Origin of the sequence: Pseudomonas sp. Irchel 3E19 (assembly GCF_900187585.1) — a bacterium.
Taxonomy (GTDB): domain Bacteria; phylum Pseudomonadota; class Gammaproteobacteria; order Pseudomonadales; family Pseudomonadaceae; genus Aquipseudomonas; species Aquipseudomonas baetica.
In genome coordinates this window covers 1-57,671 of sequence record NZ_FYDT01000034.1, presented here as the reverse complement: position 1 = coordinate 57,671, position 57,671 = coordinate 1, and the positions used below count along the sequence as shown (strand labels likewise).

The 57,671-nt window shown below is 65.7% G+C and carries 18 protein-coding genes and 2 pseudogenes (1 of these 20 running past the window's edge); 15 read left to right on the top strand and 5 right to left on the bottom strand.

Annotation, left to right across the window (positions count from 1 at the left end):
* The 9 genes from CKW18_RS20245 to CKW18_RS31110 form a co-directional block, all read left to right on the top strand.
* Positions 1 to 4,171, top strand: partial view of a non-ribosomal peptide synthetase gene (locus CKW18_RS20245; protein ID WP_095190426.1) — the 3' portion only. The gene continues 4,148 nt to the left of window position 1, outside the view; the window shows 4,171 of its 8,319 coding nt (coding positions 4,149-8,319); its start codon lies beyond the left edge, outside the window; the stop codon is at positions 4,169 to 4,171.
* A complete protein-coding gene (locus tag CKW18_RS20240) occupies positions 4,168 to 22,293 on the top strand; it encodes an SDR family NAD(P)-dependent oxidoreductase (RefSeq protein WP_095190425.1) in 18,126 nt (6,041 codons plus the stop codon). Before CKW18_RS20245 ends, CKW18_RS20240 begins: the two co-directional genes overlap by 4 nt.
* On the top strand, positions 22,277 to 29,320 hold the full coding sequence (locus tag CKW18_RS20235) for a beta-ketoacyl synthase N-terminal-like domain-containing protein (protein ID WP_095190424.1): 7,044 nt from the start codon (positions 22,277 to 22,279) through the stop codon (positions 29,318 to 29,320). The genes CKW18_RS20240 and CKW18_RS20235 overlap by 17 nt, the downstream gene beginning before the upstream one ends.
* Positions 29,320 to 40,761, top strand: coding sequence for a beta-ketoacyl synthase N-terminal-like domain-containing protein (locus CKW18_RS20230; RefSeq protein ID WP_095190423.1), 11,442 nt, complete (start codon positions 29,320 to 29,322; stop codon positions 40,759 to 40,761). Before CKW18_RS20235 ends, CKW18_RS20230 begins: the two co-directional genes overlap by 1 nt.
* A 50-nt stretch (positions 40,762 to 40,811) precedes the next feature.
* Entirely contained in the window at positions 40,812 to 42,233 is a 1,422-nt protein-coding gene (locus CKW18_RS20225; protein ID WP_095190422.1) for a cytochrome P450, read from the top strand.
* Between the two features lie 54 nt (positions 42,234 to 42,287).
* Complete coding sequence (locus tag CKW18_RS20220; RefSeq protein ID WP_095190421.1) at positions 42,288 to 43,043, top strand: metallophosphoesterase; 756 nt, start codon at positions 42,288 to 42,290, stop codon at positions 43,041 to 43,043.
* Complete coding sequence (locus CKW18_RS20215) at positions 43,040 to 43,843, top strand: 4'-phosphopantetheinyl transferase superfamily protein (RefSeq protein WP_095190420.1); 804 nt, start codon at positions 43,040 to 43,042, stop codon at positions 43,841 to 43,843. Before CKW18_RS20220 ends, CKW18_RS20215 begins: the two co-directional genes overlap by 4 nt.
* Positions 43,791 to 44,351 (top strand): hypothetical protein, encoded by a 561-nt coding sequence (locus CKW18_RS31115; protein ID WP_238156200.1) that lies wholly within the window; start codon positions 43,791 to 43,793, stop codon positions 44,349 to 44,351. Before CKW18_RS20215 ends, CKW18_RS31115 begins: the two co-directional genes overlap by 53 nt.
* 232 nt (positions 44,352 to 44,583) lie before the next feature.
* Positions 44,584 to 44,841 carry a hypothetical protein gene (locus CKW18_RS31110; protein WP_256587034.1) on the top strand — a complete coding sequence of 86 codons (258 nt, stop codon included), beginning with the start codon at positions 44,584 to 44,586 and terminating at the stop codon, positions 44,839 to 44,841.
* A 3-nt stretch (positions 44,842 to 44,844) separates the two neighbouring features.
* Here CKW18_RS31110 and CKW18_RS20205 read toward each other — a convergent pair whose 3' ends face one another.
* Positions 44,845 to 45,771: a recombinase family protein gene (locus CKW18_RS20205; protein ID WP_095190419.1), complete on the bottom strand. Its 927-nt coding sequence runs from the start codon at positions 45,769 to 45,771 to the stop codon at positions 44,845 to 44,847.
* 201 nt (positions 45,772 to 45,972) lie between these two features.
* On the opposite strand from CKW18_RS20205, the gene CKW18_RS20200 reads away from it, so the two are divergent.
* The 5 genes and pseudogenes from CKW18_RS20200 to CKW18_RS20180 all read left to right on the top strand — a co-directional run.
* Positions 45,973 to 46,212, top strand: coding sequence for a ribbon-helix-helix domain-containing protein (locus CKW18_RS20200; protein WP_095190418.1), 240 nt, complete (start codon positions 45,973 to 45,975; stop codon positions 46,210 to 46,212).
* Positions 46,212 to 46,622 carry a putative toxin-antitoxin system toxin component, PIN family gene (locus CKW18_RS20195; protein WP_095190417.1) on the top strand — a complete coding sequence of 137 codons (411 nt, stop codon included), beginning with the start codon at positions 46,212 to 46,214 and terminating at the stop codon, positions 46,620 to 46,622. Before CKW18_RS20200 ends, CKW18_RS20195 begins: the two co-directional genes overlap by 1 nt.
* Before the next feature lie 3 nt (positions 46,623 to 46,625).
* Complete coding sequence (locus tag CKW18_RS20190) at positions 46,626 to 49,622, top strand: Tn3 family transposase (RefSeq protein ID WP_095190416.1); 2,997 nt, start codon at positions 46,626 to 46,628, stop codon at positions 49,620 to 49,622.
* Positions 49,623 to 50,146: 524 nt separating this feature from the next.
* A complete protein-coding gene (locus CKW18_RS20185; RefSeq protein WP_095190415.1) occupies positions 50,147 to 52,054 on the top strand; it encodes a restriction endonuclease in 1,908 nt (635 codons plus the stop codon).
* A 396-nt stretch (positions 52,055 to 52,450) separates the two neighbouring features.
* Positions 52,451 to 53,764 (top strand): annotated as a pseudogene (locus CKW18_RS20180) (Tn3 family transposase); the annotation flags it as partial.
* A 48-nt stretch (positions 53,765 to 53,812) separates the two neighbouring features.
* On the opposite strand, the gene CKW18_RS20175 reads toward CKW18_RS20180, so the two are convergent.
* From CKW18_RS20175 to CKW18_RS20160, 4 genes are all read right to left on the bottom strand, one after another.
* Positions 53,813 to 54,289 carry a DUF6392 family protein gene (locus tag CKW18_RS20175; protein ID WP_095190414.1) on the bottom strand — a complete coding sequence of 159 codons (477 nt, stop codon included), beginning with the start codon at positions 54,287 to 54,289 and terminating at the stop codon, positions 53,813 to 53,815.
* Between the two features lie 81 nt (positions 54,290 to 54,370).
* Positions 54,371 to 55,768, bottom strand: coding sequence for an S-type pyocin domain-containing protein (locus CKW18_RS20170; RefSeq protein ID WP_256587030.1), 1,398 nt, complete (start codon positions 55,766 to 55,768; stop codon positions 54,371 to 54,373).
* A gap of 193 nt (positions 55,769 to 55,961) precedes the next feature.
* Entirely contained in the window at positions 55,962 to 56,612 is a 651-nt protein-coding gene (locus tag CKW18_RS20165) for a FlhC family transcriptional regulator (RefSeq protein WP_095190413.1), read from the bottom strand.
* Positions 56,609 to 57,109, bottom strand: a complete 501-nt coding sequence (locus tag CKW18_RS20160; protein ID WP_141233128.1) for a hypothetical protein — start codon at positions 57,107 to 57,109, stop codon at positions 56,609 to 56,611. Before CKW18_RS20160 ends, CKW18_RS20165 begins: the two co-directional genes overlap by 4 nt.
* A 155-nt stretch (positions 57,110 to 57,264) precedes the next feature.
* Between CKW18_RS20160 and CKW18_RS20155 the strand changes: the two are divergent.
* Positions 57,265 to 57,671 (top strand): annotated as a pseudogene (locus CKW18_RS20155) (transposase); the annotation flags it as partial.

The following is a 57,671-nucleotide window of genomic DNA, read 5'->3' as shown; positions in this document are numbered from 1 at the left end:
GCGCATCGTCAACCCCAAGGCCATTGGCGTCACCCTGCTGGACCAGGCCCTGGAGCACGAAGCCCTGGACCTGTTCGTGGTCTATTCGTCGATTGCGGCCGTGATGGGCTTTGCCGGCCAGACCGACTACGCCTATGCCAACCGCTTCCTCGATGGCTTTGTCGCCCAGCGCCAGCGCCGGGTCCGCCATGGGTTGCGCCAGGGGCGCAGCCTGGCGCTCAACTGGACCCTGTGGCGCGACGGCGGTATGCAGCTCGACGCGCAGAGTTCGCTGTTCCTGGAGCGCAGCCGCGGCCTGCAGGCCCTGGACGCCGCAGCCGGGATCGCAGCGCTCAAGCACTGCCTGGCTATCGAGGAGGGCACGCAGCTGGTGGTCGTCCAGGGGCAGGCCAACGCCATCCAGGCGGCCTGGAACGAGTTCCCCAAGGCGCCGCGTGGCAGCGCCGCGACACCCCGGCCGACAACCGCCAGCCCGCAGGGCCAGGGCTCGTCGGCGGTGGGGGAGCGGACCCTCGGCGAGCTGGCGGAGCTGCTCAAGCTGGCGCCCGCCGACATCGACCCGGACCAGGACCTGATGAAGTACGGCCTGGACTCCATCGGCGCGATGATGCTGATCAACAAGATCAACGACGCCTTTGACATCAACGTGCAACCGGCGGCGTTGCTGCGTCACACCAGCCTCAGGGCCTTTATCGCGCATATCTGCGAGGAGCATCTGCCCGCAGCCGAGGTTGCCGAGCAGACCCAGGCCGAGCCGCCGCTCGCGGCGCCGGCGGTCGCGGTGAACTACCCCGATCCTTACCTGGCCCCGGTGCCCAGGGGCGACTGGATCGACAGCAGCGCGCCGTCCGCCGCGGCCGCAATCGAGGCCGAGGTGTGGCCCATGAGCCATGGCCAGCAGTCGCTGTGGTTTATCCATAAGCTCAACGAAGCCAGCGCGGCTTATCACATCGCCATGACTTTCCGTCTGCGCTCGCCCCTGGATCGCGCCGCCCTGGAGCGCGCCTACAGCCTGTTGCTGCAGCGTCACCCGGCGCTGCGCGCGCGGTTCAGCGAACGCCAAGGGCAACCGGTGCAGGAAATTCCGCCAACGGTGCTGCCCGACATCGGCCTGTACAACCTGGCCGGCCAGTCGCGCGAGCAGGTGCAGGAGGCGCTGCAGGCCGCCCATCGCCAGCCGTTCGACCTGCAACAGGGCGCCCTCAGCCGGCTGCGCCTGTTTATCTGCGGCGAGCGCGACACCCTGGTGTTGTGGACCGTGCACCACCTGGTGTCGGATGCCTGGAGCCAATGGCTGCTGCTCGATGAATTGCTAGGCGGCTACGCCGCCCTGTGCCGCGGCGAGCAGCCGCTGCTGGCGCCATTGACGGCCAGCTTCGCCGATTTCGTAAGCGAGGAAGAGGCGTTTCTGCTCAGCGCCGCCGGCCAGCGCCAGCGGGATTTCTGGAAAGCCCGGCTGGCCGACCCAGAGGTGCGCCTGAACCTGCCGCTGGATTTCCCGCGGCCCAAGGCCCAGACCTTCAATGGCGCGTCGCTGGCGATCCAGTGCGACAGCGAACTGAGCGAAGGCATCAAGGCCCTGGCGCAACGCCAAGGGGTCACGGTGTTCACCGTGCTGCTGGCCGCCTACCAATGCCTGCTCGCCCGCTACTCCTCGGACCGCCAGGTGTGGATCGGTTCGCCGGTCTCGGGGCGTATCGACCAGCGTTTCAACCCGCTGGTGGGCTACTTCGTCAACTCGGTGGTACTGGCCGCCGACCTGCGGGCCAATCCGTCCTTCGGCGAACTGCTGCAACAGCAGAAACAGGTGGTGCTCGAAGCCCTGGAAAACCAGCGGGTGCCGTTCGCCCGGCTGGTGCAGGACCTCAACCCTCCCCGCGAGGCCGGGCGCACGCCGCTGTTCCAGGCCGAGTTCGTGTATCAGAAGCCGCACCAGAGCAGCGAACTGATCCGCATCCTGTCGCCCGAGGAAGGCGTGCCGATCCGGCACCAGGGGTTGCAGCTGGAGTCTGTGCCGTTCGCCCAGCAGGAGGGGCAGTTCGAGATCGGCCTGGAAATGATGGACATCGACGGGCGACTGGCCGGCGCCCTGAAGTTCAACGCCGACCTGTTCGCCGCGCCGACCATGGCGCGCATGCGGGACAGTTTCCTGACCCTGTTGCAACACTGCGTCAGCCAGCCCGAGACCCCGGTCTGGTCGCTGCCGGTGGTCGCCGGGCAGGATCTGGCGCGCTCGGCCACCTGGCTGCAAGGCGCCCGGGTGCCCGTGGCGCCATTGACCACGGCCCAATTGTTCGAGCAGCTAGTGCTGCGCCAGGCCGCGCAGACCGCGCTGCTCGACTCCCGGCGCAGTTGGAGCTACGAGGCCTTGAACCAGCGGGCCAATCGCCTTGCCCATCACTTGCAGGCCGCGGGCCTGAGGCAAGGGCAGGGGGTCGCCCTGTGCATGCAACGCTCGGGCGACCTGGTGGCCGCCTTGCTCGCGGTGTTCAAGGCGGGCGGTTTCTACATCCCGATGGACCCGGGTTTCCCCGCCCAGCGCCTGCAACACATGCTCGACGATGCCCGGCCGGCCTTCATGCTGGTCGACAGCCTGGCCGGGTTGCCCCAGGGGCTGACCCTGGAGGCCACGACCTTGCTCGACCTGGCCGCGCAAGCCGGGGTCATCGATGCCCGCCCGGCCGATAACCTGGCGTGCCGGTCGCACATGCACGACAGCGCCTATGTGATCTACACCTCGGGCTCCACCGGGCGCCCCAAGGGCGTGCAGATCGCCCACCAGGCCTTGAGCAACTTCCTGCAATCCATGGGCCGCGAACCGGGGCTGTCGGCGCAGGACCGCCTGCTGGCCGTGACCACCATTTCCTTCGATATCGCCGCGCTGGAGCTGTACCTGCCGCTGGTCAACGGCGCCTGTGTGGTCCTGGCGTCCCGCGAGGCGGCCATGGACGCCCTGCAATTGCAGCGCCTGCTGGACGAGCAGCGGATCACGCTGATGCAGGCCACCCCAACCACCTGGCAGATGCTGGTCGGCAGCGGCTGGGCCGGCAAGCAGGATCTGCGCATTCTGTGTGGCGGCGAACCGCTGCCGCGCAGCCTGGCGCGCGAACTGCTGTCGCGCGGCCGTGAACTGTGGAACCTCTACGGCCCCACGGAAACCACCATCTGGTCCTGTGTCGAGCGGGTCGACGGGCAGGGCACGTCGGCCATAGTGCCGATCGGCAAGCCGATCCAGAACACCAGCATCCATATCCTCGACGAGGCCCAGGCAGAAGTGCCGCCAGGGGTGGCCGGGGAGTTGTGCATCGGGGGAGAAGGGGTCGCCAGCGGCTACCTCAACCGCCCGGACCTGAACGCCGAGAAATTCATCCAGGGCCCCACCGGCCGGCTGTACCGCACCGGCGACCAGGCGCGCCTCACGTCCGACGGCCAGCTGGAATTCCTCGGCCGTGAGGACGGCCAGTTGAAGGTCCGTGGCTTTCGCATCGAGGCGGGGGAAATCGAGAACAGCCTGCGCGGCCATCCCCAGGTGCGCGATTGCGTGGTCACCCTGCGCCAGCGCGGCAGCGGCGGCGATGCCGAAGGGGTGTTGACCGCCTATGTGGTCGTCGTCGCGCCGGCGATCCTCGACGAAGCCTTCAAGGCCGAGCTGCGCCAGCGCGTGGCGCGGGACCTGCCGGCGTACATGGTGCCGTCGTTGTACGTCGGCCTGAACGCCTTGCCGCTGACCCCCAACAACAAGATCGATCGCAAGGCGCTGCCCGCACCGGAGAGCGTCGACCCCGTCCATGCGCGACGGCCCATGGCCAGCGGGCGGGCCGAGCAGGTGGCGGGTATCTGGGCGGCGATCCTCGGCCTGCCGCGGGCGCGCGACGACAGCCACTTCTTTAACGCCGGGGGCACCTCGTTCACCGCGACCCGCCTGATCTACCAGGTCCAGCAGGAACTGGGCATCACGCTGCCGGTCAGCCTGCTGTTCGAACATCCGACCCTGGGCAGCTTCGCCGAGGCGCTCGAACGCCAAGCTGGGGGCAGCCCCCTCCCACCGGCGCAGCCCGCCGAGCCTGTCCCGGACGACCCGGACCAGGCCTTGCTCGACATCCTCGCGCAATTACAGAGCGGTCGACTCAGCGTCGACCAGGCCAACCGTTTAATGGGTGATTTCCAATGACTGTGTGCATTACCACCACCGACATCCTCAACCTGGTCAAGGACGGCCACATCTCCCTGGTCCAGGGGCGCGATCTGCTGCGCCTGGTGGCCGGCAACGGCCAGCCTGTCCGGGAACAGCCCGCGGGCGCCATGGATATCGCGATTATCGGCATGTCCGGGCGCTTTCCCGGCGCCGACAGCACAAGCGCCTTCTGGGACAACCTCAAGGCCGGGCGCAACAGCGTGGCGCAGATTCCCGCCAGCCGCTGGGACAGCCGCGACTATTTCGATCCCGACCGCAACGCCCGCAACAAGAGCTACAGCAAATGGGCCGGCCTGGTGGACGACATCAAGGGCTTCGATGCCGACTTTTTCAATATCAGCCCCCGCGAAGCGCTGCTGATGGACCCCCAGCAGCGGCTGTTTTTCCAGGAAGCCTGGGGCGCCATCGAAGACGCCGGCTATGCGCCTGGCAGCTGGTCCAACAGCAAGTGCGGGGTGTTTGTCGGCTGTGTCACCGGCGACTACCTGACGCACCTGCGCCAGCAGCAGATGCCAGCCGATGCCTACAGCCTGACCGGCAACGCCTCGTCGATCCTCGCCGCGCGGCTGTCCTACTTCCTCAACCTGAAAGGCCCGGCGGTGGCGGTGGACACCGCGTGTTCGTCGTCCCTGGTGTCGGTGCACATGGCCTGCGAAAGCCTGCAAAGCGGCACGTGCGAAGTGGCCCTGGCCGGTGGGGTGATGCTGTACAACACCCCGGAACTGTTTGTCCTGGCCTCGCAGCTGGGCATGCTGTCGCCGGACGGCCTGTGCAAGACCTTCGACGAGCGGGCCAACGGCATCGTGATTTCCGAAGCGGTCGCGGTTGTGGTGCTCAAGCCATTGGCGGCCGCCGAACGCGACGGCGACACCATCCACGCGGTGATTCGCGCATCGGGGATCAACCAGGACGGCAAGACCCCGGGCATTACCGTGCCCAGCGCCTATGCCCAGACCCAGTTGCTCAGCGACGTCCATGCCCGCGCCGGGATCGACCCGCGCAGCATCGGCTACGTCGAGGCCCATGGCACGGGCACGCGCCTGGGCGACCCCATCGAGGTCGAGGCCCTGACCGCCGCTTTCCGCCAGCGCACCGAGGACAAGGGGTTCTGCGCCATCGGCTCGGTCAAGACCAACATCGGCCATGCCCAGGTCGCGGCGGGGATCACCAGCCTGATCAAGGCCGTGCTGTGCCTGCGGCACCAGACATTGCCGCCGTCCCTGCACCTGGAGCAACCCAACCAGCACATCGATTTTGCCAACAGCCCATTCTTCACCCTCGACCGCCTGCAGCCCTGGACGGCCCAGGCCGATCACCCGCGGCGGGCCTGTGTCAGTTCCCTGGGGTTCAGCGGTACCAATGCCCATCTGGTGCTGGAAGAGTACGTGCCTGCCGCGCCAGCGCCCGCCCGCCATTGCGACGCCCCGGGCGCCAGTGTGGCGGTGCTGTCGGCGCGCACCCCCGAACGCCTGAAGGTCATGGCCGAGCGCCTGCTGCACTGGCTGGACAGCAACGCCCCGCTGCCGGCTTTGCGCGACGTGCTGCACACCTTGCAAAGCGGGCGCGACCCGATGCCTGCCAGGCTGGCCTTGCTGTGCGATTCCCTGGAATCGCTGGCCCAGGGGGTGCGCGGTTTTCTTGCCGAGGGTGCCGATCGCCAGCTGGTGTTTGTCGGTGACGAAGCCGACGAGCAGGGTCGTCAGGCGGCCCAGGCCGAGCTTGCCGCGCTGCCACAGCCCATGGCTCGCGACCTGGCCCGCCTGTGGGCGGCCGGGGCGGCCGTGCAATGGCCTCTGTTCTCGCCCCAGGAGCACCTGCGTCGTGTCCCGCTGCCCACCTATGCCTTTGCCGCGACCCCTTACTGGGCCGCTGGCACGCCCGTCGTGCCCAGCGAAGTGGCAGCCTTGCATCCCATTCAGTTGCACCGGCTGAACGGGACACCACAGCCCAGCTTCAGTCATCGCTTCGAGAGCGACGAGGTCTATCTCAAGGATCATCTGGTGTCCGGGGCACCGACCCTGCTGGGCGTCTCCCATCTGGAAATGGCCGTCACCGCTCAGCGCCTGGCCGGGGAAGGCGTCCCGGACGGTCTGCTACAGCAAGTGCGGAACGTGGCCTGGATCAAGCCGGTAATCGTCACCGATCAACCCCAGCAAGTGCAGGTTGACCTGCAGGAGACCGAGCGCGGCACGGCCTATCGGATCAGTGACGGGGCGGGGCAGTTGTTTTCCCAGGGCCGGGTAGGTTGGGTGCCGGCTCCGCAACAGATGCCCCGGATGGATCTGGCGGCGATCAAATCCCGTTGCACCGAGGCCTTGCCGGCGGCGGACTGCTATCGGATCTTCGTTCGCAACGATCTGGTCTACGGGCCGAGCTTGCGCGCCCTGGAAACCTTGTATTTCAACGCCTCCGAATCCCTGTCTCGGCTGGTCTTGCCCCAGGCCCTGCGCCATGATCTGGGAGCCTACACCCTGCATCCGTCGTTGGTGGAAGGCGCCTTGCAGAGCATGTTGGGGCTGCTCGGCGACCCCAGCCGCGACAGCACCTTGTACATCCCTTATTCCCTCAACGAGATCACGGTTTACGCACCGCTCACGGCAACCTGTTACGGCTATGCCCGAGTGGCGGGCAACCATGGCGCGGCGCAGTTCGCCGAAAAGCGTTTCGACATCGACCTGCTGAGTGACGACGGACAAGTGCTGGTCGCCATACGCAGCCTGTCCTATCGGCCTTACTCGCTGCGCAAGAAGGACGACCTGCAACTGTTTGCTCCCCACTGGCAGGCGCAAGACCTCGACAGCCAGCCAGCCCAGCCGTTGACCGCCCACACTGTGCTGTTCAGGGCGGCTCAGGGAGGGTGGCAGGCTCTTGAACAGGCCCTGAGCTTCAAACCATGGCGCGTGTCGCCAACGCCGGCCAGCGACGGTTCGGTGCACGTCAGTGAAGACGGCAAGAGCCTGGGCATCGACCCTCGGAATGCCGGGCATTGGCAGCAATGGCTGGACGCGCTGCCCGCCAGCGGCGACTTGAATCTGTTGTTCCTGCTGGAGGAGGGACTGCAAGGCGAGGCGCTGCTGCACCTGTTGTATCAGCTTGTGCCCGTGCTGGTGGCACGCCAGCGGACCCAGGGACGCCTGCTGTTCGTCAGCCGTTCGGCCCAGGCCGGGCATCGCGCCCTGGCCGGGTTCGCCCGGGTCCTGCGCCATGAGCATCCCGGGCTGTGGGCCGGTGTCCTCGAGGTCAGCGGCACCGAGGCCGACGCCGCGCGCCAGGTGGAGCAAGAGTTGCGCCATGGACCGGTGGCCGGCCAGGTGCTGGTGCGTTACCAGCAGCAGGTGCGCCAGGTGCAACGGCTCGAAGGCCTGGAGCGCTCGGCGGCGCTTGTGCCCCAGGGCTTGTTTCGCCAGGGCGGTGTCTACCTGATCAGCGGCGGCGCCGGCGCCCTGGGCTTGCAGATTGCCCGCCAGCTGCGCCGGCGCTTCGCCGCGCGGGTGATGCTCTGCGGGCGTTCCCCTGCGGACCGTGTGGCGCAGGCCCTGGCGCAGGCCGAAGAGCCCAGCTTGCCGGGACTGACCCGCTATCTGCAGGCCGATGTCAGCCGCCAGGCCGACGTTGAGGCGCTGCATCGGGCGATCAAGGCCGAGTTCGGCGTCCTCAATGGCGTGCTGCATGCCGCCGGGGCGATCCGCGACAGCCTGATCGTCAAGCAGGACCCGAGCGCCCTGGGACCGGTGATCGAGCCCAAGGTCGCCGGTGTGCGTCACCTGGACGAGGTGACCCGGGGCGACGAGCTGGACCTGTTCCTGGTGTTTTCGTCCATCTCGTCCCTGGCGGGCACCGTCGGCCAGTCGGCCTACGCCTATGCCAACGAATACCTCGACCATTTTGCCCAGTGGCGCGACGAACAAGTGCGGGCCGGGCAACGCCAGGGCAAGTCGCTGTCGGTCAACTGGCCGTACTGGCGCGACGGCGGCATGCGCCTCAGCGAGCAGAACCAAACCCTGATGCGCAATGTGATGGGCGTGCAGCCGCTGTCCCTGGACACGGGGATGGAGGTCTTGCTGGGCCTGTCCACGACCAGCCCGACCTCGCTATGCGTGGCCGTGGGCGATCGCGCGAAGATCGAAAAAGTCCTCGGCATGACCCCGTTGCAGCCAACACCGAGCATGGCGGTGCGCCCACCCGCGATCGCCGCCAGCGAGGGGCTGGTCCGCGCGCTGGGCAAACTGGCCGCCGATATTCTGCGACGCGATGCCGGCAGCCTGCGCCCCCAGGTCGCCCTGACGGATTACGGCTTCGACTCCATCACCTATGTGGAACTGGCCAACCGGATCAACCGCGATTACGCCCTGGACATCACCCCGGCACTGTTCTACGAGCACAAGACCCTGGAGGCCGTGGCGCAATTTCTGGCGCTCGAGCAGGCATCGGCGACACCTGCCGTGCCAGTCATCGACGCGGCGCCTGTCACCAGCGACGCAGGCGCCGACCTGATGGCCACTCTCAAGGACCTGGCAGCCCAGGTGCTGCACAAGACCGCCTCGGGTTTCAACGTCGACAGCGAGCTGGGCAGCTATGGCTTCGACTCCATCACCTATGTCGAACTGGCCAACAAGCTCAACGGCCACTACGACATCGATATCACCCCGGCGCTGTTCTACGAGCACAAGACCCTGGCCGCGTTGGGTGGATTTATCTCGGCCCAATACCCGCAAACCGTCGCGGCGCCAGCGCCGGCGGCAGTGCCGGCGGCAGTGCCGGAACCGGAGCCGGCCGTGGCATCCGCGGCCGCAGGCTCGGCCATGCCACACGCCGACAATGGCGTCATGCCGATCGCGATCATCGGCATGGCCGGGGTGTTGCCGGGTTCGCCCGACCTGGAGCGTTTCTGGGAACACCAGCTCGCGGGCGATGACATGATCACCACGGTACCGGCGCAACGCTGGAGCTGGGAGGCGATCTACGGCGACCCGGCCGAGGGCGGCAAGACCCGCGCCAAATGGGGTGGCTTCATCGACGATGTCGACAAGTTCGACAGTTTGTATTTCAACATCTCGCCCCATGAAGCGAAGCTGATGGACCCCTCCCAGCGACTGATCCTGGAGACGGTTTTCAGTGCCATTGGCAACGCCGGTTACGCCAGCAGCGATTTCGCCGGCAGCCAGACGTCAGTCTTCATCGGTGTCTGCGCGACCGACTATCTCAATCTGCTGGTGGAGTCCGGTGCGCCGATCAGCGCCTATTCCTCCTCCGGGCTGTCCCACTCGATGCTGGCCAACCGCATCTCCTACCAGTTGGGCTGTCATGGCCCGAGCGAGCCGGTGGACACCGCCTGCTCCAGCTCGTTGGTAGCCCTGCACCGGGCGGTGGAGTCCATTCGTAATGGCTGCGAGATGGCGATTGCCGGCGGCGTGAACCTGCTCCTGAGTCCGTACCTCACCTTGTCGTTCAGCGATGCCGGGATGTTGAGCGAGGACGGTCGCTGCAAGACGTTCAGCGAAAAGGCCAATGGTTATGTGCGCAGTGAAGGGGCCGGCGCAGTGTTGCTCAAGCCGCTGCACCAGGCCATTGCCGATGGCGACGTCATCCACGCGGTGATCCACGCCACAGCTGAGAACCATGGCGGGCGGGCGAGCTCCCCGACCGCGCCGAACCCGGTGGCACAATCGATGCTGCTGGTGGATGCCTACACCCGCGCGGGAATAGACCCCTCGACCATTACCTACATCGAAACCCATGGCACCGGCACCCCCCTGGGCGACCCCATTGAAATCAATGGTCTGAAAGATGCCTTCGCCACCTTGTCGCGCAACCAGGGGGTGAATATTCCCCAAGGACGCTGCGGCCTGGGGGCGGTCAAGACCCATATCGGTCATCTGGAAGCCGCCGCCGGCATGGCCGGGCTGTTCAAGGTCATCTTGTCGATGCAGCACCGCACCTTGCCGGGCAACCTGCATTTCGACCGGCAGAATCCGTACATCAAACTGGCTGACAGCCCGTTCTACATTGTCGATCAGCGACAGCCGTGGACGGTCCTGACCGACGCGCAAGGTCGACCGATCCCACGCCGGGCCGGGGTCAGCAGCCTGGGCTTTGCCGGAGCCAACGCCCATGTGGTGCTGGAAGAGTATGTAGCGCCAGCCGGCACGCCCCATGAGGACAACGAGCACCTGGTGGTGCTCTCGGCCAGGACGCGCGAGCGCTTGCTGGAGAGCGTCCGGCGCCTGGCCCGCCATCTCGAGAAACAACCGCAGATCTCCCTGGCGAACCTGGCGTACACCCTGCAAGTGGGCCGCGATGCCCTGGCCGAGCGCCTGGCGCTGGTGGTGGGCAGCGTGGCCGAACTGGCGCAACGCTTGCGTGAAGCGAGCGACGGGGCAGCGAGCGCCGATGGGGTCTACTGGAGCAGCCCCGACAGCACCAGCGCCGAGTCACCTGGCCAGCAGTGGGATCAGGCCCTCGCGACCCGCGACCTGAAGGCCCTGGCACAACTGTGGACCCGCCATCGCGAGCAAGCCCTGGATTGGCGCGCGCTGTCGCGCCCCGCCGGCGTGCGCCGGGTGGCATTGCCGAGCTATCCGTTTGCGCGGATTCGTCATTGGGCCATCGACGAACCGCCGGTGCCAACGCCGCCGGCGCCCGAGCCATCCCCCCGACACACATTGCTGACATTCGCCGAGCACTGGCAACCGGCGCTCGCCGAGGTCGCCAGCGCGGCGCCGGAGCAACCGCGGCTGGTACTGTGTTGTCTGTCCGATCCGGCCCATCAGGCACAGTTGCGCCAGCAGGCGGCTACGCAGATGCCTGGCAGTCGCCTGGTGTTCCTGTCGCGCCAGGGCCATGCCGGCGCCAACAGCTTTGCTCTCGACCCGCAGCGTGTCCATGAACTCAACGAGGTGCTGGGGACGGTTATCCAGCGGCACGGTGCCATCGACGGCCTGTTGTATCTGTGGCCGCTGGAGACGCCGGAACTCAGCCGCCAGCCCGGCCTGCTGGTGAGCCTGGTGCAGGCGTTGTCGCGGTTGCAGCAGAACGTGCAGCGGGTGTTGCTGGGCGGTATCTGCCGCGACGGGGCGGACCGTTGCCAACTGGAATCCTGGATTGGCCTGGAGCGCTCCATGCCACGCATCCTGTCGCACACCGTCTGGCAGACCGTGCTGCTGGAAAGCACCGCGGCTTGCGACTTCGCCCTGGCCGGCCAGGGGCGGGCGAGCGCCTGTTTCGAGCCGTTGCTGACACAATGGCGCGGCGGCGCAGGCGGCAGCAGCCTGTATGTGGGGCATCAGCGTCATCAACTGTCGATGCAACGCCTGGCCCTTGAGGTGGACGAAGCCGCGCAACCGGCGGCCTTGCCTTCGGCCCGGGCCAACACCTGGCTGATCACTGGCGGCAGCGGCCATCTTGGGCTGCTGTTCGCCGATCATCTGGCGCGCACCCAGGGCACCGCCCTGCGCCTGGCGCTGGTGGGGCGTTCAGCCCCGACCCCGGCCCTGGAGCAGCGCTTGCAAGCCTTGGCCGGCAGCGGCGCCCAGGTGCGTTACTGGCAGGCCGATGTGACGGACTTCGCCACCATGGAGCAGGTGCTGATCCAGGCCCGCACTGCCTTTGGCCCGCTGCAGGGGTTCATTCACGCCGCCGGTGTCGAAGAGGGGGACAGGCTGTTGCAGGCCTCGGCGCAGGCATTCCAGGCGGTGTTGGCGCCCAAGGTGGCCGGCAGCGAAATACTCGATGCCCTGACCGCTGGCGATCCGTTGGTCCATGCCTGTTATTTCTCCTCGACCGCCGCCTTGCTCGGCGACATGGGCGCGGGCAGCTACGCCATGGGCAATCGTTTTCTGATGGCCCACGCCACGTATCGCAACCAGCGGGTGGCCCGCGGCGAGCGCCATGGGCAAACCATCGCCATCAACTGGCCGTTGTGGAAAGACGGTGGCATGGGCCCGGTGCGGGCCGCCGCCGACTCCGAACAGGGGCGTGACCTGGCGTCGTACCTGCACCGAAGCGGTCAAGCCTTGCTCACCGCGCAACAGGGCCTGGCGGCCTTCGAAGCGATTCTGCGCAGCGGTCTGGAGCACGCGGCGGTGGCCTGCGGCGACGCTTCCCGGCTGGCGCAACTGTTCGACCTGGACACTCCGGCACAACCCGCGGTGGCGCCAGTGGCCGCAGCGCTGCCGTCATCCGCGCCGATCGACCTGCACACTCAAGTCCTGTCGGAGCTGCAAGGCCTGTGCAGCGATGTGGCGCAAATCCCGGCCACGGAATTGCCTGGCGATGCCACCCTGAGCAGCTTCGGCTTCGATTCGATCAACCTGGCCCGCCTGGCCAAGAAGATGCAGCAACGCTTCGGTTTCGCCGTCAGCCCGGCGCTGTTTTTCTCCCATCCGACCCTGGAGCGGCTGGCCGGGCACCTGGCGCAACAGCATGGCGCGCCATTGGCGGAGCATTATCGTTCGCAGGCCGCGCCTTCGGCGCCCGCGGCCCAGGCACCGCAACCGTCGAGCGTGCCACTGGGACGGCTTCCGGCGCCTGTACAGGCCCCCGGTAACCAGGCCGCATCGACGCGGCCGGCCGAGCCCATGGCGATCATTGGCGCCAGCGGTCGTTTCCCGCAATGCGACTCGGTCGATGAAATGTGGCAGTTGCTGCTCGACGGCCGCAGCGCCGTGAGCACGGCCCAGGCCGCGGAGGGCTACAGCTGCGGTTCGCTGCGCGGCGTCGATGAGTTCGACCCCCTGTTCTTCGGCATTTCCCCGCGCGCGGCGCAAGAGATGGACCCGCGCCAGCGGCTGTTGCTGGAAGAGTCCTGGCGCGCCCTGGAAGATGCCGGGGTCGGTCCCCGGCAATTGGCCAGCCAGCGGGTCGGGGTGTTCGTCGGCCTGGAGGAGGGCGAGTACTTCCAGCTGGGCGGTGGCGGTTCCATCACCGCCAACCACAGCGCCATCGCGGCCTCGCATCTGGCGTATTTCCTCGACCTCGACGGCCCGGTGATGGCCCTCAACACCGCCTGTTCCTCGGGGCTGGTGGCCTTGCACCAGGCCTGCCAGAGCCTGCGCCTGGGCGAGTGCGAGATGGCCCTGGTCAGCAGTGCCAACCTGATGCTCATGCGCCAGTCGTTCACCCGCATGGACGAGGCCGGCATGCTGTCGCCGGACGGCCGCTGCCACACCTTCGACCAGCGGGCCAATGGCATGGTCCCCGGCGAGGCGGTGGTGGCGCTGGTGGTCAAGCCGCTGTCGAAGGCCCTGGCCGACGGCGACCCGATCGTCTCGGTGATCGCCGCCAGCGCGATCAACTACGACGGCAAGACCAACGGCATCACCGCGCCCAACGGCGCCGCGCAGGCGCGGCTGCTGGCCTCGACCTACGAGGCCTGCGAACTGGCGCCAGGGCAGATCGATTATCTGGTCACCCACGGCACCGGCACCGCCCTGGGCGATGCGGTGGAGGTCAATGCCCTGGCACAGGTCTTCGGCCAGTCGCAGGAGGGGGCCCATTGCGCGCTGACCTCCACCAAGACCAACTTCGGCCACTGCCTGGCCGCATCGGGCCTGGTCAGCACCTTGTGCCTGGCATCGGCGCTGCGCCACGAAACCATCCCGCCGAGCCTGAATTTCGAGACCCACAACGACTTTGTCGACTGGCAGGCCAGTGGCTGCTTTGTCAACACCGCGCCGCGCCCATGGCCGGTCAAGGCCGACGGCCCGCGGCACGGCGCGGTGAGTGCCTTTGGCATGAGCGGCACCAATGCCCATGCGGTGCTGCGTGACCTTGCGCCCGGCGAGCGTCGCCAGCCGCAGCGCTTCCAGGCGTCGCCGGCCTATCTGCTGGTGCTGTCGGCGCGATCGATCCTGTCGCTGTGCGACCGGGTCGAGCAGTTGATCGAGGTGCTGGTCGGCAACCCGCAACTGGAGCTGGCCGCAGTCAGCCACAGCTTGCTCGACGGCCGCCATCACTTCGAATACCGCTGCGCCCTGGTGGTAGAGGATCAAGCTTCGGCACTGGACCTGCTGCGCCAGCTGGCCAGCGAGTACCTGCCACAGGCGCGGGCCCGGGCGGCCAGCGACGATGCCTTCCCGGCGCAGGTGTTCCAGGAGCGGGTACTGCTCGGCAAAGGCGACAAGCGCCAGGCGCCGCAACCCTCCATCGTGCGCACCATCGAGCAATGGGTGCGGCTACTGGGGGATGACCTGGACGCCACTCCACAGGTCGAGGGCTACGAGGAGACCCTGCGCGGCCTGGCCGAGTTCTACTGCCAGGGCTACGCGCTGCCCTGGCACCTGCGTTACCCGCGGCAGGCGCCCGTGCGCCTGCAACTGCCGACCTATCCCTTCGAGCATGGCCACTATTGGGTCGATCCCCAGGGCCCCGGTCGCGGCAGGCAAGCGCCTGCGCCGGCGGTCCGGCCGCTGGTGCGCCACCAGACCTCCCAGGCCAACGGCGAACATTTCGTCTCGGCGTTCAGCGGGCAAGAGTTTTTCCTGGCCGACCATGTGGTGCAAGGGCATCACGTGCTGCCAGGGGTGGCTTACCTGGAAATGGCCCTGCAGGCCGCCACGGCGCTGCATCCCCACTGGCGCAGCGCGCGTATCGCCAAGGTTGGCTGGATGGCGCCCTTGATCTGGGACGCCGAGCGGTCGCGGCAGGTGGAAACCCGGCTGACTCCGCTGGAAGGCGGCTTCGCCTACCGCATTGCCAGCCGCCTGGCGGATCAGCCCGAGTCTGAGCCGCTGGTGCATGGCCAGGGCGTGGTCACGCTGTTCGACACGGCCCTGGCCGAAGACTGCGACGTGCTGGATATCCAGGCGCTCAAGGCGCGCAGCCGCCATGTCCTGTCCGGGGCCGACTGCTACGCCGCTTTCCAGGCCGCGGGGCTGGCCTACGGGCCGGCCTGCCGGGTGATCGAGGCGGTCTACCGCGACGCGCGCCAGTGCCTGGTGCGCCTGGTACTGCCCGAGGCGCCGGGCAGCCAGCCCGCCAGCGCCTGGACCTTGCACGCCGCCTTGCTGGACGGTGCGTTGCAAGGGGTGGCGGGGTTCTTCCTCGGCGCGGATGGCCGCGGCAGCCTGCCGCCGAAAGTGCCGTTCGCCCTGGAGCGGATCGATATCCATGGCCGGCTCGATGCCTCGCTGTGGGCGCTGCTGAGCCTCGATGAACAGGGTGCCGTGAGCAAAGTCGATGCGCGGCTGTACGACGATCAGGGCCAACTGCGGGTCAGCCTGCGGGGGCTGGCGGCCCGGGACATTGCCCTGGGCGCCGGCGAGGCCCCCGCGCCGATCCGCCTGCTGCGCCAGTGGCAGACGGTGGCCGAGGCCGACGCCGTGCCGGCTGTGAACGGCGAACATCAGCTGTTGTTGCTCGCCGCGGGCGATCCGGCGCCGGCATTGAGCGGCCTGCGCCGATTGTTTCCCCAGGCGCGGGTCCAGGCGCTGGCGGTGGCCTGCACCGGCCAGGACAACCTGGCCCTGGCCCGGGATTACCAGGCGGCGGCCGAGGCACTGTTCGCCCATCTGCAAGGCTGCCTGGGGGCCGGCGCCAGCCAGCAGCCGCTGTTCGTCCAGGTGGTTCTGCTCGGCTGGCCGGCGGCGCCGGCGATGCTCGGCCTGGACGGCCTGCTGAAAACCGCGAGCCTGGAAAACCCACGGCTGCGCGGACAACTGATCGCTACGCCGACCCTGGAGGCCCTCGAACGGCAGCCGATCGACGGCGGGCACGCCACGGTCTGGCTCGACGGCGGCCAGCAGCGGGTGCCGGTCTGGACCGACGGCGGGGCGCTGGCGGCCCAGCGGCCAGTGTGGAAGGACGCCGGCTGCTACCTGATCACCGGCGGCGCGGGCGCCCTGGGACGGCTGTTTGCCCGCGACATCATCGAACACAGCCGCGATGCGCGCATCGTGCTGGTGGGGCGCTCACTGCTGAGCCCGGCCGAACATCAGCAATTGGCCGCCCTCGAACGGCGCGGGGCACGGGTCGAGTACTGCCAGGCGGACATCGGCCAACTGGCGGAAGTCGAAGCGCTGCTGGCCTCGGTGCAACAGGCCCATGGCCCCCTCAGCGGAGTGATCCATAACGCCGGTCTCATCGCCGACGACTTTATCGTCAACAAGACCCTGGCGCAGTTCGCCAGGGTGCTGGAACCCAAGGTGCGGGGCACCGCCAACCTCGACCACGCTACCCGCAACATGGCCCTGGATTACTTTGTGCTCGGTGCCTCGGCCAGCGGCGTGACCGGCAATGTCGGCCAGGCCGACTACGCGGCGGCCAATGCCTTCCTCGATGGCTTCGCCCAGGTGCGCAACCGGCAGGTGGCTCGTGGCGAGCGCCACGGCCATAGCTTGTCGATGGACTGGTCGCTCTGGGCCGAAGGCCGCATGCGCCCCGACGCCTCGACCGAGGAGCGGCTGTGGAGCCGCTCGGGCATTCGCCCCCTGAGCACCGCGGTGGCGCTGGCGGCGCTGCGCGGCGCCCTGGCCGCGGGCGCGACCCAGGTGCTGGTGGCCGAGGGCGATCGTTCCCGGGCGCTGGCGTCCCTGGATTTGCACGAGAAGCCTCGGACCCGGGACGAGCAACCCCAGGCCGTGTCGGCCTCGACTCCAGCAGCCGCACCGAACGCCGAGCAGGTCCAGCAGTACTTCAAGCAATTGCTCTGCGATGTGTTCGCGCTGCCGGCGCATCGGATCGATGCCCGGGCGCCCCTGGAAGACTACGGCATCGACTCGATCATGGTCGGCCGGCTGACCGCGCGGCTTGAAGAGGTGTTCGGGCCGCTGTCGAAGACCCTGTTCTTCGAATTCCAGACCCTGGAGAAACTCTGCGGGTATTTCCTGGATCAGCACGGGCCGGAACTGGCGCGCCGCCTAGCCCCGGCCGCCGAGGCTACCGCGCCGCTGGCCCCGATGACGGCCCCGACGGTGACCGCGACCGTTGCGCCCGAGCAGCCGGCGACCGTCGCCGAAGGGCCGATGGAGTTCGCCATCGTCGGGCTCAGCGGCCAATACCCGCTGGCGGCGGACCTGCAGCAGTTCTGGAGCAACCTGCGCGAAGGCCGCGACTGCATCACGCCGATCCCGGCCGGGCGCTGGAACCACGAACGCTTTTATAACGAGCAGAAAAATATTCCGGGCACCACCTATGGCAAATGGGGCGGTTTCATCGAGGATCTGGACTGCTTCGACACCCTGTTCTTCAACGTCTCGGCTCGCGAAGCCGAGCTGCTCGATCCCCAGGAGCGGCTGTTCCTGCAATGCGCCTACCACCTGCTGGAAGATGCCGGCTACACCCGGGCGAGCCTGGCCGCCACGGCCCGTCGCCATAGCCGCGAACACAGCGCCGCCCAGCGCCTGGACAGCGCCGCCGTCGGGGTGTTCGTCGGCGCGATGTACAACGAGTACCAGCTCTACGGTCCCGAGGAGACGGTCCTGGGCCATCCGCTGGCGATTCCCGGAAACATCGCCTCGATTGCCAACCGGGTGTCCTATTTCTGCAACCTGCATGGCCCCAGTGTGACCCTGGACACCATGTGTTCCTCGTCGCTGACCGCGATCCACATGGCCTGCCAGAGCCTGCTGGCCGGCGACTGCGCCCTGGCGATCGCCGGCGGCGTGAACGTCACCGTGCACCCGAACAAGTACCTGGTGCTGGGCCAGGGCCGCTTCCTCTCCGACGACGGGCGTTGCCGCAGTTTCGGCGAGGGCGGCAGCGGCTATGTGCCCGGCGAAGGGGTCGGTGCGGTGCTGATCCGTCCGCTGGCGGATGCCCTGGCCCAGGGCGACCGCATTTATGGGGTGATCCAGGCATCGTCCATCAACCATGGCGGCAAAACCAACGGTTTTTCGGTGCCCAACCCCAATGCCCAGGCGGCGCTGATCGAGGCTGCCTTGCAACGGGGCCGGGTCGACCCGCGCACTATCAGTTACATCGAGGCCCACGGCACCGGCACGGCCCTGGGCGACCCCATCGAAATCGCCGGGCTGGGCAAGGCCCTGGGGGCTGGCCCGCGGGAGTGCGCCATAGGCTCGGTCAAGTCCAATATCGGCCACTGCGAAAGCGCCGCCGGTATCGCCGGGCTGACCAAGATCCTGTTGCAGTTCCAGCACCGGCAACTGGTGCCGTCGCTGCACTCGGCGGTGCTCAACGGCAAGATCGGCTTTGCCGGCACGCCGTTCCGGGTCCAGCAGACCCTGGCGGACTGGCAGGTGGCCACGGGCGAGGCGCGAGTGGCGGCGGTGTCCTCGTTTGGCGCCGGCGGTTCCAATGCCCACCTGATCCTGCGCGAACCCACGGCGCAGGAAAGCGCCACCGCAACCGAGCACGACAACGGGCACGCCCGGGCGATCCCGCTGTCGGCGCGCACCGCGGGGCAACTGCGGGACAAGCTGGAACAACTGCGCCTGGCCCTGGCCGATGGCAGTCCGCGGACCCTGGCCGACATTGCCCACACCTTGCAGGAGGGGCGCGAAGCCATGCGCGAGCGGCTGGTGTTCATGGCCGACTCGCTGGAGACCCTGGCCACGCGCCTGCAGACCCTGAGCCTGAACTGGGCGCAGGTCGAGGCAGCGAGCGCCGAGGGCCTGTGGCGTGATCCGGCCGGGGCAGGGGTGTTCTTCCGCGCCCGGGCCGGCGCCGCGCCCGCCGAAGTTGCGGCCGGGGCTGACCTGGAGGCGCGTCTGCGGGCCTGGGTCGAGGGGGCCGCGCTGGACTGGGCCGAACTGCGCCCGGACCGCCTGGGCCGGCGCATCGGCCTGCCGCTGTACCCCTTTGCCAAGGAACGCTACTGGGCGCCCCTGGGACGGGATGCGCTTGCGCCGGCGTTGCCAGCAGTGGCGGACCAGCCGATCCTGGCCCGCACCTGGCACGCCGCACCTCTGCAACAGCCGGATGCTCCCGTCGCCCAAGGCGGGCTGCTGATCCTGTGCACCGAGCGCACCCACGCGCTGGCCCAGGGCCTGTTCGCCTCCGGCGGCCAGGGCCTGGATACGCATTACCTGGTGCACCAGGGCCAGGGCGCGCTCGACTTCCATGACCCGGACACTACCCTGGCCGCCTATCGTCGCTGCCCGGGACCGTTGACGGGGCTGATCGACCTGACGGCCCTGGACGCCGGTTATGAGGCCGGCACCGCCCTCGAACGCGGCAAGCTGGCGCTGCTCCAGGCCTTTGTCGCCGAGCAGCGGCAACACGCGCCACGGTTGTTGCTGGTGAGCCATGGCCTGCATCCGTGGCAGATCCAGCCGACGTTGCAAGGCGCGCGCACCGCGGGCCTGTACCGGATGTTGAATGCCGAGTACCGCGGCGTGCGGGCCGGTGTGCTGGATACTGACCTAAACGCGGCGCAACAGAGCGCGCTGATCGCCCAGATCGAAGCCGAGTTCAACGCCGGGGCCCAGGCGGACTGCTGCTACCGCCAGGGCCAGCGGTTTGTCCCGGCCTTCGAGCCGATCGCCACGACCGAAACGACAGCGCCGGCCTACTGCGCGGACGATGTGCTGCTGGTGACCGGTGGCACCGGCGGGATCGGCGCGGCACTGGTGGACCACCTGGTCCAGGGCGGCGTGCGCGCCATTGCGATCATCGGCCGCGAGCCGTTGCCCGATGCCGGGCAGTGGCCACGGCTGCTGGCCGATAAAGCCGCCGTCGACGACCGGGTAGTGGCCAGGGTGCGCCGCCTGCAAGCCTGGGTGGAGCAGGGCGTGCGGCTGGCCTATCAGGCGTGCAGCCTGGAATCGCAAGAAGCCGTCGAGCAGGCCGTCGATCTTATCGAGGAGCGCCTGGGGCCGGTCACCGGGGTCTTCCACTGCGCAGGTTCCGTGAGTGCCTCGCCGGCCTTTATCAAGAAATCGCTGGCCGAGATGGCGGCGGTGTGCGCGCCGAAAATCACTGGCCTGGCGGCCCTGTATCAGCGCCTGGACAGTCAGCGGCTGCGCTTTTTCCTGATGTTTTCCTCGGTCTCGGCCAGCGTGCCGACCCTGGCGGCAGGGCAGAGCGACTACGCCATGGCCAATGCCTATATGGATCAGTTCGCCCTGGCCCACCGGCGCGCGGGGCTGTGCTCTGTGCAATGGCCGGCCTGGGCCGAGGTCGGCATGGCGGTGGGCAACGGCGGGCCGCTGGCGGTGCAGCTGGGGCTCAAGCCGCTGGACACGGCCGTCGGCCTGGGCTTGCTCGATCGGGTGCTGGCCCTGGCCCTGTCGCCGGCCAACCCGGGTGTGTGCCTGCCGTGCCATGTCGAGGTCGAGCGTTTCAGCCCGGCGCGGTTGAGCGAACGACCCGCCGTCACCCCGGCGGCGAAAACCCCGGCCGCGCCGGCACCGGTGGCCGCGGCATCCTTGCTGGCGGCGGTGGAAGCGACCATGCGCCAACTGCTGATGGAGGAGTTGAAATTCTCCGCCGAACAACTGACGGACCGCGACATGGCGTTCGCCGACTACGGCATCGAGTCGATCATGGTCCTGCAACTGATGGAGAGCCTCAGCGCCTGGGTGGGCAACCGCCTGGACCCGTCGCTGATGTTCGAGTTCACCACCCTGGGCAGCCTGTGCGAGCACCTGGCAAGCACCTATTCTGAAGCCCTGGCGCAACACCTGGGGCTCCAGGATCAGGGCGCCGAACCGGCCCCGCTGGAGCAATCGGCTCCGGCAACGCTAGAACCGGTAGCCGCGGCCGAGCCCGCGCGGCCCGCGGAGATCGCCATCATCGGCCTGGCGGTACGCCTGCCCGGCGCCGCCGATACCCAGGCGTTCTGGGCCCTGCAAAGCAGCGGCGAATCGGCCATCGGGCCGATGCGCGAGCACCGCTGGCCGGGCGGCCATGGCCAGGCCCAGGGCGGCTGGCTGGACGGTATCGACCGGTTCGACCCGGCGTTCTTCGGCCTCAACCCCAAGGACGCGGCGGTGATGGATCCTCAGGCGCGGCTGATGCTGGAACAGGGCGTCACGGCGCTGTTCGATGCCGGCTATTCGCTGCGGGAGCTGTCGGCGCGGCCGGTGGGGGTGTACATCGGCGGCCGTCTGCGGGTCACCGCCGATGCCCGCTCGCTGGCCGAGGCCAGCAACCCGATCCTGGGCGTGGGGCAGAACTACCTGGCGAGCAACCTGTCGCGTTTCTGCAACCTGACAGGTCCGAGCATGGTGGTGGACACTGCCTGTTCCTCGGGCCTGACCGCCATGTCCCTGGCCTTCGATGCCCTGCGCAGCGGCAGCATCGACATGGCCCTGGTGGGCGCCACCAGCCTGTTGACCTCGTCCGACGCCCATGACCTGTTCTCGGCGCGCAATATCCTTAGCCCCGACGGCGCCTTCAATATCTTCGACGACCGTGCCGCGGGGGATGTGCTGGGCGAAGGCGTGGTGGCCCTGGTGTGCAAGAACCTGGCCGCGGCGCAGGCCGACGGCGACCGGATCTACTGCGTGGTTAAGGGCCTGGCGGTGAACAACGACGGGCGCACCCTGGGGCCGGGCTCGCCCAGCCTCAAGGCGCAGCAGGAGGTGATGCGCCAGGCCCTGGCCCAGGCCGGGAAGACCCCGCGGGACGTGGGCTATATCGAGGTCAATGGCGGCGGTTCGGTGGTGGTCGACGCGGTGGAGATCAAGGCGCTGGCCCAGGTCTACCAGCTCAACGACAGCGCCCTGGACGCCTGCTGCCTGGGCTCGGTCAAGCCCAGCGTCGGCCATCTGCTGCTGAGCTCGGGGCTGGCCGGCTTCGCGCGCTGCGCCCTGAGCCTGCAGCAGCGGCAGATCGTGCCCAGTGCCTGTGGCCTGGCGCCTTTCGAACACTTCGATTTCGCCGCCTCGCGGGTGCACTTCAACCGGCGCACGCTGGATTGGAAAACCCCCGACGGCCGGCCCCGGGTCGCCGCCCAGAGTTGCTTCCCGGACGGCGGCACCAACTGCCATGTGATCCTCGAAGAGTTCATCGCCGACGCTGGCTATGTGCAGGTGCGCCAGCCCCTGCCGGCCCCGCTGTTCGACCGCCGTTCCTTTGCCCGCCATGGCGACCACGCGCCGGCCCCCGTTGCCCAGGTCGAACCTGCGGCCATGGCAGCGGCCGTTGCGCCTTCTTCTATCCCGTCAAGCTGGGGTGTGATTCATGAACAAGTACTTTGATCTGACGATCGGCGCCGACCATCCGTTGGTCGCCCATCATCGCGTCCAGGGCCAGGCCGTGCTGCCGGGCCTGGCCTATATCGACCTGCTGCTGCGGGTGGCCCGCGACGGCCTGGGGCTGGACTGCCTGCACACCCAACTGCGCGACCTGGTGATTTACCAGCCGTTGTTGGTCCCGGCCGGCTCGGCGCTGCGCCTGACCCTGACGCTGCAAGCGCAGGACGGCGCCTGGGCGGTGGATGTCGACGGCGTGCCGCTGCGGGACAACGCCGTGGCCGGGGAACGGGTGAAATACTGCACCGCGCAACTGCACCCGGCATCCCCGGAGGCGGGAGCCAAGCCGGATCTGGATCTGGCCGCGCTTAAGGCCCAAGCCGATGGCCGGGTGCCGCTTGCGCAGCTCTATGCCCAGGCACGGCAGCGCGAGCTGGTGCATGACGGCTTGCTGCTGGCCGAAGGCAGCGTCCAGCGGTTTGCCTGGGGCTGCCTGATCGAGCTGGGCGTCGCGCCGCAGTGGCGGCAGTCGATGCCCGATGCGCTGTTTCATCCGACCCTGATCGATGGCGCGGCGGTGGCCTCGGCGGTGCTCGAAGACCAGTTGCCCGCCGACGACGGACTGTACCTGCCGTTGCATTACGGCAGCTTCCAGGCCCGGGCGTTGTTGCAGGAGGCCTGCGTGGCCCGGGTCGAGCTGGGGCGGATCGCCACGGCCAACGATATCCGCAAGCTGGACATCGATTTCTACGACCTGGCGGGCCGCTGGGTGGCCAGCCTCGGCGAGCTGACCGGCAAGCGGGTCAGGGCGACGCTGGGGGCCGTCGCGTCCCCGGCGCCAAACAGCCCGCAGCCGGCCAAGGCGCAGTCCGACGATGTGGCGCCCGAGATCCTCGCGGTATTCGCCCGGCATCTGCAGACCCGTCCCGATCAGGTGGACCCACGGCGCGGTTTCTTCGACATGGGGCTCAGTTCGGCGCAGATGCTGACCATCCTCAAGGAAATCGAAGGCCTGCTGGCCCGGCGCCTGAACCCGACCCTGCTGTTCGAACACAACACGCTGGAGGAACTGCTCACGCATATCCGCGAGCTGGCGCCCCAGCTCGCGACTAGGCCGGCGGCACCGGTGCCCACCCGGCAACCGCAAGCGGCGGCGTACCGCTTCGCCGCCGACGAGGCCTACCTGCAGGATCATCGGGTGAACGGCCAGCCGGCCCTGATGGGCATCACCTACCCGAGCCTGGTGCTGCAGACCGCGCTGGCCGGCGCGGCGCAGCTGCCGCTGAGCCTGCAGGACATCCGCTTCCAGGGCGGCCCGCTGAAGTTGCGGGCGGGGCAGATCGCCGAGGTCGAGGTCCGCCTGCCAGCCGATGGCGGCGGACGCTTCAGCGTGCATCAACAACTGGCCGGGGAGGGCGCCGGCCTGTGTTGCGAAGGCCTGGTGCACGCGCCGGACACTCCCGAGCCGGCCGCCCTCGACCTCAAGGCGCTGATCGCCGCGGCGCGGCCGTATAGCGCGCAGCAGATCGACAGTTGGTACCGCACGGTGCCGGCCTTTGCCCTGGGGCCGATGCTCAAGACCCTGGTCGCCGCCTATGAAGGCGCCGACGGCAGCCTGATCTGCGAGGTCGAGCTGCCCGCCACCGGGCGGCGCTTTGTCGATGGCCTGGCCCTGGACCCGCTGCTGCTCAACAGCTGCTACCTGTTTCCGGTCCCGGGGCCGTCGTCCGAGGGCTCGGCCGCCACCTTCGTGCCGCTGCTGATCGAGCGCCTGACCCTGTGGCGCGACGCTGGCCGCAAGGCCTTCGTGGTGACCGGGCCGAAGCGGGTCAAGGACGGTTTCATCGCCTTCGACTCGCTGATCGTCGATGCCCAGGGGCGGGCGCTGGCATCGCTGGACAATGCCTCGTTGCGCCGCCTGGAACCGGCCGTCGCGGCTCGGGCGGATGCGCCTTCGAGCCCGGCTCCAGGCCCGGCCGCGGGCGGCCAGCGGATCGCGGTGATCGGCATGGCCGGGCGCTTTCCCCAGGCCTACGACCTCGATGGCTTCTGGCAGAACCTGCAGGCGGGCCAGGATTGCATCGGCGAAATCCCCGCCAGCCGCTGGGACTGGCGCGACTACTACAGCGACAGTGGTGAGCCGGGAACCATTTCCAGCAAATGGGGCGGCTTTATCGAGGATGCCACCAGCTTCGATCCGCTGTTCTTCCAGATTTCGCCCCGGGAAGCCGAAGTGATGGACCCCCTGGAGCGGCTGTTCCTGCAGCATGCCTGGATGGCCATGGAAGACGCCGGCTACACCCGCGAAGCCTTGCAGCGCAATACCGCAAGGGACGGCGCGGCCAACGTCGGGATCTACGCCGGCGTGATGGGCCAGGAGTACCCGTTGTTCGCTGCGCAATCGGCGGCCGCCGTGGGCCTGGGCGGCGGCACCTCTTCGGTGGCCACGCGCATGGCTTATGTCGGCAACTTCAACGGCCCGGCCATGGCCATCGACACCATGTGCTCCAGCTCCCTGGTGGCCCTCGACATGGCCTGCCAGGCCCTGCGCTCGGGGGCGGTCAACGCGGCCTTCGCCGGGGGCGTGAACCTGAGCCTGCACCCCGGCAAGTACCTGATGCTGTCCCAGGGCCGGTTCATTTCCGCCAAGGGCCATTGCGAGAGCTTCGGCGAGGGCGGTGACGGCTACATTCCCGGCGAAGGCGTCGGCGTGCTGCTGCTCAAGCGCCTGGAGGACGCCGAGCGTGATGGCGATTTCATCCATGGGGTGATCCGTGGTACCGCGGTCAATCACGGTGGCCGGGCCAGCGGCTACACCGTGCCCAACCCCTCGGCGCAGACCCAGGTGATTCGCCAGGCCCTGCTCCGGGCGGCAGTTAGCGCGGATGAGATCAGCTATATCGAGGCCCACGGCACCGGCACCAAGCTGGGCGACCCCATTGAAATCAGCGGCCTGACCAAGGCCTTCGAGCATGATCCGGCGCAGCCCCGGGAGACGCCTTGCCTGATCGGTTCGGTCAAATCCAATATCGGCCATTGCGAAGGCGCGGCCGGGGTCGCCGGGGTGATCAAGGTGCTGCTGCAGATGCGCCACCAGCTCATCGTGCCGTCGCTGCATTCCCGGACGCTGAACCCCAATATCGATTTTTCCCTGACGCCGTTCCAGGTCAACCAGCAGCTGCAGCCCTGGCCAGCCAAGGGCGGGCAGGGGCGGCGCATCGCCGGGATCAGCAGCTTCGGCGCCGGCGGCGTCAATGCCCATGCCGTGGTCGAGGATTATCCGCTGGCTGTGACCCAGGCTCGCCCCGCGGCCGCCTGCCTGATTCTGCTGTCGGCCCGCGACGCGTCCCGGCTGCCGTTGATGGCCGGCAACCTGCTGGCGGCCATCGAGCGCCTGCAACTGAGCGACGACGCACTGCCCAGCCTGGCCTACACCCTGCAAGTGGGCCGCGAAGCCATGGAGCATCGCGCCGCCACTGTGGTCGGCGACCTCGAGCAACTCAAAGAGCGCCTGCACAGCCTGGCCGCCTCCGCCGTCGACCCGCACTGGCAGCGTGGCGTCGCCAGCCAGGGCAAGGACACCCAGGACCTGTACCGGGACGAAGACGCCCGGCAATTGCTGCAGACCTGGCTGGACAAAGCCAACCTGGCGGTGCTGGCCCGGGTCTGGGTGCTCGGCGTGGCGGCACCCTGGGCGCAGCTGTACGGACCCGGCCAGGGCTTCGAGCGGCCGCCCCGGCGCCTGCCGCTGCCGACCTATCCGTTTAAGACCGAGCGCTACTGGCTGGCCGAACTCGCGGCGGGCGGCGCTCGCCCGGCAGCCCTGGAACCGGCCTTGCCAACCGTCCACAGCGGGCTGTTCGAACAACACTGGTTGCCCCGCGCGGCAACGGCGAGCGCTGCCGCCCACAGCCATGAACAGGGGTTTGTGCTGATTATCTGCACGGCCGCCACCCAGGCCCTGGCCGAGCGCCTAGCGGCGGGGCTGGACGCCGCGCGGATCGTGCCGATCGACGAGCTGGCCGAGCACGCGCAAGCGCTGTGCCAACCCAATGGCCACGGGTTGTTCGGGGTGCTGGATATCACCGGCTGCGACCCGGCCTTCGTCGAGCGTTGCACCACCGATCTGGAGGGCTGGTTCGAGGGCGTGCAACGGCTGGTGGAGCAGACGCGCCTGCGGGATATCCGCCTGCTGTACGTCTCCCGCTACCTGGAAGCCTTCCAGCGTCCGCCGTCCCTGGCCCCCGCGGCCCAGGCAGCGCTCCCGGCCTGCCTGTACCGCTGCCTGGGCGCCGAGTATCAGCGCTTGCGCAGCAGCCATATGGACACCGACCTGGCGGCCGACGACCCGCTGCTGGTGGCGCAGATTATCGAGCAGATGTATCGCGAGCCCCACGAACGGCATGCCTGCTATCGCGCCGGGCAGGCCTATGTGCCTGCGCTCCAGGCGCTGGCCCCGGTGAACGGCGCGCAATCCTTCAGCCTGCCCGGCGACCGGGTGCTCTGGGTCACTGGTGGTACCCGCGGCCTGGGGCTGCTGTGCGCTCGCCACTTCGTCAACCGTCATGGGGTGCGCAAGCTGGTGCTCAGCGGTCGCGAGGCCTTGCCGCCAGCGGAGCAATGGCCGGCGCTGCTGTCGGGCCCGGCCAGCCCTCTGCGGGACAAGCTGAGCGCGCTGCACGCCTTGCAGCAGCAGGGGGTCGAGTTGCTGACCCTGGCGGTGGACATGAACGATGCCCAGGCGATGCAGCAGGCGGTGGCGCGGATCGGCCGCGAGCTGGGCCCCGTGGCGGGGGTGATCCACTGCGCGGGCCTGGGGGACTACGACCACCCGGCGCTGATCCGCAAGCCGCTGGCCGCGGTGCGCAAGGTCCTGGCGCCCAAGACCCATGGCCTGGACAACCTTTACCAGGCGCTGCGGGGCTCGCCGCTGGCGCTGTTCGTCCTCTACTCCTCGGTCAGCGCGCAGTTGCCCGAGCTGGCGGCGGGGCAGATCGACTACGCCATGGCCAACGCCTACATGGATGCCTTTGCCGCGCAGCATCAGGCCGATCGGGTGCTGAGCCTGCAATGGCCGAGCTGGAGCGACACCGGCATGGGCGCCATGGACAGCGAGCTGTATCGCGGCAGCGGCCTGCTGGGGTTGAGCGACCAGGACGGCCTGGCGCTGCTGGACCTTGCCCTGGCAAGCGGGCGTTCGGGGGTGCTGTTGCCGGCTTGCTTCGACCCGGAGCTGTGGTTGCAGGCGCCCATAGCCGAGACGCTCATCCCGGGCGCGGCCCTGGAGGCGGAGGTGCAACACTGGCTGGGCGGCTTGTTCTGCGCCGAACTGCGCATCGCCGCGGCGGACTTCGATCCGAGCCTGGATTTTGCCAACTACGGCCTGGACTCGATCCTGATGGCGCAGATCCTGCGCAACATCAATCGGCGGCTGAAGGTCGAGCTGGCGCCGTCGTTGATTCTCGAACAGCCGAATCTCGCCGATCTGAGCCAGTGGCTGCTGACCCATCAGCGGCCGGCGCTGGAACAGGCCTTTGCCGCCGCCCCCGCGCCGCAGATGCCGCCGCTAGCCGTGGCCGCGCCCGCGCCGCAGCCCCAAGTGCAGTCAGCCCAGGCAGCGCCCGTCGCGCGCGCCGCCGAGGCGGATGAAATCGTCGTGGTCGGCATGTCGGCGCGCTTTCCCGGGGCGTCCAGCCTCGACGACTATTGGCGCCTGCTCAAGGAAGGGCGCAGCGCCCTGGCGCCCGTGCCTTCCCGGCGCTGGCCGCACGGCGGGCACTACCTGGCCGGCACGCTGGAGCACCACGATCTTTTCGATCGCCAGACCTTCCACATTCCCGAGGAAGATTTCCACGCCATGGACCCCCAGGCCCTGCTGGTGCTGGAGGAGTGCCTGAACCTGTGGGCCCATGCCGGCTACCGGGTCGAGGAAACCCGCGGCAGCGCCATCGGCGTCTACCTGGGCGGCCGCGCCCGCAGCAGCCTGGACCCCGAGGCCCTGGGCAAGGCGCGCAACCCCATAGTGGTGGCCGGGCAGAATTACCTGGCGGCCAACCTCTCGCACTTTTTCGACTTCAGCGGCCCGAGCATGGTGATCGATACCGCCTGTTCCTCGGCACTGGTGGGCATGGGCATGGCCGTCCAGGCCCTGCGCAGCGGCGAGATCGACGCGGCGGTGGTCGGCGGGGTCAGCCTGCTGGACGGCGAGCGCACCCACGGGCTGTTCCAGCAGCGCGGTCTGCTCAGCGGCGGGGCGCAGTTCCACCTGTTCGACGAGCGGGCCGACGGCATCGTGCTGGCCGAAGGCGTCGGCCTGGTGCTGCTCAAGACCGCGGCCCGGGCCCGCCAGGATGGCGACACCGTGTATGCCCGGCTCAGCGCCCTGGCCAGCAACAACGACGGGCGCACCGCCGGCCCGGCCACGCCCAATGTGCAGCGCCAGAAGGCAGTGATGGGCAAGGCCCTGGGCCAGTCGGGGCTGACGCCCGGGCAGATCGACTACATCGAGGTCAACGGTTCCGGTTCCCAGGTCACCGACCTGCTGGAGCTCAAGGCCATCGATGCGGTGTACGGCCTTGGCGCCGGAGCCGGACACAGCCCCGAAAGCCCCTGCGGGCTGGGCTCGATCAAGCCCAATATCGGTCATCCGCTGTGCGCCGAAGGCATCGCCAGTTTCATCAAGGCGGTGCTGATGATCCAGCACCGCAGCCTGGTGCCGTTCCTCTCGGGGCAACAGCCATTGCGCCATTTCGACCTCGAACGCTCGGCCTTTTACTTTCCGCGCAACGCGGTGGCATTGCCCGCGGGGCAACCATTGCGGATCGCCCTGAACTGCTTCGCCGATGGCGGCAACAACGTGCATGCCATCTTGCAGAGCCCCGAAACCCCCGCCACACCCGCAAGGCGCCAGCCCCTGGCGGCGCCGATCCTGCACCGTCAGTGCCAGGGCCAGGCCCCGGCGGCGACGCTGAAACCGATACCGCTGGCCCGCGACCGCGCGAACGCCACCTCCATGATCTGGGAGCAACTCTGATGCGCACTCTATTGGCCGAGAGCAAGATTTCGCTGTCTTGCGCCAACCCCGTCATCGGCGCCCACTGGGTGCACGGGCGCCCGGTGTTTCCGGGACTGGCCTATATCGATCTGATTTATCAGCTGTGCCGCCAGCATGACCTGGCGTTCGCCGAGCACCGCTTGCAGACCTTGCGCATCCACCGCCCGCTGGCCCTCGAAGAGACGGGCAGCACACGGGTGGTGCGGGTCGCGCTGTTTCGCGATGGCCCAGGGCATTACAGCCTGGTGGTCGAAGACCCGGGCGCCGACGGCCAGGCCCGGCCCTATGCCACGGCGCAACTCGAATACACCGGCGCCGCGGCTTTCGCCCCGGGCGAACGGCTCGCGCCCCAGGCCGCCGGCGCTACCCGGGAGCTGTCCATGGAGACCCTCTATGGGCAGTGCCGAGACCAGCAACTGGTGCATGAGGACTACATGCAGGTGCGCGGGCAGATCAACATCGGCGCCGAAGGCCTGCTGGCCGACCTGGGCCTGGGGCCGCTGGCGCTGCCCGATGCCGCGCGGTTCCTGTTCCACCCGGCGCTGCTCGACGGCGCCGCCATCAGTTCCCAGGCCCTGGAACTGCGGGACGGCGAGCACTCGCTACCTCCGGACCACCTGTACCTGCCGCTGCTGTTCCAGGGCTTCAGCGCGGTGGCGCCGATCACCGCGCAATGCCGGGTACGGATCAAGGCCGATTCGGTCAACGTGCAAGGGGAGCTGGTGGTCTTCACCCTGGAGTTTTTCGCCGCCAGCGGCGAGAAAATCGCCCAGATAGAGCGCTTCACCGCCAAGCGGGTGCGCGCCGGGCAGGACCTTCATCAACCGTCGATAGCGGCGCCGGCGCCCACCCTCGAACCCGGCCCGCGGGCAGCGGCCGATGGCAGCGAACATCCGGTGCTGCTCAGGCTGCTGCGGCTGATCGCCGACAAGCTGGGCACCAGCCTGGCCCAGGTGGCCCTGGACAAAGGCTATTACGAGCTGGGGCTGGACTCGGCGGACTTGCTCGATCTGGTGGCCGATGCCAGCCAGGCCCTGGGGCTGGAACTGTCGCCGACCCTGTTGTTCGAGCACACCACCTTGCAGGAGCTGGGGGCGTTCTTCCAGCAGCACCATGGCGTGGCGCCGGGCCCGGCGACGGAGCCGGAGCCGCCAGTGCAGCAAGGCGCGGCCTGGACCCAGCGCTTCGTCGCCGAGGAAGCCTATCTGCAAGACCACCTGGTACTCGGCACGCCGGCCCTGATGGGGGTGACCCATCCGTGCCTGGCCATCGAGGCCTGTGTGCAGCAGTGGGGCGCCGACAGCTTTCCCCTGAGCCTGGGCAACGTGCGTTTGCTGGGCGGGCCCATCACCTTGCAGGCCGGTGAATCCGTTGAACTGGCGGTGACCCTGGAGCCCCGGCGCGAGGCGTTCAGCGTCGGTTTTCGCCGCGACCCGGGGGCGGCCCTCGAACCCTGCTGTGTCGGGCAGTTGCGCCTCGGGGTGCGCTTCGAGGCCCGCCACCAGGCACCGGACAGCCTGCTGGCGGGGCTGACGCGGCTGCCTGACGCGGCGATCGAGCAGTCCTACCGGCGTATCCCGCAATTCACCGTGGGCCCGCTGGTGCGCACCATCCAGGAGGCCTACACCGACGGCGACGGCCTGCTGGTGAGCAAGGTCGATCTCGGCGCCCCCCGGGTCAAGGGCGGCCGTAGCCACTACGGCTTCGACCCGCTGCTGCTCAACGGCTGCTTCTTCTTTCGCGACCCGGACTTCGGCCAGCCACAGTCGAGCATGTATGTGCCCTTGCTAATCGAAGCCATCGTCCAGGCCAAGCCGCTGCCGTCCACGGTCTACCTGGTCAATCGCCTGCGCACGGCCAAGGCCGGCTATATCGCGTTCGACGTCGATGTGCTGTCGCTCGAAGGCGAACACCTGGCCAGCATCCGCAATGCGTCGGTCAGGCAAGTGAGCGACCCGGCGCGCCTGAGCAACGCCGACTTCTCCCGCCCACGGGCCGAGACCGTGACGCCGCCAGAGCAGGACGACATCGCCATTATCGGCCTGGCCGGACGTTATCCGGGGGCCGCCGACCTGGAGCAGTTCTGGCGCAACCTGAGCCAAGGCGTCGACAGCATCACCCCGATTCCCGCCACGCGCTGGGACCATGAAGCTTTCTTCGACGCGGACAAGGACCAGCCGGGCAAGACCTACGGCCGCTGGGGCGGCTTCCTCGAGGATATCGATCAGTTCGACCCTTTCTACTTCGCCATCACCCCCCGCGAGGCGGCGTTCATGGACCCCCAGGAGCGGCTGTTCCTGCAGTGCGCGGTGCATGCCCTGGAAGATGCCGGCTACACCCGCCAGGGCTTGGCGCGGGATGTCGGGGTCTATGTCGGCGTGATGTACCAGGAGTACCAGTTGTACGGCGCGCAGCAGACGGTGCTTGGCAACCCCATGGCCCTGGGCGGCAGTGCCTCGAGCATTGCCAACCGGGTGTCCTACGTGTGCAACTTCACCGGGCCGAGCATGGCCATCGACACCATGTGCTCGTCGTCACTGACCGCCCTGTACCTGGCGTGCCGCGCGCTGGAGCGGGGCGATTGCGGCAGTGCCCTGGTGGGCGGGGTGAACCTGTCGCTGCACCCCAACAAATACCTGATGCTGGGGCAGGGGCGCTTCATTTCCAGCGAAGGCCGTTGCCAGGCCTTCGGCGAAGGTGGCGACGGCTATGTGCCGGGCGAGGGGGTCGGCGCCATGCTGCTCAAGCCGCGCGCCCGGGCCGAGGCCGATGGCGATCATATCTACGGGCTGATCAAGGCCTGCGAGATCAACCACGGCGGCAAGTCCGCCGGCTATTCGGTACCGGGGGTCAAGCCCCAGGCCGAGGTCATCGCCCGCACCTATGGGCGCGCCGGCATCGACCCACGCCAGATCAGCTACCTGGAAGCCCACGGCACGGGCACCGCCCTGGGCGACCCGATTGAAATCGCCGCCCTGGGCGCGGCCTTCCGGCCCCACACCGAGGATTGCCAGTTCTGCGCCATAGGCTCGGTGAAATCCAATATCGGCCACTGCGAAAGCGCCGCCGGGATCGCCGGGATCACTAAGGTGCTGCTGCAGCTCAAGCACCGCCAGCGGGTGCCTTCGCTGCATAGCGCGACCCTCAACCCACGGATCGACTTCGCCGCCTCGCCCTTCGTGGTGCAGCAGCAACTGGACGACTGGCCGGCGCAGCAGCGGGGGGGCGAGGCCCTGCCACGGCTGGCCGGCCTGTCTTCGTTCGGCGCCGGCGGCGCCAATGCCCATGTGCTGTTGCAGGAATACCTGCAGGCCGAGGACCAGGGCGCGGTCGCGCCACGGCCGTTGCTGATCCCGCTGTCCGCCGCCAGCCAGGCGCAGCTGCAACGCCTGGCCCGGGCGCTGGGCGCGCGGGTCGCCGGCCTGCTGGACGAGGCGCCGGCCGCGGACGCCCGTCAGCGCCGGCTGGCGGACCTGGCGTTCACCCTGCAGACCGGGCGCGAGGCGCATCGGCAGCGCCTCGGGCTGCTGGTGGACTCCCTGGCGCAGCTGGCGGAGAAACTGCAGCTGTTCCTCGCCGTCGAGGTGCTCGACGCTCCGGCATTGGCGCGCCTGCGCGAACAGCAGGTGTTCGTCGGCGAACGCCCGTCAGGCGGCGAAGCCCTGCAAGGGCAGTTGGCCGAGGCGGATATCCAGCTGCTGGTGAAGTCCTGGCTCGAGCGGCAACGCTTCGACCAAGTGCTGCGCTTCTGGTCCCAGGGCGCCGCCGTGGACTGGCGCCTGCTGCAAGCCACGGCCAGCCATGAGTACCGGCCACGGCGCATCAGCCTGCCGGGCTATCCCTTTGCCCGGGAACGCTATTGGTTCGAGCCCCGGGCCAAGGCGAACATTGTCGAGGCCACGCCAACGCTACAGGCAACGGCCGCCACGCCAGAGCCGGCGGTCCGGGCCACAGCCTTCGAGCACCTGGCCCAGGCGCTGTTCGAGATCACCGGCATCAGCCCCGAGCGCCTCGACCCCCATGGGGATTTCGAAAGCCTGGGCCTGGACTCGGTGACGATAATGAAGCTCAACCAGCGGGTCGGCGCCTGGATCGGCGAGACCGACGCCACCCTGTTCTACAAGTACAAGACCCTGAGCGAACTCAGTGGCTACCTGGAGACGCGGCCGGGCCGTGCCGTGCCGGCTGCCGAGGTCAAGGCAGAGATCGAGAGCAGCGCCAGCGCGCCCTCGGCCAAGACCGGCAATGAGCCGCCCCTCGACGACAGCATCGCGATCATCGGCATGAGCGGCCGTTATCCGCAGGCCCAGACCCTGGAAGCCTTCTGGCAGAACCTGCGCGATGGCGTCGATTGTGTGACGGAAATCCCCCTGGAGCGTTTCGACTACCGGCCGATCTTCAACCCGGGGGCCAAAGGCCGCGCCGACGCGATCTACTGCAAGTGGGGCGGTTTCCTGGGGGACGTCAGCCAGTTCGACGCGCCGTTCTTCAATGTCTCGGCCATGGACGCGGCGTTCATGGACCCCCAGGAACGGCTGTTCCTGGAAATGGCCTGGAACTGCCTGGAAAGCGCCGGCTACCTGGGGCCGCGCTGGCAGGCCAAGCCCCGGGATTTCGGGGTGTTCGCCGGGGTCAGCGTGAACAACTACCAACTGGTGGGGGCCGATGCGCTCAAGGGCTGGGCTCCATTCTATCCGGCGGGGTCGCAGACCTTCTCCGTGGCCAACCGGGTGTCGTTCTTCTTCAACCTCACCGGCCCCAGCCTGACGGTGGACACCGCCTGTTCCTCATCGCTGTACGCCCTGCACCTGGCCTGCGAAAGCCTGCGCAACGGCGAAACCCGCGCGGCCCTGGCCGGCGGGGTGAACCTGACCCTGCACCCGAGCAAATACCTGACCCTGTGCGCCGCGGGCTTCGCGGCCAGCGACGGGCGCTGCCGGGCGTTCGCCGCCGGTGGCGACGGTTATGTACCGAGCGAAGGGGTCGGCGTGGTGCTGCTCAAGCGCTACGCCGATGCCGTGCGGGACGGCGACCGGGTCCTGGCGCTGATCAGGGGCAGCGGGGTCAGCCACGACGGCAAGACCCAGGGCTTTACCGTGCCCAACCCGGTCAGCCAGACCCAGGCGATCAATGCGGCGCTGGCGCGGTCCGGCGTGCCGCGGGACACCATCAACTACATCGAGGCCCACGGCACCGGCACGGCCCTGGGCGACCCCATCGAGATCCAGGGCCTGATCGACGCCTATGTGGCCGGCGGCGAGGAACCTGTCCCGCGGGCCCTGGGTTCGGTCAAGGCCTCCATCGGCCATGGCGAGGCCAGCGCCGGGATCGCCCAGTTGACCAAGACCGTGCTGCAATTGCAGCACGCCACCCTGGTGCCGAGCCTGCTGCATGGGCCGCTCAATAGCGATATTCCCTTCGCCAAAGCCGGGTTGCATATCCCCGAGCGGGCGATGCCATGGCCGGTGCTCGAGCGCAAGGGCCGGGCAGTGCCGCGGCGCGCGGCGATCAGCTCGTTCGGCGCGGGCGGGGTGAATGTGCATATGATCCTGGAGCAGGCCCCCGAGACCGTCGCCACGCCAGCGACCCCGGACAGTCCTTGCGTGCTGCTGCTCAGCACCCAGGCGACGGGCGCGCTGAAAGAGCAGGCCCGGGGCCTGCTGGAGTTCCTCGATAACCCGGCCAACGACCGGCATGCCTTGAACGACATCGCCTTGACCCTGGCCCATCACCGGGCGGCCTTGCGTTTTCGCCTGGCCATGGTGGTGGCCGACCGCCAGGAGGCGCGTGCGCGCCTGCGCAGCTGGCTGGAGCAGGGTGCCGGCGCCCCGATCCCCGGCCTGTACCAGGCCGACAGTCTGGACCGTGGCGCCAGTGCCCCGGCCACCGACGACCTGGATGGCCAGGCTCAGGCCTGGGTGGCCGGGCTACCGATGCAATGGCCGGGCAGCCCGGCTCCCGGCCGTTGCGTGCCGCTGCCGGTGTACCCGTTCCAGACCAAGCGCCACTGGATCGCCGACCAACTGGCGGGGCTGGAGCCCAGCCCGCGCCAGAATCCGCTCCAGAGCGCGACGCCAGCGGATAACCTCGACCACTGGCTGATGCAGACGCGCTGGGTCGAAGCCCGGCTCGACCCGGTGCAGGCCGGCCCGCGCCAGGTGCTGGTGTTCGGCGAGGACCAGGCACTGCTGCAACCCTGGGCCTCGCAGCCGGGCGTCAGCCTGTGCACCGAGGCGTGCGACGAGCCGCGTATGGCGCGGCTGATCCAGGACAGCCAGGCCGATACCCTGGTGCTGGTGCAACCGTATACAGCGCTGTCGGGCCTGTCGGGCGCGGGGCTGGAGCGGTGCTTCGCCCGGCAGGCCGCGGCCCTGACCCAACGGGTGCAGGCGCTGGCCAGCCTGGCCACGACCCGCAAGGGCCTGAAGCTGGTGCTGCTGAACATCACCCGGGACGGCCGGACCGACGCGGTCCAGGAAAGCCTAGCGAAGTACTTCAGCTTCCTGCGCTACGAAGTCCCGGAACTCGGCAGCCTGGTACTGGACACCGACAGCCTGGAAAGCCCGCGCCTGGAGCAGATCCGCCAGCAACTGCATTGCCGGCAGGCGCACCTGCGCCTGCGCTGGCAAGGCGGCCAATGGCTGACCCAGGCCCTGCAACCGCTGGACATCGCCCGCGACCCCGCGGCGGACCCGGCGCTGGACCTGTCGGGCAGCATGATCGTCACCGGCGGTTTTGGCGGCATCGGCTTGACGCTGCTGCGCTGGCTGGTGGGCAAAGGCCTGAAATCGTTGATCGTCATCGGTCGCAAACCGCTGTCGGCACAGCTGCGGCACCCCAGCCTGAGCGCCGGCACCACGGTGCAGGGGCTGATCGACAGCTGGGCGCGGGAGCAGGGCGTCCGGCTGCACTATGTGCAATCGGATCTGACCGACGAAGCCGCCCTGGCCCGGCAACTGGACGAGCTGCGTCCGCTGCTCGGCGGACCGATCACCGGGGTGTTCCACCTGGCCGGCGTGACCACCGAGGCCATTGCCATCCAGGCCACCTCGGCGACGCTGCTGGCGGACGTGGTGCGGCCGAAACTGCTGGGGGCGCAACTGCTGGAGCGCCTCACCCTGGGCGATCCGCTGCGTTACTTCTGCCTGTTCTCGTCGATCTCGGCGGTGGAGGGCATGCAGGGCAACGGCCTGAGTGCCTACAGCGCCGCCAACGCCGGCCTGGTGGCTTTCGCCGCCGAGCGCCGGCAACGGCGCTTGCCGGCGCAGCTGATCCAGTGGACCGACTGGGACGGCGCCGGGATGGCGGTGGCGCACAATCACCGGGCGTTCTTCGATGCCCTGGGCATGCGCATGCTGACGCCCGAACAAGGGGTGACGCTGCTCGAGCGGATCCTGGCCAATGCCATCGACGAGTGCATTGTGTTCGATGCCGACTGGGAGCGCTTCGCCGCCATCAACCCGGCGATCCAAGGCCTGCCGGTGTTCGCCCACTATCGTCAGCGCCTGCGCGCGCCGGCGGCGACCCAGGCCACGACGCCCGCCCGCACGGCAGCGGGCGAGCCCTTCGATATCGGCGCGCTGCTGCGCGACGAACTGCAACGGCTGCTGGGGCTGGAGGATATCCACCCGGACCAGACGTTCGCCGAGATCGGCCTGGATTCGGTCAACTCCCTGGCGTTCTTCGCCAGCCTGTCCCAGCGCCTGGCCTATCAGGTGCTGCCATCGGCGATCTTCCGCTACCCGACGATCCGCGCCCTGGCGGACTACATCGCCGCCAACCGCGAGCCGGGGCCGCTGGACGAGCGCCACGCAGCGGCTCCGGCAGCCAGCGGCCAGACACCTGTGGCCCAGGCCGAGGACAATGCCGCGATCGTCATCGTCGGCATGTCCGGGCAGTTCCCCAAGGCACCCGACCTGCCAAGGTTCTGGGAGCAACTGTGCGCCGGTTTCGACGGCGTCGGCCACTACCCCCGGGCCCGGCGCGACCTGCTGGGCCTGGGCGACAGCTTCAGCGACCAGGACCTGCAGGGCATCCATGGCGGCTACCTGGACGACATCGAGCTGTTCGACCCGGGCCTGTTCAATATCTCGCCGCGCGAAGCGCGTTTCATGGACCCCCAGCAGCGCCTGCTGCTGCTCAATGCCCACCGGGCCATCGAGGATGCGCAGATCAAGGACCATCCGTGCTTTGCGCGCACCGGGGTGTTCATCGCGCAATACGCCAGCGAGTACATGCAGTTCGCCAATGACTACGACAAGGACAACGCGCTGTTCATCGCCACCGGCAACGCCGGCTCCATCGCCGCCAACCGGCTGTCCTACCACTACGGTTTCCGTGGCCCCAGCCTGGTGCTGGACACCGCGTGTTCCTCGACCCTGGTGGCCATCGATATCGCCTGCCAGTACCTGCGCGGCGGGCAGATCGACTTCGCCCTGGTGGGCGGTGTCAGCCTCAACCTGAGCCCGGCCCTGACCCGGCTGCTGCAGGACTCGGGCATGCTGTCGCCGTCGGGGCGCTGCCAGACCTTCGATGCCAAGGCCGACGGCTACGTGCCGGGAGAGGGCGTGGGCATGATCGTCCTGCAACGCCAGGCCGACGCCCGCCAGCACCTGGCGCAACACCCCGAGGCACGGCTGTACGCGCTGATTGCCGGCTCCGCGGTCAACCAGGACGGCAAGAGCAACGGCATGACCGCGCCCAACGGCCTGGCCCAGGAGGAAGTGATCCGCCAGGCCTTCCAGCGCGCCGGCCTGGCTCCGGCCCGGGTCGGCTACGTCGAGACCCACGGCACCGGCACCTACCTGGGCGATCCGGTGGAAATAGAGGCCCTGGGCAATGTCTTCAACGAAGGCCGCGACAGCGGCGAAGGCTGCATCCTCGGCTGCCTGAAAACCAATATCGGCCACCTGGAACCCGCGGCGGGCATCGCCAGCGTGATCAAGGCCGCCTTGTGCCTGTACCTGGGGAAAATCCCCGGCAACAACCACCTGACGACCCTCAATCCGCTGCTGGCGCCGACCCGGCCGGCGTTCCGCCTGCCGGACCGCCCGCTGGACTGGGACGGGGCGGGGCGGGTGGCCGGGGTCAGCTCCTTCGGCTTTGGCGGGGTCAATGCCCATGTGGTGCTGACGTCGGCGGACATGCCCGGGCACACGCCGGTGCCTGCCGCCGAACGCGAACGGCTGTTCCAGGCCCGGTACCCGCAACCCCGGCTGGCCCTCAAGGCCTATTGGGCGCGGCGCGCGCCGGCTGTTGCCGCCCCCGTCGAGGCCGTTGCCCCCACTGCCTTCCTGAACATTGCCTACACGGGGCAGGGCAGCGCCACCCGCGAAGCGCTGTTGACCCTGGCGCCGACGACCCCGGGCTTGCTGGACACCGGCAACTTCCATGTCGGCTTCTACCTGGAGGCGCTCTACCAGGTGTTCCGCGAGCGCTTCGGACGCAGTAGCCTGCATGTCAGCCGTTTCGACTTCCAGGCGCCGCTGCTGATCGCCCATCACCTCACCACCGACGTGCGGATAAGCATCGAACCCCAGGCAGAGGAGGCCTATCGCCTGCGCTTCGATTATCGGGCCCTGGCCCAACAACCGGGCGCCTGGGTGCAGACGGCCGAAGCCCTGGTGGACTTTGCCACCCAGGCCCAGGCCGACAACCCGGTGCAGGCACGCCTGGCGGCGGTGCTGCAAGCCCCTGGCAAGCCGCTGCGGACCCTGGACCGGACGGCGTTCTACGCCCGCTACGAGCAGATGGGCTTTCCCGCCGACGGCTTCGTGCGGGCCATCGACGAGTGCCAGTTGCACGAACGCTTCAGCCTGTCGAGCCTGACCCCGCGGTTCGAGCCCGGCGCTTATGCCTGCGGCGCCCACCCGGGGCTGATCGACGCGGCCTTGCAGCCGGCGATCCTGCTGGCCGACAGCGAGCACAACGTGCCCTACATGACCACGAGCATGGAGGACATTTATCTCAACGGTCCGTTGCGCCGGGATGAGACCTATCGCCTGGTCAACCTGCTGCACGGGCCGGCGGACGACGCGGCCCCGGCCCGTGGCGTGCGGCGTTTCCAGACCGCCTGGGCGCTGCTGGACAGCCGTGGGGACAGCCCGATCGGTTGCGCCCGCGCCAGCCTGCAGCAACTGGCGACCAGCAATCGTGAACTGTCCGAAGCGGTACAGAGACGGCTGGCCGAGGCGGACGGGCTGTCCGGCGACGGCTTGCTGTCGATCATCGCCGACCTGTTGGAATGCACCCCCGACGAGATCGACCTGGACAAGGCGCTGCTGGAACTGGGTATGGATTCGCTGATGCTGATCAAGCTGCAGAAACGCCTGGACCATCAGCGGATCGCCATCAGCGGCCTGTTCAAGATGACCCTGCGCCAGTTGCTGGCGCAGGTGCGGCCGAGTGAGCCGACGGGCATCGAGAGACCGAATAAAACCCATGCTGTAACGCCGGTGGTCGAGAGCACGTATCCACCCTTTACCGAGCTCAAATCCTGGTCCAGGGACAAGCGTCTCTGGCTGCGAGGGCAGGCGCGACCGGGGAACCGGATTCGTCTGTATTGCTTCCCCTACGCTCACCTGTCCACCACGGTATTCAAGGAGTGGCAGGCGTTGCTGCCCGATTATGTGGAGGTGCGTCCCATCGAACTGCCCAACCGTGGCGACCGCCTGCGTGAACGGCCGCTGCAAGATATGTGGACCTTGGCGGCGACTTTGACCGAAGTCCTGGGCGATGAGCTGGACCAGCCCTTTGCCCTGTATGGCCACAGTGCCGGAGCGTTGATGGCGTATGTGTGGTGCCTGCATCTGCGGGCGGTCGGCAAGCCATTGCCACGGCATCTGTTTGTGGCGGCCTTTTCGGCACCAGGGCGAGCGGTCAACCCGGTGATCCACGACATGCTCACGGTTTATCGCCAGCACGGCCTGGATCGGATGCCTTCGCTGGACGACATTTGCCAACCCGGCGCCGAGCCGATGATCGGCCAGTTGATCGACGCCCTCGAGTCCTCCATGAAGCAGGCCGGGGTGTTCAATTTCAGCCGCGAGCTGATCCATGCGCAGTTGCCCTCGCTGGTGGCTACCTTCGAGATGGTCGACCGGTTCCGGCCGGGCACGCTAGCGCCCCTGGCCTTGCCGATTTCCGGCTTGCATGGCCTGGGGGACATCCAGGTGCCGGAGCGCGATGTGCGCGACTGGCGACAGCTGGGCAACGCGCAATTCACCTTCAAGGCATTCGAAGGCAATCACCTGTTTATCGAGCCGGGGCAGAGCATCAGCCAGGTCACCGCGTATGTCGGCCAGGTGCTGCAAGGCATTGTCGACAACGACCTCGAACCGCAGCCAAGCGCTGCCGAAGCCTATCTCTCGCCTCCGGGCATGGCCGCCGCGCTGCATGACAGCGGGGAGACCGGGGCCTGACGGCCCCACCACTTGTCTGTTTTGATCAATCCATATCGAGGTTAATCGTAATGAAAACGCTCAAGGATCTACCCCAACACCCAGGTCTGCCTTTGCTGGGTAATTTGCACCAGTTGAGTAAAGCCTCCATTTTCCTGTCACTTGAGCAATGGTCGCGGGACTTTCACCACGAACCGTTCCGCTTGCAAATGGCCCATATGCAATTCGCGGTCTTCAGCAAACCGGAGCAGGTGCGCCATATCCTCAAACACCGACCTTCGCAGTTCCGGGCTATGAAAGAGATGGCGAAACTGTTCGATGAAGTTGGCTTTAGCAGCCTGTTTACCGATGAAGGGGAAGCATGGAAGCGCCAGCGATCACAGATCATGTCGGCTTTTTCCAAACGCAGCCTGGTGGCGTTTACTCCACAGATCGCCACTACCGCCCTGAAATTGCGTGATCGCTTGCGCAACAGCCTGGGGCAACCGTTCGACCTGCGGGATGACCTGCGGCGCTTTTCGGTGGATGCCAGTTGCCTGCTGGTGTTCGGCTTCGACCTCAAAAGCCTGGATAACCACGACAACCAGTTTCTGCAGAACTTTCATGATGTGGTCAATACCATCAACAAACGCGTGCGGAGCGTGGTGCCTTATTGGCGGGTGCTCAAGCTGCCGTCCGACCATCGCTTCGACCGCTCCCTGATCAAACTCAAGAGCCTGGCGATCGAGATCGCGAGAGACACCCAGGCACGCATGCGCCTCCAGGAAGATCTGGGGCCCCATTGCATTCTGCATTCCATGCTCGAAGCGGCCAGCGGTGGCGACGGCATGCTCAGCGAAGATGAGCTTTTCGCCAACATGATGGCGCTGATTCTGGCCGGAGAAGGCACCACGTCGGCGATGCTCAGCTGGCTGTGTTTTTTCCTCGGGCAGGACTCAACGCTGCAGGACAACCTTCGCCGCGAAGTCGCTCGCTTGGATCTACATCAGCTTGACTATCACGCGCTGGCCGACCTGCCGCTGACGGAGGCGGTCATCGAAGAGGCCTTCAGGATCAAGTCCACGGTGCCCGGGTTGTTAGTGGAACCCCTGGAGGACACGATCGTCGACGATATCCTGCTGAAAAAGGGCACCAGGATCATTGTCCTGACTCGAGTCGATGGTTTGAAGAATCTGCAAGAGGACTCGGTATTCAACGCCTATCGCTGGCTGGACGAACAGCACGCCTTAATCGATACGAAAGAGGCGCGGCAGAAGCAGTTTCCTTTCGGATTCGGCCCTCGTTCGTGCCCGGCGGCACCTCTGGCCAACATTGAGCTGAAAGTGGCAGTGGCGATGCTGGTCAAGTACTTCGAGCTGGAGCTGATCGACAAGGAACAGGTGAAGGAAGTGTTCACCACCTCGGCGGTGCCGGATACGCTGAGGATCCGCCTCAGCGCCCGTGCAGAGCAGGAAATACCTGCGGCACGGGGCACGGAAACCGATGCGGTCTGACGCTATCAGCCCGCGCCAGCGGGCTGTTTTCAATGTCTCTGTCCAGGTACCTCAATGCGGCTATTTACCGTTTCAGATTTGCATACCGATCATCCGGAGAACTGGAAATGGCTGGAACGCCTGTCTCGCCAGGACTACCTCGACGACACCCTGATCGTGGCCGGGGACGTCGCCGATGAAATCGGCCGGCTCAGGGCCAGCCTGGCGCAACTGAGCCGGCGTTTCCGCCAGGTGTGCTTCGTGCCGGGCAATCACGACCTGTGGGTGATCCGCTCGGACCTGCGCTCATCCTTCGACAAGTTCCGCACGGTCGGCCAGGCCTGCCGCGACGCCGGGGTGCAGACCCGGGCGTGCCGCGTGGGCAGCACCCTGATCGTGCCGCTGCTGGGTTGGTATGACTATTCCTTCGGCCCGGTCAACGAGACGTTGCGGGACAACTGGATGGACTTCAAGGCCTGCCACTGGGACGGCCATGACGACGCGGCAGTGAGCCGGGCATTCGACGAGCTCAACCCACAGCCCGATACCCGGGGGGCGCGGCACATCGTGTCGTTCTCGCATTTTTTGCCCAGGATCGACCTGATGCCGGACGGCGTGCCGGCGCAGTACCGCTACCTGTATCCGGTGCTGGGCTCTTCGCGCCTGGAACGGCAAGTGCGCCGGCTGGGGGCCCAGACCCATATCTATGGCCACAGCCACCTCAATCGCCGTGTCACCCTGGAGGGCGTGACCTATATCAACAATGCGTTCGGCTATCCGTCGGAGCGGCATATCGCCAACAAGGCCTTGCTGTGCCTGGGGGAGCTGTGAGCGCGCCCGGCGATCGGCCGTTGCGCCTGGGCCCCGGGGAGATCCATGTGTGGAGCGCCCGGGACCCGCAGATCGCCGACCCGACGCTGCTGGCGCGGTATCGCTCCTGGTTGAGCGCCGAGGAAAGCCAGCGCATGCAGCATTTCATGTTCGAGCGCCATCGCCATCAGTACCTGGTCACCCGGGCGCTGCTGCGCGCGACGCTGTCGCTGTATGCGCCGTGGGTGGCGCCGCAGCAGTGGGTATTTGCCAGCAATGCCTGGGGCAAGCCGGCGATTGTCGCGCCCGCGCTGCCGATGGCTTTCAACCTGTCCCATACCGAGGGCCTGGTGGTGTTGGCCCTGACCCTGGAAAACAGTGTCGGGATCGATGTGGAGCCGCGGCAGCGGCTGGCCGACGAGGATCTGGCCGAGCGCTTCTTTTCCGCCAGCGAAGTGCGCTACCTGTGCAGCCTGCCGAGCGCCGAGCGGGCGTCGGCGTTCATGGGTTTCTGGACCCTGAAGGAGGCCTATATCAAGGCGCGCGGCCAGGGCCTGTCGATCCCGCTGGACAGTTTTTCCTTCGAGCTGGCCACGCCGGGGCAGATCGGCTTTGCCTGCCAGACGCTGGCGCCGCCCGAGGCGCGCCGCTGGCGTTTCTGGCAATGGGAAAGCGGGCCGTTTGTGCTGTCCCTGGGCTGCTGTCCGCAGTCGCGGCACCAGCAGGGGATGGCCGTGCGGCTGTACGAGACAGTGCCCGGGGCGACCCATGGACCCAGGTCTGCCGTCATGCGCCGGGCGTCCGACGCCATCCGCTTCTGACCCGTCGCCGCAAGCAGGCAGACGGCCCGTTGCCCGCGGGCGCAACAACTGGATCGTCTGGACCGCCGGCAACGATGCGCTGTGGGACGAGCTGTCGCGCGACAGCGTCGGCAACCTGGACCTGCTCAAGACCATCTCCAACCACCCGAGCCTGGCCTACAACGACAGCAAGCTGGTCAAACCCTACCGGGTCGGCATGTCATGCGGTTTCTGCCATGTCGGGCCGAACCCGACCAACCCGCCGGCCGATCCCAAGCATCCGGCCTGGTCCAACCTCAACTCCAACCCGAGGGCGCATTACTTCTGGGTCGACCGCATCTTCATGTGGAAACAGGACAAGAGCAGCTTCCCGTTCCAGCTGTTCCACACCTCAAAGCCCGGGGCGCTGGACACCTCGTTCGTCTCCACCGACTACATCAACAACCCGCGCACCATGACTACAACCTCAAGGCGCGCATGGAGCTGGCCAGGCATCCGGGCAAGGAGCAGCTCGCCGGCGGCGGGCTGAACAACCGGCAGTTCAACGACGTGCCCGGGGTGACGCCGGACAGCCCGCTGGCGAAGTTCTACCAGCAACCCGACACCGTGTTCACCCCCCCGGGTGCTCAAGGACGGCGCCGACTCGGTGGGCGCGCTCGGGGCCTTGAACCGGGTGTTCATCAATATCGGCCTGTACAGCGTGGAGTGGACCACTCACTTCCGGCCGCTGATCGGCGGCAAGCCGATCACCCCGTCTTCGGGTGCCGGTCACGCTGCTGGAAACCAACGCCTGCAGCCCCCTGGCGACCAACGCCCTAGGCGGCAATATCTGGGACAACTTCTCCTCGCAGTCGTACAAGCAATTGCCGGCGGTAGGGCCGATGCTGGTGCTGAACCGCTACACCGGCGAAGCCTGGGAATACCCGATGCCGGCCGGCGGGCGCGGCTACACGCGGCCGGGGTCGCTGATCAGCCTGTGGTCGGGGTTTGGGGAGCAGCGGAACAGAAAGTGCACTTAAGCCCTACCAGCGTCGTTGAGTACCTTCTTCCCAGGCATCCGCCCCGATAAAGCAGTTGCGCATCTCGGCTTCCTGACTGATCTCGCTCAGCAGGTTATGCACCGCCTTATCCAATTCCTCGTCGCTCTGATAGGGAACTGTCAGTTCATAGTTTCCCGACTCCAGGCGCTTCACGCCGAATGGCTCCAGGAAGTAGCGCTCAATGTTCTCCTTGGCCCTCTTCCGGCCACGCACGAACTTGCTGTTGTTCTCCACCGCCAAGCGCAGCGTAACGGTGGCAACCCGTTCAACGGCCGACTCTGCCGGCGACACGACATTGCGCTGCTCGCCCCGCGGCTGGGCGCTCTTCTGATACGTCCCGATATCGACTCCACGATGGCGCAGGTAGCTGTACAGCGTGCTCTTGGAGATGTGCAGCCTCTCACCGATGGCGCTGACGCTCAGGCGTCCTTCGCGGTACAGGGTTTCGGCTGCCATGGCAGTGGCCTCGGCCTTGGCAGGCAACCCTTTGGGACGGCCACCGATTCGGCCCCGTGCCCGTGCGGCCGAGAGACCCGCTTGGGTGCGCTCGCGGATCAGTTCGCGCTCGAATTCGGCCAGCGAGGCGAACAGGTTGAACACCAGGCGACCCTGGGCGTGATTGGTATCGATGGGGTCATTCAGGCTCTGCAAGCCGACCTTGCGTGCTGCCAGTTCACCGACCAGTTCGACCAGGTGCTTGAGCGAGCGCCCGAGTCGATCCAGCTTCCAGATCACCACGGCATCGCCCGCTCGTACGTTGGCCAGTAATTTGTCGAGTTCCGGCCGAGCGCTTTTCGCGCCGCTGGCAATGTCTTGATAGATTCGTTCGCATCCAGCCTTCTTCAGGGCATCGACCTGAAGGTCGGCTTTCTGATCCCGAGTGCTCACCCGCGCATATCCGATTTTCATCAAAAGTACCGTTTACTCGACTGCATTGGTAATAATTGAACTTTGATTAAGCGTACCAGTTATTTGAACTTTAACATGGTCAGGTTAACGAACAGGGTCATGCCTCGTTAAAGTTCGACAAAACGAAGGTTTTTTCGAACTGTTGCAGAGCGGCACAAGGTGAGTGTATAAACACACAAACACCTATTTACGAGAAAAGTTATGAACACCACTCGCTGGAACGTCGCTGTCTCTACCGACACTGACCAATCGCTTCGCATGTTTCTGGCTAGCCAAGGCGGTGGCCGTAAGGGCGACCTGTCGCGCTTCATCGAAGAAGCGGTGCGGGCACACATTCTGGAACTGAGCGCCGAACAGGCCAAGGCTTCCAACGCCCATCTGAGTGAGGCAGAACTGTCCGACGCGGTTGATGAAGCGCTCGCCTGGGCGCGTAAGCGCTGATGCGGGTCGTATTGGATACCAACATCTTGTTCAGTGCGCTGATCTCACCGCATGGGGCTCCCGATGCAATCTATCGGGCCTGGCGTTCGGCTCGTTTCGAGGTAGTGACCTCACGGACACAGCTCGATGAGATTCGTCGCGCCAGTCGTTACCCCAAGCTTCAGGCCATTTTGCAGCCTGCCAAAGTGGGGGCCATGATCAATAACCTGCAACGGGCGATGGTGCTGGAGCGCTTGACCATCGAGATTGAAGCCGATGATCCGGATGACTCTTTTCTGCTGTCCATGGCTTTGGCGGGCAATGCGGACTACCTGGTAACCGGTGATCGCCGCGCAGGCCTCTTGCAACGCGGGCATATCGAACGCACGCGGATTGTCACCCCCGCCGTATTCTGCACCGAGGTACTGTGATCGATGCCGGTTGGCTTTCTGACTCAAGAGCAACGCGACGGCTTTGGTCGCTATGTCGATCCTCCTGGCCGCGAAGAGCTGGAACGCTATTTCCACCTGAGCGATGACGACCACAAAGCTCTCCTGCCGCTGCGCGGCGAACACAACCGCCTTGGCTACGCCACGCAACTGACCAGCGTCCGCTACCTGGGCACCTTCCCGGAAGACTTTTCAGCCGTTCCGGATGAGGTGCTGCAAGCGCTCAGTCGTCAACTCGGCATCAATGATCCGATTTGCATCCTCGCCTATGCTGAAACCCGCCAGCGTCAACGTCATGCCGGCGAGATTCAGGAGCGTTATGGCTATCGGGTGTTTGCTGACTCCAGCGTCGGCTTTCGACTGGCTCGCTGGCTGTATGCGCTCTGCTGGACAGGGACAGATCGTCCTGGTGAGCTGTTCAATCGGGCGACGACCTGGTTGCTGACGCACAAGGTTTTACTGCCTGGCGTAACCGTACTGGAGCGGTTTATCGCCCAGCTGCGTAGCCGTGTCGAAGAACGCCTCTGGCTCACTTTGGGCCGCAGTGTGACCGATGAGCAGAGACAGCACCTGCAAGAGTTACTGGTAGTGGTCGAAGGCAACCGTTACTCCCGCTTGGATCAATTGCGCTCCGGCCCGGTGATGATCAGTGGGCCCGCACTGATCCGGGCGCTGCGGCGACTCGATGACGTGCGCGGCATCGGCATCACCTTGCCCGCAGCGGCGCATATCCCGCCCAGCCGAATCGCGGCCTTGGCACGCTTTGCCAACACGGCCAAGGTCACGGCGATCAACCGGCTGCCGGCCTCGCGACGGATGGCGACGCTGGTGGCGTTCGCGCTTTGCCTGGAGGCGACTGCGCACGACGACGCCCTGGAAGTCCTGGAGGCCTTGCTGCGCGACTTGTTCAGCAACGCGGAGAGGGCCGACAAGAAAGCTCGGTTGCGTAGTCTAAAAGACCTAGATCGCTCGGCGGCAATGCTCGCCGCCGCGTGCAAGGTCGTGCTGGATAGCTCGATCAGCGATGACAACGTCCGTGCCTGGCTGTTCAACGACCTGCCACGTACCACGCTGGAGAAAGCCCTCGAAGAGGTCACCGCGTTGATCCGTCCGGCCAACGATGTGTATTACCTCGCCTTGGAGGAGCGCTATCGCAGCGTGCGCCGTTTCCTTCCCGACCTATTGAAGCATATTCGCTTCGGCTTCAGTCCGGCTGGCAAGGGCGTGGCGGCTAGTCTGGACTGGTTGCAACTGAACCTACCTCGGAGAAAGCCGGAAGATGATGCTCCGCAGGAGATCGTGGCCAAGGCTTGGCAACAGCACATCACCCGCGAAGATGGCTCCCTCGACATGGGTGCCTATGTATTCTGTACGCTTGATGCACTGCGTACTGCCCTACGTCGCCGCGATGTCTTTGTTTCACCCAGTTGGCGTTATGCCGACCCGCGTATAGGCCTGCTCGATGGTGCTGAATGGCTGACGGCACGACCGATCATCTGCCGCTCGCTGGGCCTGACCATCGATGCCAAAACCACCTTGGACGCCCTGTCTGTCGAGCTGGATGCAACGTGGCAGGCAGTCGCCGCCCGCTTGCCCGAAAACCCTGCCATCCAGCTGAGCGAGAGCGCTGATGGTAAAACTGAGCTGTCCCTCGGAGCGCTGGACAAGCTGGAGGAACCGAACTCGCTACTGCACCTGCGTGCAGCCGTGGCCGACTTGATGCCGCGTGTCGATCTGCCGGAAATCCTGTTGGAAATCGCCGCCCGCACCGGCTTTGCTGAGGCCTTCACCCATGTGTCCGAACGCAATGCGCGGGCCGATAACCTAGTGACAAGCCTGTGTGCCGTACTCCTGGGGGGAGCCTGCAACACCGGCCTGGAGCCACTGATCCGCAATGATAACCAAGCGCTGCGCCGTGACCGACTGTCCTGGGTCAGCCAGAACTATCTCCGTGACGACACCCTGTCAGCAGCCAATGCCATTCTGGTGGCGGCGCAAAGCCAACTGGAACTGGCTCAGGTCTGGGGCGGCGGCGAGGTCGCCTCCGCCGATGGCATGCGTTTCGTCGTACCGGTGCGCACGGTGCATGCCGGCCCCAACCCGAAGTACTTCGGTACCGGCCGGGGCGTCACTTGGTACAACTTGATTTCTGATCAGTTCTCTGGCCTGAACGCCATCACAGTGCCCGGCACCTTGCGCGACAGCCTGGTACTGCTAGCGGTTGTGCTGGAACAACAGACCGAATTGCAGCCAACACAAATCATGACCGATACCGGTGCCTACAGCGATGTGGTGTTCGGGTTGTTCCGTCTGCTCGGCTATCACTTCTGTCCGCGCCTGGCTGATGTCGGCGGCACCCGCTTCTGGCGCACGCGCCCAGAGGCGGATTACGGCAAGCTCAACGGACTTGCCCGCCAGTCGGTCAAACTCGACCTGATCGCCGAGCACTGGGATGACTTGTTGCGCCTGGCGGGGTCGCTCAAGCTCGGCCGAGTACCAGCGACCGGCATCATGCGCACCCTGCAAACGGGGGATCGTCCGACCCGCTTGGCTCAGGCACTGGCTGAGTTCGGGCGGATTGAGAAAACGTTGCACACGCTGACCTACATCGATGATGAATCCAAGCGCCGGGCCACCCTGACCCAACTGAATCGCGGCGAAGGTCGGCACAGCCTGGCCCGCGCCGTGTTCCATGGCAAACGCGGCGAGCTTCGCCAGCGCTACCGCGAAGGTCAGGAGGATCAACTCGGCGCCTTGGGCTTGGTGGTAAACATCATCGTGCTGTGGAACACCCTCTACATGACGGCCGCCGTGGAACGGCTAAGGCAGCACGGCTACCCGGTGCAGGACGAGGATCTGGCTCGGTTGTCGCCGCTGATCTTCGAGCACATCAATATGTTAGGACGGTACTCCTTCGCGGTACCGGATGAGGTCGCCCGAGGTGAGCTACGGCCACTGCGCAATCCAGAGGACGATCAGTGACCCCTCCGGCAAAAAGGTCGCATCCTTCAGGGTTTGACCTGATCCGCTCCGACACCCTATCGGCGCTTTAGTCAGCGGCACATATAACTATGCACACTTAGATTCACTCCCTCCCTTCAGCGGGCCTAATCCAGGTTTCCGTTTTGACAATATTTGCGCGTTTTTTGACAGACATGGCCATTGGGCGTTGTTTAGGCTGAAGCAGCCTCACCAGCGGTGCTTTCCACGGTGCTGAACCATGCTCATCAAACATCCTAATAGTTTGAGGTTGCAAATATGTAGTGAGCCAGCGCCTCACTTCAAGGAGGACGTGCAGACTCCGGATCATTCTGCCACGCTGCACAATGTTTTCATGCAGCAAACAATAAGCAGGGCGTGTTCATACATGCTCGCCGCGAATCGCGGCCAATGCGCAGGAAAATTTGCCCCGGCCAATTCTATATCAGCGTAAACAAGAGCAGGTGTCGCAAACGTATGTTGGACTCCGGGAGCTTCCGGGATATTTTTTAGAGAGGATCACCACAATGCTTATTGGGTACAACTTGCATCATATGCAACTCACTGTGACGGGGTCTGGCACTACAGAACAGACCCAGGCCGCAACCAGCCAGACTATCAGCAACACCAATACGCCGTTGGATCCGCATCGAGTACGCGAACTGACGTTCATTGGAGTGGGTAGTAGTGTTACCTACCTGCTGAATGAACTTAATGGTCGCTTTGCCGAAGACGGAGTAACGTCACCATTTTTAGGAAAAGTCAGTATTGTCGGTAAGGAGGACTCTTGGGCGGCGAATGTTCGTGGACAAGGTTATATCAATCACCAAACTGAAATTATCGGCCATTGGGACCAACAGGTTCCGAAATATGATCCTAACTATGCTGATCGTGCCGAGTTTTCTGCAAGTAACCAACGACAGCTGACGCAAACAGTGGGGTTAGGCGCAGAGCATTTGGAAGCGCTGGTAACAGGCATTTCGCGACTGGATGACGGTTGTTTTCGAATCAATCTGGACAATGGTCAGATTCTGGACAGCCGACAGGTTGTATTGGGGGCTGGTGCCGGGCCCCATACCAGTATTTGGAACAGCGTTACGCCACACACTCAAGCAGAAAAACGACTGGACAACATCAAACTGCATGAGCAGGAAACCTTGCGTGGCAAGGTGCTGGACCTGGATGAGTTTATGCGGGCGAGTGATACCTCTCCCCAGAAGTTTGCTGGAAAAACAGTGGTGGTACATGGACCAAACGCTGGCATTGATGCAGTTGAACGCGCCGGGGAGCTTGGGGCAAATGTGGTTTGGTTTACCCGCAGTACCAATCCGGTGTTGCTGGATGGCAACCAACTAAAATTTGCGCCAGAGTTGGCTAAAAGCGCTATGCATAAAGTTGATGCACTAGATATTCATCCAACAAAGCAAGAGCATGGATCGGCATTGCGACTGAATTACAGTTCGCCAGGACAAGACTCCCAAGAGCCAAAAAAGATCCTGGATGCGGACTACTATGTTTATGCCTTGGGTCAGGATATTCATAAGCCGGGTAGTGCTGGAGCCATGCTAGGCAGTCTTCTTGATCACCTGGAGCCTGTATATGACTACGATCAAGTCTATAGCGACCAGCCTTTCAAGACAGTAATAGGTTTACAAAGTCGCGGCTCCAATAGCGATAACGGTTTGATTATTGTCGGGGCGGCGGTTGCCCAGTTGGCTGGTAATGTTCAGCATAGCTACAAGGATCATGCTCTAGACCGCATATTTCAGGAAATGACCAAGCTTCCAGGCAAACAGGCAGAAGAGTTGTCGCAAATGTTGTTAGAGGGTGCGACATCGGAGCAGGTCCAGGCACATCTGCAAACTTGGCAAGTTGATAGCGCTCAATCGCCCGACAAGCAGGTATTGCAGAGTCAAGTAGAAGATTATTTGGCGGCCCGAGACTACTTTCAGCAACAAACCAACGAAAAAAAGGGCAACCTGCGCGGGGTCGCCGCAGAGGTGGAAAATCAAACCTTGATCGAGGTGGCATCTGTCATCGTGTCGCCACAGTTAGGCACGATCAAGGCCTCGGCTGCAGCATTGTCGGGACTGATGCCAGCTTATGTGGCCAATGGCGAAAATAACTTTACCACCGACAATCGCACCATGCTCCGCGCCGGCATTGCAGATAGATACCCGAATATAGGTAACGCTGAAGCCAGTGGGTTTATCGATGAAGTAGTTGGTTTGCGTCACCTTGATCGTCAGCGTTTTATTGACAAAGTAGCAGGCGAAATGATGGACAAAGGAGTCCAACCATTGGTGTCATTGCAGCCCCCGGTACTTGGTGTCCCGGAGCCGGTCAGGACTGCTTATGAGGCGCGCTTGCAAGCATTGAATTCTGGAGCGCGCGATGATACGCCGTTAAGTCAGCGCTGGTTGCCCGAAAAATAGTTCCAGAGGCGAATTGCGAATATTAGGCCTTGTCCGGATGCCTGTTTTTTTCGATGTGCGGTGTTTGATCCTTCACCGCACAACCGCCGAATTCACACTTCCTCCCCACACTCGTTCGCCCTCATGCAGTTACGCTTCACTTCGTTCACTGTGGTCAGCTCACGGCGGGACTTTCACCCACAAGACTGCGCCCATGCTGGGAACACCAATCATATGCGAAAGGGCATCACACCTCGCTGAGCGGCTCCCAGCTATGTGAATGCCAATGCCGTGCGGGTAGACGATAACGTCTACGCCAGTAAAGACGGCAACGTGGAGTTTGCTGAGCAGCGACTGAGCTTAAGTGCACTTTCTGTTCCGGTGCTCCCCAAACCCCTCGCTCGGCGCTCTGGACAGCTGGAGGAACCGAACTCGCTGCTGCAACTGCGGGCGGCCGTGGCCGACCTGATGCCACGTGTCGATCTGCCGGAAATCCTCCTGGAGATCGCCGCCCGCACCGGCTTCGCCGAGGCCTTCATCCATGTGTCCGAACGCAATGCGCGGGCCGACAACCTGGTCACCAGCCTCTGCGCCGTGCTGTTAGGTGGGGCCTGCAACACCGGCCTGGAGCCGCTGACCCGTACCGACAATCCGGCGCTGCGGCGCGACCGGCTGTCCTGGGTCAGCCAGAACTATATCCGCGACGACACCCTGTCGGCGGCCAATGCCATTCTGGTGTCCGCGCAAAGCCAACTGGAGTTGGCTCAAGCCTGGGGCGGTGGCGAGATTGCGTCCGCCGATGGCATGCGCTTCGTCGTGCCCGTGCGCACCGTGCATGCCGGCCCCAATCCGAAGTATTTCGGCACCGGCGGGGGCGTCACCTGGTACAACCTGGTCTCCGACCAGTTCTCCGGCCTCAACGCCATCACCGTGCCCGGCACCCTGCGCGACAGCCTGGTCCTGTTGGCCGTGGTGCTGGAACAGCAGACCGAGTTGCAGCCGACGCAGATCATGACCGACACCGGCGCCTACAGCGACGTGGTATTTGGATTGTTCCGCCTGCTCGGTTACCACTTCAGCCCACGCCTGGCCGACGTCGGCGGCACCCGCTTCTGGCGCTCACGTCCGGACGCGGACTACGGCAAGCTCAACGGCCTGGCCCGGCAGTCGGTCAAGCTCGACCTGATCGCCGAGCACTGGGACGACCTGCTGCGTCTGGCCGGCTCGCTCAAGCTCGGTCGCATACCGGCCACCGGCATCATGCGCACCCTGCAAACAGGGGATCGTCCCACCCGCTTGGCCCAGGCGCTGGCCGAGTTCGGCCGCATCGAGAAGACCCTGCACACGCTGACCTACATCGACGACGAGTCCAAGCGACGTGCCACCCTGACCCAGTTGAACCGGGGCGAAAGCCGGCACAGCCTGGCCCGCGCCGTGTTCCACGGCAAGCGCGGCGAGCTGCGTCAGCGCTACCGCGAGGGGCAGGAAGACCAGCTCGGCGCCCTCGGCCTGGTGGTCAACATCATCGTGCTGTGGAACACCCTCTACATGACCGCCGCCGTGGAACGGCTCAGGCAGCACGGCTACCCGGTGCAGGAAGAGGACGTGGTCCGGCTGTCGCCGCTGATCCACGAGCACATCAACATGCTTGGACGCTACTCGTTCGCGGTGCCGGAAGAGGTTGCCCGTGGTGAGCTGCGGCCGCTGCGCAATCCAGAGGATGACCTGTAGGGGAGAGCCAGGGCGCTTCGTTGAAGGACCCTGGCTGATGAGGAAGGGTCAGTCGTGACCCTTGTCGATCAGGGTAAAGACCAGCGTATCGACCATCAGGCTAGCAGTGTATTGGAACGCCACCTTTATGTTGGGATGGCTGGCTGGATCAAGCCGATAAGCATCCCAGCCACCAGTCATGCCCATCGGCTGCGGCATCTTGATCGGGCCCTTCGAGTCCATTGGCTCACAGAAGTTGGCACGCACCTGCGCCTGGCTCATTGCCGGGACGAAAGGCTTGGGTAGCTCGCCTTGGTACGGCACTGTGGACGGAGTTGTCTTCAGCAGGGTGATGTACACCGCCTCCAGTCGCTTGGTTTCCGCCCAGAAGCTCAGTTCTAGACCGTCCTCCGGTTCAATGTCTAGCCAATCACGGCCTTTGTATAACTGTTGGAGCGGCATGTTGGGGATGACCCCCTCGGCGACCATGGCGTCATAGGGTCGCCCTAGGCTCAGAATCCAACGTTCAATGGTTGCGGCGTCCATATCAGTACCACCCCTGTTCCTGATTGAGTTGATGTAGCTGCGAACGCGCTGCCTCGATGTCGGCCCCAGCGTAGCCTTCTTCTAGCAGCCCTGGCTTGATCGCGTCGAAGTTGCTGTCCACTGCCGCCCGTAGATCGGCAGCGTCCTGGGCTTGCTTGGCTTTAGTGTTGCGTCCGCCATAGGTCTCACTGTGCTTCTGGTGAACGCGCGCCGGAATGGCAATGCCGGCGAGTCGCGAATCTGCCTTCTGCTGAGTCCATCGAAGTTGCCCCGCATGTACCACTCCAACACCTTCTGTGCGGGAATATGGTCGATATCCAGCCCATCCTTTTTGCTGCGTGACTGCAACTCACCGGCAGGCCCGACCTCAAGCGGATTGACCGCTGGTTTGGCAACCACTACGTACACCGGCGGCACGCCCGACTCAGTCGGCAGAACCAGAATGCAGTCCTGCCAGGTCATATCGTCCGAGGCAGGATAAATTTCGAGCTGGCTGTCTGTGCCCTCTGCGGCCGGATGCACCAGGATATTTTCCAGTGCATCGGTCACACCCGGATAGGTGGTCGGCGCTTGCACCACGGGGCCGTTATTTGGCGTCCAGATGATGGTAACGCCGTTGAGCTGCGCCTCCATCGCACTGCCGACCTGGCGCCATTGGCTGACCACCGGCACGCTGTCCATGCCCGAGGTCGCGCTGGTGTGAATGCCGTACACCCGCATGATGCCTTCGGCATCCCGGCGGAACTGAAAGCGTACCCTGGTAGGGGCCGCCATCATCCCGCGCAACTGTTCCTCGGTCAGGGTGGAGTCGCCCATGCTGGTAGGCCACAGGGCCAACAACAGCGTACTGGCCGCTGTACCCGCTGCGGCGGCAGCACCACGTAGACTCCAGGTGCCGAGCGTTTCCAGTGCGGCTTGCCCGGCTACCCGGCCAAGGGTTGCGCCGCCTTCCGTGCTGACGATCGCCGTCGAACCCATCACCACGGCCTGGCCGAAGTTGGCCGCGGGCTCGATCCGTGTACCAGCCTCGGTTGACTCTGGCGGCACGGTGCATGTCTTGGCAAAGACGCAAGCCTGCTCAGGCTCGCCGATAAATACCAGCCCGCCCTTCAGATGTGTCTGGTTCGGATCAGCACCATATTCATAGCGCTGGCCTTCATAACTGACCCGGTTGAAATCGACAGGCGAGGCGGCCGTGTAACGCCCGGCGACGGAGCTGGGCGCTCCCGTCTTCACCGTTGAGGACGACAACACGACTCCGCCATGCGAGTGCATGCTGCCGTGCACGGCAGCATGGCAGTTATCGATGAAGAACCAGGACAGTCCGGAAATGATGGTGGCGCCACACGCAGTCTTGCTGACGCCCACCAACGCAGCGGGTTGATGGTCCACCAGGGTATCGGGTGATCCGCTGACGATGTGGTTAGGCCCGCATCGCGGGCAAATAACAGGGTCGCCGACCTTGGCCAAATCAGCCATATGCATCCCTCATAGCTGTGAGTTGGAGGTCGGCGCCTACCAAGCCATCGGGGAGGCTACACGTATGCCGTTCACGAACCAGAAATGGCTTACGTTGGTTTTTGGTTCCATTGCTCCCCAACCCCCTGGATCTGCTCTTCAGTCTGTACGTGCATTTACTACTGCTGCAGTTGAGAAAGGGGAGGGGAGGGTATCAGTGGCTTAGCAACTTCTCGACATCATCACTGGACACGCCGAGTGAGCGGGCTATTTCATCGTCTGATTGACCCCAGTTGCGCATTTTTAACGCCTCATCCCTTACTTGGGAAATGTTAAGGCTATTATCAAACGCAGATGGTTGATCTTCGACGTCCTGCAGCTGACACAGCGGGCAGGATTTTTGAGAAAGGCGAACGGGCCTAAAAAACGATATTCCGCAATGACCGCAGTAATGCTCACTCAGTTCTGCAGAACGGTAATCACGGGCAATAACCCAGGCGTCATTGATATCAAGGAGCACCGTCTCATCGACTTTACCTCCGCGAGCAGCCCCGTGTGCATCCTGGTATACATCGAATGCAGCGATAACAGCTTCAACGTCGATTTCCTCATCCGGCTTAATCGCCAGTTGACGATAACTGAGCAAGAAGATGGTTGCCTCGACAGCCGCGGCATTGCTTTTGATCAATGTCTCAGCACTGCTCAATGGGCCGCATGAGGACTCAGGCGCGTCGGAATTCTTTCGCATGTTCTCAATGATCTTTCTGGAAACCCCCGTGGAGTTTCTGACCACAACACTTCGAAAGCCTGCGCCAATCATCTTTCTCGCAAAAATGATGGTTTCCGATGATGCTGCCTGGCTCATAGCTTTCTCCCTCGCTTAGCGTTTCCGCCCAATATCCGTAATGTTTGTAAAGCATTATTTCTGTCCGCAACATCAGTCCCGGCGCGCAGCTGGAACTGGATGCGTCCGCCTCGAAGGGCATCATGAACAGATTGAAAGTTTGCGTTCTGAAGCCAGCTCGCCATTTGTCGGGTGAGGCCATGCCGTAGCTGAGCTTTAAGTTTGTCGCTCTTTAACTGCGCACGAATCTCTAAAAGCACACACATGACCTTGTAAAGGTCTTCAGAGCCTTTGAGCTGTGAGGTCGCAGTGTCATCAAATTTGATTGTCAGTGGGCTGACAGGACTGCTGGCCAATCCCATATAGGTCGAATGGTCGACTTTTTTCATCCACTCTCGTTCAGCGAGAGAAAATGCAGTCAAGCTCCTGAAAGAATCGGGCTGTGATTGACTGAGAGAAAAGAGGGCCTCGAGAAGCAACTGAGATTCAAACATCAGTTCACCTTGGCTGAAGGTCACAAAACACTTCGTCAATACTGTACTGGTAGAGCCGGGGGACGAGTGTTGACACTGTCTGTACGAAACGACGACTCATCGAGCCGTATGAACGAGCCCCATGAAAGACAGGACACCGTTTCCCCCTTACGATAAGGGATAGGCAAACGGTTATGTTTATGACTAATAGCAACGATAAGAGTGGTGAGCTTTTGGGCCAGGAGCGGCGGCGCCGCTGGAGCCCAGAGCAAAAGCTGGCCATGGTTCGAGAGAGCCTTGAGCCTGGGCAAAGCGTTTCGGTGGTCGCTCGGCGCAACGGCATCAATGCCAACCAGTTATTCCTGTGGCGCAAGCTGTATCAAGACGGCAGCCTGTCGGCGGTCAGTGCTGGCGAAGCCGTGGTGCCGGCCTCCGAGCTGAGCGATGCGCTCAAGCAGATCCGTGAACTGCAACGGATGCTGGGCAAGAAAACGATGGAAGCGGAAATCCTCAAAGAGGCCGTGGAGATCGCCCGGTCGCGAAAATGGATTGCGCACTCACCCTTGTTGCCGGGGGACGACCAGTGAAACTGGTCAGCGAATGTCTC

Bases quoted from the DNA above. Each gene is read 5' to 3' on its own strand.
- CKW18_RS20240 (WP_095190425.1), top strand. From the start codon at position 4,168: ATGACTGTGTGCATTACCACCACCGACATCCTCAACCTGGTCAAGGAC.
- CKW18_RS20235 (WP_095190424.1), top strand. From the start codon at position 22,277: ATGAACAAGTACTTTGATCTGACGATCGGCGCCGACCATCCGTTGGTC.
- CKW18_RS20230 (WP_095190423.1), top strand. From the start codon at position 29,320: ATGCGCACTCTATTGGCCGAGAGCAAGATTTCGCTGTCTTGCGCCAAC.
- CKW18_RS20225 (WP_095190422.1), top strand. From the start codon at position 40,812: ATGAAAACGCTCAAGGATCTACCCCAACACCCAGGTCTGCCTTTGCTG.
- CKW18_RS20220 (WP_095190421.1), top strand. From the start codon at position 42,288: ATGCGGCTATTTACCGTTTCAGATTTGCATACCGATCATCCGGAGAAC.
- CKW18_RS31115 (WP_238156200.1), top strand. From the start codon at position 43,791: ATGGACCCAGGTCTGCCGTCATGCGCCGGGCGTCCGACGCCATCCGCT.
- CKW18_RS20205 (WP_095190419.1), bottom strand. From the start codon at position 45,771: ATGAAAATCGGATATGCGCGGGTGAGCACTCGGGATCAGAAAGCCGAC.
- CKW18_RS20200 (WP_095190418.1), top strand. From the start codon at position 45,973: ATGAACACCACTCGCTGGAACGTCGCTGTCTCTACCGACACTGACCAA.
- CKW18_RS20195 (WP_095190417.1), top strand. From the start codon at position 46,212: ATGCGGGTCGTATTGGATACCAACATCTTGTTCAGTGCGCTGATCTCA.
- CKW18_RS20190 (WP_095190416.1), top strand. From the start codon at position 46,626: ATGCCGGTTGGCTTTCTGACTCAAGAGCAACGCGACGGCTTTGGTCGC.
- CKW18_RS20185 (WP_095190415.1), top strand. From the start codon at position 50,147: ATGCTTATTGGGTACAACTTGCATCATATGCAACTCACTGTGACGGGG.
- CKW18_RS20175 (WP_095190414.1), bottom strand. From the start codon at position 54,289: ATGGACGCCGCAACCATTGAACGTTGGATTCTGAGCCTAGGGCGACCC.
- CKW18_RS20170 (WP_256587030.1), bottom strand. From the start codon at position 55,768: ATGGCTGATTTGGCCAAGGTCGGCGACCCTGTTATTTGCCCGCGATGC.
- CKW18_RS20165 (WP_095190413.1), bottom strand. From the start codon at position 56,612: ATGAGCCAGGCAGCATCATCGGAAACCATCATTTTTGCGAGAAAGATG.